General features: G+C 56.0%; 32 protein-coding genes (2 of these 32 cut by a window edge). 15 read left to right on the top strand and 17 right to left on the bottom strand.

Going from position 1 to position 57,671, the window contains the following annotated elements; genetic code table 11:
• Window positions 1-855, bottom strand: the 5' end (the start) of a protein-coding gene (locus Pla52nx_RS22555; protein ID WP_146523418.1) for an exo-alpha-sialidase. The gene continues 1,329 nt to the left of window position 1, outside the view; only the first 855 of its 2,184 coding nucleotides appear in the window; it begins with the start codon at window positions 853-855; the stop codon falls past the left edge of the window.
• Window positions 856-1,152: 297 nt separating this feature from the next.
• Here Pla52nx_RS22555 and Pla52nx_RS22560 point away from each other — a divergent pair, with 297 nt between their 5' ends.
• Together Pla52nx_RS22560 and Pla52nx_RS22565 are read left to right on the top strand one after the other, a co-directional pair.
• Entirely contained in the window at window positions 1,153-4,257 is a 3,105-nt protein-coding gene (locus tag Pla52nx_RS22560; protein WP_197455101.1) for a PSD1 and planctomycete cytochrome C domain-containing protein, read from the top strand.
• A 17-nt stretch (window positions 4,258-4,274) separates the two neighbouring features.
• Window positions 4,275-5,723 carry a DUF1501 domain-containing protein gene (locus Pla52nx_RS22565; protein WP_197455102.1) on the top strand — a complete coding sequence of 483 codons (1,449 nt, stop codon included), beginning with the start codon at window positions 4,275-4,277 and terminating at the stop codon, window positions 5,721-5,723.
• 93 nt (window positions 5,724-5,816) lie between these two features.
• Here the strand turns inward: Pla52nx_RS22565 and Pla52nx_RS22570 are convergent, their stop codons facing one another.
• Window positions 5,817-12,995, bottom strand: coding sequence for a DUF4347 domain-containing protein (locus Pla52nx_RS22570; protein ID WP_146523420.1), 7,179 nt, complete (start codon window positions 12,993-12,995; stop codon window positions 5,817-5,819).
• Between the two features lie 371 nt (window positions 12,996-13,366).
• Here Pla52nx_RS22570 and Pla52nx_RS22575 point away from each other — a divergent pair, with 371 nt between their 5' ends.
• The 6 genes from Pla52nx_RS22575 (at window position 13,367) to Pla52nx_RS22600 (ending at window position 20,555) form a co-directional block, all read left to right on the top strand.
• The gene (locus tag Pla52nx_RS22575; protein WP_146523421.1) at window positions 13,367-14,746 is read left to right on the top strand and encodes a TMEM43 family protein; all 1,380 of its coding nucleotides are present in this window, start codon (window positions 13,367-13,369) and stop codon (window positions 14,744-14,746) included.
• Window positions 14,747-14,809: 63 nt separating this feature from the next.
• Window positions 14,810-16,960 (top strand): M3 family metallopeptidase, encoded by a 2,151-nt coding sequence (locus tag Pla52nx_RS22580; protein ID WP_390620422.1) that lies wholly within the window; start codon window positions 14,810-14,812, stop codon window positions 16,958-16,960.
• A 132-nt stretch (window positions 16,961-17,092) separates the two neighbouring features.
• Complete coding sequence (locus tag Pla52nx_RS22585) at window positions 17,093-18,223, top strand: WD40 repeat domain-containing protein (RefSeq protein WP_146523423.1); 1,131 nt, start codon at window positions 17,093-17,095, stop codon at window positions 18,221-18,223.
• Window positions 18,220-19,179 carry a PSP1 domain-containing protein gene (locus Pla52nx_RS22590; protein WP_231742776.1) on the top strand — a complete coding sequence of 320 codons (960 nt, stop codon included), beginning with the start codon at window positions 18,220-18,222 and terminating at the stop codon, window positions 19,177-19,179. Before Pla52nx_RS22585 ends, Pla52nx_RS22590 begins: the two co-directional genes overlap by 4 nt.
• A gap of 100 nt (window positions 19,180-19,279) precedes the next feature.
• Complete coding sequence (locus Pla52nx_RS22595) at window positions 19,280-19,702, top strand: Minf_1886 family protein (protein WP_146523424.1); 423 nt, start codon at window positions 19,280-19,282, stop codon at window positions 19,700-19,702.
• 10 nt (window positions 19,703-19,712) lie between these two features.
• The gene (locus Pla52nx_RS22600) at window positions 19,713-20,555 is read left to right on the top strand and encodes a class I SAM-dependent methyltransferase (RefSeq protein ID WP_231742778.1); all 843 of its coding nucleotides are present in this window, start codon (window positions 19,713-19,715) and stop codon (window positions 20,553-20,555) included.
• Between the two features lie 1,140 nt (window positions 20,556-21,695).
• Here Pla52nx_RS22600 and Pla52nx_RS22605 read toward each other — a convergent pair.
• Entirely contained in the window at window positions 21,696-23,147 is a 1,452-nt protein-coding gene (locus Pla52nx_RS22605; RefSeq protein WP_342190199.1) for an IS1380 family transposase, read from the bottom strand.
• A gap of 464 nt (window positions 23,148-23,611) precedes the next feature.
• Here Pla52nx_RS22605 and Pla52nx_RS22610 point away from each other — a divergent pair, with 464 nt between their 5' ends.
• Window positions 23,612-25,195, top strand: coding sequence for a nucleoside permease (locus tag Pla52nx_RS22610; protein ID WP_146523847.1), 1,584 nt, complete (start codon window positions 23,612-23,614; stop codon window positions 25,193-25,195).
• 91 nt (window positions 25,196-25,286) lie between these two features.
• On the opposite strand, the gene Pla52nx_RS22615 is transcribed toward Pla52nx_RS22610, so the two are convergent.
• From Pla52nx_RS22615 to Pla52nx_RS22645, 7 genes are all read right to left on the bottom strand, one after another.
• The gene (locus Pla52nx_RS22615) at window positions 25,287-27,656 is read right to left on the bottom strand and encodes a dockerin type I domain-containing protein (RefSeq protein ID WP_197455175.1); all 2,370 of its coding nucleotides are present in this window, start codon (window positions 27,654-27,656) and stop codon (window positions 25,287-25,289) included.
• A gap of 367 nt (window positions 27,657-28,023) precedes the next feature.
• Window positions 28,024-30,165, bottom strand: a complete 2,142-nt coding sequence (locus Pla52nx_RS22620) for a hypothetical protein (protein WP_146523849.1) — start codon at window positions 30,163-30,165, stop codon at window positions 28,024-28,026.
• A gap of 104 nt (window positions 30,166-30,269) precedes the next feature.
• A complete protein-coding gene (locus Pla52nx_RS22625) occupies window positions 30,270-32,027 on the bottom strand; it encodes an IS66 family transposase (protein WP_342190217.1) in 1,758 nt (585 codons plus the stop codon).
• A 145-nt stretch (window positions 32,028-32,172) separates the two neighbouring features.
• Window positions 32,173-32,520: an IS66 family insertion sequence element accessory protein TnpB gene (tnpB, locus tag Pla52nx_RS22630; RefSeq protein ID WP_146523881.1), complete on the bottom strand. Its 348-nt coding sequence runs from the start codon at window positions 32,518-32,520 to the stop codon at window positions 32,173-32,175.
• On the bottom strand, window positions 32,517-32,873 hold the full coding sequence (gene tnpA, locus Pla52nx_RS22635; RefSeq protein ID WP_146523882.1) for an IS66 family insertion sequence element accessory protein TnpA: 357 nt from the start codon (window positions 32,871-32,873) through the stop codon (window positions 32,517-32,519). Before tnpA ends, tnpB begins: the two co-directional genes overlap by 4 nt.
• 883 nt (window positions 32,874-33,756) lie before the next feature.
• Window positions 33,757-33,957, bottom strand: a complete 201-nt coding sequence (gene hemP, locus Pla52nx_RS22640) for a hemin uptake protein HemP (RefSeq protein ID WP_231742889.1) — start codon at window positions 33,955-33,957, stop codon at window positions 33,757-33,759.
• A 360-nt stretch (window positions 33,958-34,317) separates the two neighbouring features.
• Entirely contained in the window at window positions 34,318-34,980 is a 663-nt protein-coding gene (locus Pla52nx_RS22645) for a hypothetical protein (protein ID WP_146523884.1), read from the bottom strand.
• 237 nt (window positions 34,981-35,217) lie between these two features.
• Here Pla52nx_RS22645 and Pla52nx_RS22650 point away from each other — a divergent pair, with 237 nt between their 5' ends.
• The 3 genes from Pla52nx_RS22650 (at window position 35,218) to acnA (ending at window position 41,055) form a co-directional block, all read left to right on the top strand.
• Complete coding sequence (locus tag Pla52nx_RS22650) at window positions 35,218-36,669, top strand: IS1380 family transposase (protein ID WP_342190172.1); 1,452 nt, start codon at window positions 35,218-35,220, stop codon at window positions 36,667-36,669.
• Between the two features lie 614 nt (window positions 36,670-37,283).
• Complete coding sequence (locus Pla52nx_RS22655) at window positions 37,284-38,153, top strand: glycosyltransferase family 2 protein (RefSeq protein WP_146518709.1); 870 nt, start codon at window positions 37,284-37,286, stop codon at window positions 38,151-38,153.
• Window positions 38,154-38,346: 193 nt separating this feature from the next.
• Entirely contained in the window at window positions 38,347-41,055 is a 2,709-nt protein-coding gene (acnA, locus tag Pla52nx_RS22660) for an aconitate hydratase AcnA (protein WP_146518710.1), read from the top strand.
• Between the two features lie 1,650 nt (window positions 41,056-42,705).
• Here acnA and Pla52nx_RS22665 read toward each other — a convergent pair.
• From Pla52nx_RS22665 to Pla52nx_RS22690, 6 genes are all read right to left on the bottom strand, one after another.
• On the bottom strand, window positions 42,706-43,050 hold the full coding sequence (locus Pla52nx_RS22665) for a hypothetical protein (RefSeq protein WP_231742852.1): 345 nt from the start codon (window positions 43,048-43,050) through the stop codon (window positions 42,706-42,708).
• A 290-nt stretch (window positions 43,051-43,340) separates the two neighbouring features.
• A complete protein-coding gene (locus Pla52nx_RS22670; RefSeq protein ID WP_146523692.1) occupies window positions 43,341-44,180 on the bottom strand; it encodes a PilZ domain-containing protein in 840 nt (279 codons plus the stop codon).
• Window positions 44,181-44,341: 161 nt separating this feature from the next.
• Window positions 44,342-44,902, bottom strand: a complete 561-nt coding sequence (gene mog / locus Pla52nx_RS22675) for a molybdopterin adenylyltransferase (RefSeq protein ID WP_146523691.1) — start codon at window positions 44,900-44,902, stop codon at window positions 44,342-44,344.
• Entirely contained in the window at window positions 44,902-46,032 is a 1,131-nt protein-coding gene (locus tag Pla52nx_RS22680) for a M24 family metallopeptidase (RefSeq protein WP_146523690.1), read from the bottom strand. Before Pla52nx_RS22680 ends, mog begins: the two co-directional genes overlap by 1 nt.
• Window positions 46,033-46,309: 277 nt before the next feature.
• Window positions 46,310-48,049, bottom strand: coding sequence for a proteasome accessory factor PafA2 family protein (locus tag Pla52nx_RS22685; RefSeq protein WP_146523689.1), 1,740 nt, complete (start codon window positions 48,047-48,049; stop codon window positions 46,310-46,312).
• Window positions 48,050-48,089: 40 nt separating this feature from the next.
• On the bottom strand, window positions 48,090-49,757 hold the full coding sequence (locus Pla52nx_RS22690) for a 30S ribosomal protein S1 (protein ID WP_146523688.1): 1,668 nt from the start codon (window positions 49,755-49,757) through the stop codon (window positions 48,090-48,092).
• Between the two features lie 188 nt (window positions 49,758-49,945).
• On the opposite strand from Pla52nx_RS22690, the gene Pla52nx_RS22695 reads away from it, so the two are divergent.
• Window positions 49,946-50,521, top strand: a complete 576-nt coding sequence (locus Pla52nx_RS22695) for a hypothetical protein (RefSeq protein WP_146523687.1) — start codon at window positions 49,946-49,948, stop codon at window positions 50,519-50,521.
• A 37-nt stretch (window positions 50,522-50,558) separates the two neighbouring features.
• Here the strand turns inward: Pla52nx_RS22695 and Pla52nx_RS22700 are convergent, their stop codons facing one another.
• On the bottom strand, window positions 50,559-55,430 hold the full coding sequence (locus Pla52nx_RS22700; protein ID WP_146523686.1) for a cadherin domain-containing protein: 4,872 nt from the start codon (window positions 55,428-55,430) through the stop codon (window positions 50,559-50,561).
• 668 nt (window positions 55,431-56,098) lie between these two features.
• On the opposite strand from Pla52nx_RS22700, the gene Pla52nx_RS22705 reads away from it, so the two are divergent.
• Both Pla52nx_RS22705 and Pla52nx_RS22710 read left to right on the top strand, forming a co-directional pair.
• Window positions 56,099-57,148, top strand: a complete 1,050-nt coding sequence (locus tag Pla52nx_RS22705; RefSeq protein WP_146523685.1) for a DUF1559 domain-containing protein — start codon at window positions 56,099-56,101, stop codon at window positions 57,146-57,148.
• A 294-nt stretch (window positions 57,149-57,442) separates the two neighbouring features.
• Window positions 57,443-57,671: the start of a sodium:calcium antiporter gene (locus tag Pla52nx_RS22710; protein WP_146523684.1), read on the top strand. 827 nt of this gene lie beyond the right edge of the window; 229 of the gene's 1,056 nt are visible here — the first part of the coding sequence; the start codon lies at window positions 57,443-57,445; the stop codon falls past the right edge of the window.

Here is a 57,671-nt window from a genome sequence, read left to right on the forward strand (position 1 = left end):
GCCCGGTATGCGTTCCATGCTGGCTGGAGATACCGGTGACCGTAGAGTTGACTCGACCAATGGCGACCAAGTTTCACCACCGTCTTGAGAATGGCTGATCAGTTGACAGCCAGCGTCAGAGCGAACAAACATCATCAGCCGTCTGTCACTGAGCTGAACCACACCAGGCTCTTGAGCGATCCATCGTTTGTCGTTTCTTGCGTCTCGGGCTTCCAAAATGGTTTTGCTTTGCCGCCATGACTTCCCCCCGTCATCGCTGAGGTAGCAGAGAGCACGCCCGCTCCAATCTGTCTTCTCCATTTCCGGCGTCTTGTGAAGACAGAGGGGAACGACCAGTCGTCCGTCAAGCAATTGGATCACGCGATCGTTGTTCAGGACGTAATAGCCGATCTGTTGATCAGGCACGATGTTTTGCGGCTCGCTCCATGTTTTCGTTTCGTCGCTGCTGTAGCGGACCACGGGTCGGCAGTCTGCGGTCGAATTCTTTCTCAGATAGAACATTGCGATACGACCATCTGTCAGTCGCAGTAAAGAGACGGACATGACGTTCATGTCTGCATCGTTGTCCAAAATGTGAGTATCGGTATCGTCCCAGGATTTGCCTCCATCGCCGGAAAACCGTCCGGCAAGATACGCGGACGCGTGATCGCCGGCCCCGCTGGTAAAGTGGGTGTAAACGAACAGTAGACGTCCGTCTTTAAGTTGGACAAAATCGCCTTCACTGTTTCGAGGATTGGCGGATGATGGAGAAAGACGCAGCGAAACGGTCGTTTCACTGCCCACGGCCGTGCTACCGATCAACAACGCACCAACAAGGGCGACCGTCAGTCGGGCAACATTTGATTGGAGTTTCATGGTCAATCCGGTGTCTTTTTCGAGCAGGCAGGAAACGAATGAGGCTGAGCATGGAGTGAGGCCGCGATTGTAGCCAAATGGGAATCGGCGCGTTCTTGCCAGTTGTGCACGTTTCAAAGACACCGGGCGGGGCAGAATGCTCATTGATTGTCGTTGGCGGGGTCGTCATACTGCTGAGTCTGATTCAATCGCGGATCAGCCCCGCCTGCTTTCCTACCTCCCACCCATTGGTTTTGACGCATGGTCCCATGGTCAGCCAACTCCCGCCTTCATCGGTACGTTCTCACGTGCCTGTCGATGGTGCTTGCATTTGGCAATGCTGTCATCGCTGCAGATTCACCCTTTTTTGAAACAGAGATTCGTCCGATTCTGCGCGAGTACTGCTTTGATTGCCACGGTGCAACCGAAGAGATGGAAGGCGGCCTGGACCTGCGTTTGACGCACCGGATGTTTTCGGGTGGTGATTCGGGACCCGCGATTGCTTTGGGAGATCCAGCGGAGAGTTTGCTGCTGCAACGGGTTCGTGATGGGGACATGCCACCGGGTGAGTCACGAGTTCCAGAGGACAAGATTGCGATCTTGTCGGAATGGATCCGCGGCGGCGCAAAGACGCTTCGGCCCGAACCGAATGAGATCGGACCGGGAATCCCAATCACGGAAGAAGAACGTAGTTACTGGGCTTATCAGCCGATTGCAAAACCAAAGATACCGACTTCGGAGGCCACCAACATCCGCAATCCGATCGATGCATTGATTGCGGGGGCGATGCCCGATGGATTGACGTTTTCACCCGACGCGGATCGGCAAACCATCATTCGTCGCGTCTATTACGATTTGATCGGGCTGCCGCCGACGATGGAAGAGCTGAGCCATTGGAGCGAGCTCTCGGACGCACGATGGTACGAAAAGTTGATCGACCAGTTGCTTCGATCACCTCATTATGGCGAACGTTGGGCGCGGCACTGGCTGGACGCGGCTGGCTACGCGGACAGTGATGGATACACCGTGGCCGACCAGAGTCGTGATTGGGCATGGCGATATCGAGACTATGTTGTTCGCTGTTTGAATGAAGACAAGCCATTTGATGAATTCATCATCCAACAGATCGCAGGCGATGAGCTGGCTGGTCCCAAATCGGGAGACTGGACAGATCGTCAGATTGAGTTATTGACGGCCACGGGTTTCTTGCGAATGGCGGCCGATGGCACCGGCAGCGGGGACAACAGCCCAGAGGCACGCAACAAGACGATCGCCGACACGCTGCAGATTGTTTGCAGCACGTTGCTAGGCTCCAGCGTGCACTGCGCACAGTGTCACGATCATCGGTACGATCCCATCTCACACGTCGACTACTTTGCATTGCGTGCCATTTTTGAGCCTGCGTTGGACTGGCAATCGTGGAAACCGCCGTCGCAGCGTCTGGTTTCGTTGTACACCGAGCAAGATCGCGCCGAGGCGGCAAAGATCGAAGAAGCGGTGAAGGAGGTTGCCGCTGATCGAGCGTCAAAACAAGCGGCCTTTATCAGCGAAGTGTTCGAGCACCAGTTGCTGAAGTTTGAAGAGCCGCTTCGTTCCCGACTGCGAACCGCTTATGAAACGCCAAGCAAGGACCGCAGCGACGAGCATAAGATGCTGTTGGCCAGCCATCCCAGCATCAACATCACCCCCGGGGTGCTGTATCAGTATCGCCCCGATGCTGCGGAAACGCTCAAGAAGCTGGACGCCCAGATGGCTGAGATGCGGGCCACAAAACCGCCCGAGCAGTTCGTGCTGGCGTTGGTGGAGCCGGCTGGTCATGTCCCGGTCACCCACTTGTTCCATCGGGGCGACTTCCATCAACCCAAGCAGGAAGTTCGCCCGGCTGCGTTGTCGGTTGCCACTGGCGATGCGGGCCGGGTGGAGTTTCCGGTCGACGATCCGACGTTGCCGACAACGGGACGCCGCTTGGCTTTTGCGCGCTGGTTGACCGACCGGAGCAATCCACTGACTGCACAGAGAAACCCGCTGACCGCTAGGGCGATCGTCAATCGCATGTGGATGCATCATTTCGGTCGAGGCATCGTGTCAACGCCGGGTGATTTCGGTCGCTTGGGCAGCCAGCCAACCCACGCTGATTTGCTGGACTGGTTGGCCGACGACTTCATTGATCATGGCTGGAGCTTGAAGCATCTGCACCGACGCATCCTGACCTCGACGACTTGGAGACAGAGCTCGTACCGACGACCCGAGGGCGACGCGATCGACGCAGAGAATCAGTTCTACTGGCGGAAATCATTGCAGCGTATCGATGCGGAGATACTGCGAGACTCTATGTTGGCAGTTGCTGGGAATCTGGATCGGAGCCTTGGGGGGCCGCCCGTTGGCGTCGCCGAAGATGAAACCGGACAAGTTCGTGTGGATTCCAAGCAGCCTCGTCGTAGCCTTTACGCAATGGTGCGACGCAGCCAACCGGTCGGAATGTTGCAGACGTTTGATGCCCCCGTGATGAATGTCAACTGCGATGTGCGAACGGTGACCACCGTCGCACCGCAATCGCTGATGATGCTCAATGGAGAATTCATCCTGGAACAGGCCGGTCGGGTTGCCGACCGAGCAGTCGCTCGTGCGTCAGCGTTCGATCAAACCATTCGGCAAAGCGACAACGCGTGGCTGCCCAATTTGCCACCGCCGATGTGGCGTTACGGGACGGGGCAGATCGACGAGGGCGGTGCCTCATTGAGCGAGTTCATCGAGATGCCGCATTTCACCGGCACGTCATGGCAGGGCGGTGCGGTCGCACCCGATCCCGTTTTCGGCTGGGTGATCCTGAACTCGAGCGGAGGACATCCGGGTAATCGCCAACACCCCGCGATCCGTCGATGGGTCTCGCCTGCGGACGGGCAACTCACGATCGCGGGTAAGTTGCAACACGGCAGCGAGCATGGAGACGGAGTGCGTGGTCGCATTTACGCCCGGGACGGGTTGCGTGGTGCTTGGCAGGCAAAAACAAGTTCGATCACAACGGACGTGGAGCCCTTTGTGGTAAAGGCCGACGAAGCGATCGACATCGTGGTGGACTGCCTGGAGCATGAAACGTCCGACTCGTTTACGTGGCCGCTCAAGTTGACTTTCACGCCCACTGGCGGAGAACCGGTCGTGCACGATTCAACGACTGCGTTCCGCGGACCGATGAAAGGCCTTATTGAACTACCGTCGCAAATCATCGCGGCCTGGGAAATCGTATTGTCTCGACCACCAAACGACATTGAACTTCGGACCGCCCTGCGATTGGCGAGTGATCAACTGTCATTGATGTCTCACGATGCGGCAGGAACTCCAGAGGGCCGTTCGCCTCCGCATCAAGTCCTCATCAACATCTGCCAGATGCTGATCAATTCCAACGAATTTCTCTATATCGAATGATCATGGAAGCGTCCGGCATGACCGACCAAGTACCCAAAAGCACGCGACGTCAATTCCTAGAAAACACGGGAATGGGCGTCGGTGCGTTGGCGTTGCAGTGGATTTTGGCTCAAGAGACCGCGCAGGCGATTCCGCCGGTGCTCAAGTCAAAACCGCACAACGACCTGCTACCTCGCCATCCGCAATTCGAACCGCGTGCCAAGGCGATGATTTCGCTGTTTCAACACGGTGGTCCGTCTCACATGGACTTGACGGATCCGAAGCCCGAGTTGAGCAAATACGATGGGACAGAGTACTCGGGTGATGTTCAGTTTTCGTTCGTCAATGAAGCGAGCAAGAAATTGCTCGGCAGTCCATTCCAATTTCAACCTCATGGGGAATGTGGTACCGAGTTGTCGGAGTTGCTGCCCCATACAGCGAAAGTCATCGACAACATCTGTTTGATCCGCAGCATGCACACCGGAGCCAACGGCCATGAGGTTTCGATCCGCTACTTTCATGGTGGCATCCCTGCAGTCCTGGGCCGACCCACACTTGGATCATGGCTGACCTATGCGTTGGGTAGCGAGTCACAGGACTTACCCGCGTTCATGGTCTTGGCGGATCCCGGTGGCCATCCTGTCGATGGGGCGACCAACTGGAGCAACGGATTCATGCCGTCGATGTTCCAGGGAACAGTGTTGCGGCCAAAGGAGCCTCGCATCTTCAATTTGCAGCCGCCGAAACATTTGTCGGGCGTCTATCAACGCCAGAACCTTGATTTTTTGCAGACGCTGAATCGTCAGCACTTGTCCTCCCATCCCGGCGAAGCGGACTTGGAGGCACGGATCGCCAGCTATGAATTGGCCGCCAAAATGCAAACGGCCGCGAGCGAAGCTTTGGACATTTCCCAGGAAACAGCGGCGACGCACACAATGTACGGTTTGGACAATCCGGAAACGCGTGAATACGGTACGCGATGTCTACTCGCGAGACGCCTTGTTGAGCGTGGGGTGCGTTTTGTTCAACTGTTTCACAACGGTCAGCCTTGGGACAACCACAGCAGCATCAAGACCGGCTTGGCGTCGATTTGTCGAAAGACCGACCAACCCGTCGCAGCCCTCGTAGCCGATCTGCGTCAACGCGGCATGCTTGATTCGACCTTGGTGCACTGGGGTGGTGAAATCGGGCGACTGCCTGTCACACAAGATCATGGAACTGCGGAAAAAGCCGGTCGCGACCACAACGGCCAGGGCTTCAGTATCTGGATGGCTGGCGGAGGCATTCGCGGCGGCATGACCTTTGGCAAGACCGATGACTTTGGACATCACGCCATCGAGAATGTGATGACCCCGAACGACTTTCAAGCCACCGTGATGCACCTGTTTGGTTTGGATCACCAAGCCGTGGTCTTTCCGCATGGAAACCAGCAACAGATCATCACTGCGAACCGTCCGGCTCGCGTTGTCAACGAGCTGATTGGATGAATCAGCGTTCTCGCAGCGTTGAACCCTGCGACGGCAAATCGTGCGAAGCGACTTGCTGTTTCGGCGTTGTAGATGCTGGTCTCGCATGGAATCTTAGCCGATCATGTCATCGAGACCATCGGTTGCGAAACGGCTGCCCCGATAAGCGGTGAGCAGGGCTGCAGGGTCTACGATCCGCCACGCAGGCATGCTGGAGGCCATCACCGTCAGGAAGGCTCCACCTCTCAGCGCCCAGAGCACATAGCCGATCGAGAAGAGTCCTGCTGCCGTTCCCGCGGAACCGACGAAGAACTCGATGGGGGATTCATCGACAGACACATCCGTGTTGTCCCACAAGTCCCACACGATGGCTTGCTCAAGATCCAGTTGCAGCAAACGTTCCAACTCTCGTAGCTCGGGGACCGTATTGTCCGATAAGATCCCACCGGACGTCGATGTGCTGAAGAGGCTTTGGAAGGCCGCTGCGTGGAAACGTTCGTTCATGGTTCCAGATGCAGAACTGATGTCGGTCAACTCGCCTGCCGACTGCCCCTGCTCGCTGCGTCCTTGATCGGATGTTTTGTTGGACGTACCGCCAACGCCGAACAGAGACGGCGCGCCGGGAGCAGAATCTCCCGATGATGTCGAAGTCTCCGATGACGAATCGGTGACATCGTCGGGGCTATCACCGTCGTCCGTACTCGTGTCCCCTGAATCATCGCCCGAACCAGTGTCGTCGACCGGGTCAATCGGGTCCAAGGGAGGAGCACCATCGCCACCACCGGAACCACCATCGGTGCTGCCGCCTGAACCGCTACCACCACCACTACCGCTGCCGCCCGAACCGCTGCCGCCACCTGTTCCACCGCCGGGCAAGATTGCTCCGCCGATGGTCACGTTGATCCGTACGGTCGCCACCGTGCTCAAGAACGTCCCATCGCTGACCTGATATCGAAACACATCCGTTCCTACAAATCCGCTCGATGGCGTGTAAGTCAAGCTGCCATCGGCGGCGACGCTGAGGGTGCCGTGACTGGTTGAGGAAACCAGGAACGTGACGAGCGAATCTCCGTCACCGTCACTGTCGTTGCTCATGATCCCTGGTGCTGTGGTACTGAGTGAATCTCCGGCGACTACGGTCAAGTTGTCATCCAGCGCGACGGGAATCTCCGCGACATTGCTCACCGTGACCACAAAGGCTTGGTCGGTGAAGGAACCGTCCGCGCTGGTTGCTCGAACGGTCAAATTCCGTGTCGCGCCACCGTTCTCAAAATCGACATTGCCCGCGACACGGACAACACCGCTGGCCGGATCAATCGCAAAGCGACCTCCGTCGTCGCTGATCAGCGAGTACGTGATGGTGTTGTTGGTCTGATCCGCGTCGGACGCGCTGGCAGTGATCCCCACCGCAGATCCGATCGCTGGATTCTCGTTGATCATCTCCGTTGCACCGTTGAGGTCATTGATTGCGGAGACAGCGAATTCGTTGACATCGGTCACTCGCACAGTGATTGATTGCGTGTCGAACAGCACACCGTCACTGGCTCGCACGACGATCTGATAATCATTGTCTCCATTGCCATCGATCGCGAACTCGGCATCGGGGGCAGCCAGGAACCATACCGCCCCGGTGCCGGAGTCGATGCCAAAAAGAGCCGCATCGGCACCTCCGACGATCGAATAAGTCAATGAAACAGCTGGAAAATCGGCATCGGTTGCAAAAACGCTGGTGACCGATGTCGTATTCTCATCGATCGTCACGACCGCTGTTGCACCGCCGCCATCGCTGACGATCTCGGGAGACTGATCATTGGCGGGAGTCACATTGATCGACAAAGTAATTGATGAAATGATGTTTACCCCATCGGTCACCGACAAAGTGATCAAATCGCCTGTGCCTTCAGATCCGTCATGCTGATAGGACACCAAACCGGCATCCACATCCGCCTGAGTAAAAACGCTCGTGGGGACGCCGGAAAGTAAAACAATCCCGGTAGCCCCTGGCGAAGTGACCGAGTAGACCAGTTGACTCGGCGAGTTATCCGAATCGAACGCCGCCAATTCCGCCGAGGAAATCACTTGCGTGGCACCTTCGCCAACGATCACGTTGCTCGTATTGACCACCGGGGCATCATCAACCGCATTGACGGTAACGCGAAAGGTCATGGTGACACTCAATCCATACGGATCGGTTGTCTGAATCGTGATGTCGGCAATGCCGCTCTGGTTGGACGCATAGTCCAACGTCAATGTTTTTGACAGATTGTCAATCGTGACACCGGCGAACAAGCCGGGATTGGTGTTGGCCAGCACAGAATGCATCAATGCCGCCGCGCCGTGCTCCGAATCTGACATTGCAGCCGACAAGTCAATGATCGTATCCGCTGCATCCTCCGCAACATTCACGTCGGCAATCGATCCTGATGGTGGCGTGTTCAGAAATACGCCAAAGGTGCCTGTCAGATCATCGTAGACCTCATGTGTGGTGAAGCCAACGGAATCGCCAACCAGGTTGATGTTCGACCATGATCCGCTGCGTGTCGCGTAGAGCAACAAGTCATCGACCGCTCCACCCACAGTCACGCCACCCAGGTTCAGCGTCAGCGCTGAACCCGCATTGAGACTCAAGTTACCTTGAATGTCAATCTGCTCGTGATCGCCCGGAGCCAAGCTGTTGACATCCAATACAATGACCCCTCCATTTCGCACCAAAACATTGCCGACGATCTGCCCATCGCTTGCCAACGTGCCCGAGTCAACCACAACGGTTCCATTCAAGCTCAACTGATTCGATGCCAGCTCCAGCGTTCCGTTCACCACGCGAACGTTCTGGCCGGATCCGTTGAGCACCAGATTGTCACCCAGAATGACAGCACCGCTTGCTTTGTCGATGACCAAATCACCATCGGTCAGATCGTTGCCCGTGATGGTTTGGTTTGCCGATCCGATCAGGCGAAGTGAGCTACTGCCCAGTACAGCATTGTCATTGCTGTGGACATCACCAGTGATATTGATGGTTCCACCATTGATCACGAATGCCGAGTCAAAAAGCAGATCCCCGCTCACATTCAAGGCTCCAGTGACGGTCGCGCTAACGAACCCCGCAAACGACACATCACCAAACGTCATGCCGCTGGCATCGATCGTCGCACCGGTGGATTGAAATCGCGTCGTAACGGCTGACAGATCAATCGTGCCGGCCAAGTACCGCGTGCTGCCGGTCAACGCCAAGTCCTGCGTTGCGGTCGCGACGCCGCCCGTCTTGTTGATGCTGACATTATGCAGAATTCCTGTTCCGCCGTTGGTCGTGATCGTTTGATTTCCATTACCCGCAAGCTCCAAGATTGTTGTTCCGCTGTACAACAAGTCCCGCGTGAACAAGTCACCATGAACGCTGATGACGCCTCCGTTGAGGGAACTGACGGAGTCCAATGTCGTTACTCCGTTGACTTGCAGCGTCCCGTTGATTGTTTTCGCCCCAAGCGCATCGATGTGAAGTTGCTCGATCGGACCAATGTCACCGTCTATGCTGCCCGAACTGATGGAGATCAGGGAAAGCGATAAGCCGGTTGCATCCACCACACCGTTGATTCGCTGCAAGTCACCTCGCAAGTTCAACGCGTCTGTCAGCGTTGCCACACCGGACGCTTTATCGATCACCAAGTGCGAAACGCCTCCAACGCCTCCAGCCGCCGAAACCGTCTGGTCCGTCGTGCCGTCCAAACGCAAGCGAGTCGTACCAGACCAAGTCGAATCGGTGATCACGACGTCACCTGACGCATTGATGTTTCCTCCATTGACCGTGCCCACCGAATCCACGCTCAACTGGCCGTCGACATCCATGTTGCCCACCATCGTGATCGTCCCCGAGGTGCTGATTAGCACATCACCAAACACGGTCGCTGCACTGTCGACCGTTCGAGCGGCCGAACCGACAAAGGACACTTCGTTTCCACCGAAATCGATCGTGCTGGACGCGATGCGAAAGCTGCCGCCGATCGCCAAGTCGGACGCCACTCGCAACGTACCGCCCGTGTTGATGGTGACCGACCCGAGTCGATCTGTGAATGAAATGGTTTGATCTGCCGGTCCGGCGAACTCCCAATTCGACCCAGTGGAGGTGAGCATGCTCGTCTGCAGCACATCGCCGCCCACTCGCACATCGCTGCCGGTAACATCCAGCATTGTCCCGGTGATCGACCAGTTGCCACCGCTGGCTAGCCCCACATTCAGATCGTGTCCATTGGTCGACCAGCCTCCACCGCTCATGATGCTTTGCTGAGTGATACTCAAGTCCATTGCCTGATCAATCAGCCCGCTGTAGCCCGATGAAACCGTCACTCGCGAAACCGCGCCACCGAAGGCAGCGTCGACGATCGAGTCCTTGCTGCTCGTGACATCGAATACGACAGTATCATCCGCACGCGGTACTCGATCCAAGTTCCAGTTTTGAGCGTCCGACCAGTCATTGGTCGATCCCCCTCCGTCCCACACCAAGACGCTGGGAACGGGTGTGACTGTGATTGCCACGGTTGTCGAAGCGACAGAGGCCCCGTCGCCGACATTCACACCCAAGACGACCGTGCCGTTGAAGCCAGCATCCGGCGTGAAACGCAAACCATCGAGCGCCGCGTCTATGTCGACTTCACTCCCCAAGAACATCAGCGTGCCATCGCTGCCATCGCCGTCAATCAACACGAGGTTCGTGGTTTGCGCGAGTGTGAGTTGGCCATCGGTGACGGTCAAGGCAACCATCATCCCGTCGCCTTCTACGTCATAAACATCGATCGCACCGGTCCCGCCCGAGTCGAGGCTCAGCGAAAAATCCTCCAGCGTCAAAGCCGTTGCCGGCGCGGTGATCACCGGAGCATCATTGACGGGATTCACATTGATGGAAACCAAGTCGGTGTCGTATGGATCGACAGGCGCGGACGCCAACGCGGCAACTTCTGCTGCTGAAAGCGCACGCCCCAAGATCCGGGCGTCGTCCACTCGACCGTCCAAATCGTATTGGGAGAAAGTCGGATTGCCGCCGATCGTCGAGGCTGTCGCACCCGTGTAGTCGACCGTTTCGGAGTAGCTCGTCGAACCAACAACGACGCCGTCGATGTACAGCGTCTGCGTCTGTGCAACCGCATCACGAGTGTAGGTGATCAAGTGCCAACCGGTACCGGCAACGGAAACACTAGAAACCGTGTCGTGAAAACTGGATCCGTCGTAGAACGTACCGGTCACGTTGCCACCGTTGACCGAGTCATCCAAGCGAACGATCACACGATTGTCCAAGTTGAACAAATCGGCACCTCCCACGTCCGCTGCGGTCAAATCAACCCAAGCCGACAGTGTCAGACTTTGCGGATTGCCAAACGTATGGCCGAAGGAAATGGCGTCCGCCCCACCATCAAGCAGCAGGACATCGCCACGGATCGGATCGTTGACCACTTGGCTATCACCGACCAGCACGCCATCTCTGCCCGCGGCGCTGCTGTCCGTCGTTGGTGCACCGGCATCAAATCGATAGTGTGCCAGTGCCGCCACATCGCGGTTCATTGCGTACACATCCGCATCGGCAGACGCGATGCTCAGCGTGTCCGATCCGTTGAAGTCAGGATTCGGAGCGTACTGCAGCCCCTGCAACGCCGCGTTGATGTCGGCAACGTCTCCGGTGATCACAAAGTTTGAGTCACCGTTGGTGCCTGATTCAAACGTCAGGTTCGTCGTCTGCGAAAGCGTCAATGTGCCTTGACCGACCGACAACTCAAACGTCAACGTCTCTCCCGTATCGTCCAAGATACTGATCGCATTGCTGTTGCTGTCCTGAAAGACCAATACGGCATCTTCGTTGACCGACTGGGTGGATGGAACGAAATTTTGAAGCGTTACGCCGTTCTGCAGGTCGTACAGTTCGTTGATGTCGGTGGAGTCAAGCGAACGATCGTAGAAACGTAAGTCATCGATTCTGCCGTCGAAATCTCCGGCTGATATCGATTCCGCCCCGATGATCAACGGATCGTTGTTATCCAAGCTACCCAGTGCGTTCGTCACGCTGGAACGCAGCGTACCATCGACATGGAGTGCAAAGTCATCACCGGTTCGGGTCGCAGCAACATGATGCCACTGATCTGTCGCCAACGCCGCAACGATCAAAGACACCGAACCGAGCGGACCGTTCACATTCCAGATGAGTGTGTCCGCCGTGGTGGTTTCGAAGGAATAACCTGGAACGCCCAAACCGTCCGACAAGATCGTTGCGTTTGCGCCGGTCGATGGCAAGTAAACCCACATGCCGATGGAGAAATCAGCGGCTGCAAAGTCGATTTTGTCTGTATCTGGCAACACCGCCAACGCGTGGTTCGCCGTGTCACCGGCAAAGTTCAATCCGCTCGTGCCGATGACGCCTGTGTCGAAGGCCGCGCCGTCTTGGATTGTCCCGTCGATGCTACTGTTGACCGAGTCAATGATGTCTGTCCCGGCACCTGAATCGAACGCGTAATGGGCGATCAAGTTGCTGGTGATGTCCAGTGTCCCCAGCCAGTGTGCTTGAGCGAATGCATTGAATGCAACCTGTGACTCGACATCTCCGATCGTGTACTCCAGAGTCCAGTCGCCGCCCAACGATTCGTGCCCAGTCGCATCGTCGCTCGCGGCAACATCGCAGTCACACAAGACTGACAAAGCGTCCACCAGTGCTCGTCCGTCGGCGGTCGACGCGAGATCACAGCCGTAGATCAACAGGTCGGCGTCCGCGTCCATCGCTTGAGCCCACAGCGCGACATCGCCGGCGTAGCCGGACAAGGCATCCAGCGTCAGTTCCGTGCTGCCGAGTCGCAAGCCGTTTCCGTCACCGTGACTGATCAAGTGAACCGTATCGATGCCGGAAAGCTGTTGCAGCGTCTGAGAGATTTGCTCCATACCGTCACGTTCGCTGGCAAGCTCGACGACGATCCACTGAGTCTCCGCCGACGCTTGATCACGCAAGCCGTTGAGTAAGGTCGCCGAATCCGCGACGCCGGCATCGACAAAGACGACTTCCAGCGGACGTGTTTCGTCGATCGAGTTCCAATCGGCGAGATCGCTCACCGTCTCATCGCCCGCTGACGCATTGCCCGATGCCTGGCCTGGACTTGCCAGGACGGCTTCCCCGCCCGATTCTGCGATCTCGTGCAAACAATCCAACAGTTCGCAATCGGCATCGGCCGGTCCAAAGTCGCCTGGGTCCAGGTCGTCGCCGCTAAGGAGAATGCGCTGCTCCAGCAGGTAAAAGTCAAAATTGCGTTGGTGAGGGTGGGCCACGGCAGCAGTCCGATCGACGTCTGAGAAAAAAGTTGGGGTGTCGGACGGGACTTGGGAGAGCTCTTCTGGGCTCGTTGAGCACGCTTTCCGAGCCGTTTTTTGAGGGGCTTTCCAGGAGCTTTCCGGCAGCCGTCCACGCGAAACCTAGCTCGCCGCTTCGTTTTTTGGGGGTTGTCCGTCAGGGACATCCAAGACAAACGTTCGCCAATTCCAGCGAGATCCATAGAATCCGAACAGACGTGATAATCCTCCGCAGCTTGCCCCTGATGCCCCGCATGGCTTGCACGTGCCATCCGTGATCCGTCATCATCTAGCGTTTGACATGTTCGCGAATGATTTCAACGTCCTGATCTAGACCGGAGAAGAGAGAGATGGGAGTCCACGTATCCGAAGAGTCCTGGTTCAGCAGAATCGGAGGAGCCTTCAAGGGGATTCTGGTCGGCGGAATTCTCTGCGTCATCGGCGTTCCTGTCCTGTTTTGGAACGAAGGCCGCGCCGTCCGAACCGCCAAAGGACTCAAGGAAGGAGCCAAGGTCGTTCAGAACATCGAGCCGGACACCATCGACTCGGCGATGGAAGGCAAGTTTGTGCATGTCTCTGGGATGACGCAGACAGATGACATGCTGCGAGACGACCAATTCGGCATTGAGTACAACGGCATCCGTTTGGTCCGCCACGTCGAGACGTATCAATGGAAAGAACGCGAGGAGCGCGAACGAAAAAAGAAACTCGGAGGCGGCACCAAAACGATCACGACGTACACGTACAGCAAAGTTTGGGAACCAGGATTGATCGATTCGTCAAAGTTTGACGAAGCCTCCACGCACCAGAATCCGACCAGCGTTCCCTTCTCAGCAAGATCCGAGCAAGCCAAACAGGTACACTTGGGCGCCTTTCGATTGCCCGAGAGCTTGATCTCACAAATCAACAAGCCCGAGCCCGTTCAATTCACCATCGACCAGTTGCCCACCGAAACCCGTTCCATGGTCTCACTGGGCCAACGCGATGGCGCAACGATGGCTTACTGGTCAAAGAAGCGATCATCCGATGCGTCCGTAACACCGACTAGCGAACCCGGTAACAACACTGCTGCGGAATCCTCCGATCAACCAGAGCCGATTCAAAAGATAGATCTTGAGCAGGTCGGAACCGAACAACCGGTCGAGAGCGAGACAGAGGTGCTGTCCGAGGAAACACCTGCGCCGCAGACGCTTGCCGCCACCGATATCAGCAGTGATCCGCAAATCGGCGACACCCGTGTTTGGTTTACCGCCACGCCAGCCAGCGAGATCAGTCTGTTGTCCAGTCAACGCGGTGAGTCGTTCCAGCCGTACGTCACTCAGACCGGCACGGAGCTGCATCGGCTGGAGATGGGGTCAGTCAACGCGGAAGAGATGATCCAACATGCGGAGCACGAGAACATGATCCTCACCTGGATCCTGCGTGGCGTCGGCACCGTGGTATTGTTCGTTGGTTTTTCGCTGCTGATGAGGCCCTTGGTGGTACTGGCCGATGTTGTTCCAATGTTCGGTTCGCTGGTAGGATTTGGAACGGGATTGATCGCCGGACTAGCTGCCTTTGCGGTATCGCTCACCACGATTGGAATCGCTTGGGTCTTTTATCGACCGCTATTGGGTGCCACACTGCTGGCCATCGCCGCTGCCTGTATCTTTCTGATCATTCGTCGTGGTCGCAACGCATCGCGAGATCGCGAACCGGTTGAGCGGATGACGGAAATGGACTTGGTTTGATTCGATTTGATCTAGACGCCATCGCCAAGCTTTCACTGAACGAAACAACCAATGGAGTTTTCCATGTTGAAATGCATTTTGATATTTGCCACTTTGATGATCCCCCCCGTGATCACGCTGTCCCCAGCAGCGAACGCACAATCCGATACTTCCAAGGACGAACCAGAAATGTCTGACTCGGCGTTATTGAAACCATGGACTGGACCCTACGGCGGTGTGCCTCCGTGGAATTTGGTCCGTCCAGAAGAGTTTGTCGAAGCGTTTGATGCGGCGATCGTGTTGGCCGCCAAAGACATCGAGGCAATCGCCAACCAAGACGCCGAACCGACTTTCGACAACACAATCCTGGCGTTGGAGAAATCCAGTCAGGAACTTGATCGATTGGAATCCATTTTCTACGTGCACGCATCGAATCTGAATCTGGGACCTATTCCGGACATCGAACGGGTGGTCGCGCCAAAACTTTCCGCGCACGCGGACAGCATCTTTCAAAATCAAAAACTGTTTCAACGCATCGAAACGATTTATAACAGCGATGCGATGAAATCGTTTGATACGGCCCAAAAACGTCTGGTCGACGATCTGTACAAGACGTTTGTTCGACGCGGTGCGAACTTGAACGCGACCGAGAAAGCCAAGATGTCGCAGATCAATTCACGACTGGCGCGGTTGTTCACGGATTTTAGCCAGAACGTGCTGGAAGACGAAAAGGGATTCGTGACTTGGATCGAGAACAAAGATGACCTGCAAGGATTGCCCGAGAGCGTCATCTCTGCGATGGCACGAGCAGCGACCGAGCGTGGCAAAGAAGGCCAGTGGGCGATCACCAACACACGATCATCCATGGATCCGTTCTTGACCTACGCTGACAATCGTGGCCTGCGTGAAAAGGTGTGGCGCAATTACTACAGCCGCGGAGACAATGGCGATGAGCACGATAACAACGCGATCATCACCGAGATCCTCAGCCTGCGTCTGCAACGGGCCAAGCTGCTGGGTTATCCGACCCATGCTCACTGGCGATTAGAAGACACGATGGCCAAGAAACCCGAGCCGACCATGGATCTGATGCTCAAGGTATGGCCCAAAGCCGTCGCACGGGTCCACGAAGAAGTCGCGGATATGCAAAGGATCGCAGACGCCGAGGGCGTTAAGATCACGATTGAGCCGTGGGACTATCGCTACCACGCAGAGAAAGTTCGCAAGGACAAGTACGATTTGGATTTCAACGAAGTCAAACCGTACATGCAACTAGAAAAGTTGCGTGAAGCCATGATGTGGGCATCGGGCGAGTTGTTTGGGTTCCAATATCGACAGGTCAACGACGTGCCCGTATTCCACCCCGATGTTCGTGTCTGGGAAGTCACTCGGCAGGATGGCTCGTTGGTCGGACTGTGGTACTTCGATCCCTACGCGCGTGAAGGCAAGCGCAGTGGAGCTTGGATGACGGCCTACCGCGTTCAGCAAAACATGGATGAGCCGATCACGCCAATCGTTTCCAACAACTCCAACTTCATCAAGGGTGGCGAGAACGAAGTCGTTCTGATTTCATGGGACGACGCCGTCACCCTGTTTCACGAGTTCGGACATGCCCTGCATGGACTCAACAGTGACGTCAAGTACAAGTCGCAAGCCGGAACGAGCGTGGCTCGCGACTACGTGGAGTTCCCCAGCCAATTGATGGAACACTGGCTCGATACTCCTGAGGTGCTCAGCAAGTACGCGGTCCATTACAAGACCGGTGAACCGATGCCACAAAAACTGATCGACAAGATCAAGAAAGCGGCGACGTTCAACGAAGGATTCGCAACGGTCGAGTATCTGGCCAGCGCGCTTGTCGATATGAAACTGCACACCAGCACGGCCCCGAACATCGATCCCGACAAATTTGAACGCGAGACTTTGGCGGAGATCGGCATGCCGCCTCAGATTCCGATGCGGCACAGGACTCCTCATTTTGCACACATCTTTAGCTCAGACAGCTATTCCGCTGGATACTACAGCTACCTCTGGGCTGACGCATTGACGGCGGATGCCGCGGACGTATTTGTCGATGCCGGTTCGTTCTACGACAAAGAAGTGGCAAAGCGTTTGCACGATAGCGTGATGAGCGTCGGCAACACGATCGATCCGGCCGACGGATTTCGAGAATTCCGTGGCCGAGACGTGGACACCAAGGCTTTGCTGCGAAAACGTGGTTTCCCAGTCGACTGAGACGTGGGCGATCGGCACCCATTTGGTCCAAACCATCCAAACGCATCACGTCCAACAGGCCGGGCTGCGGATCGGTTAAACTATGGATACCGTTGACGGAAAAATTCTTCCTCTCAAATTGCTTTCCCCGCCATGTTACGAAACTATCTTGCATGCCTGTTGGTCATTGCCGTTGCATCCTCAAGTGTGTCTGCCGATCAAAACGAACCTGCCACGGGTTCGACAGAGACTTGGGTGACGTCCATCGCGCCGATGGGAGACTCTGGACGTTTCGTTGCGTCGACCGCCAATGGACTGCTGTTGCGTGAATCCGACGTGGTCTCCTTTGATCCGGCGCACCCGGGTGAATTGACCAAACTGTACCAGCACCCTGCGGCCGTCTGGTGTGTGCAAGCCACGGCGGACGGCAAGCGTATCGCGAGCGTCGACTACCGCGGCAATTTGGGGGTGTATGACGTGGAAGCTGGTAAAAGCAGCGTTCACGAAAAGGCGTTTGAGCGTTGGTGCCAATCCATGCTGATCTCGCCCGACAACCAATCGGTCGTCGCGGGCAACGAAGCCGGCAAGGTGCTGGTTTGGAGTCTTGGTGAAAACAAGGTGACTCAATCGATCGAGTTGGAAGGTCACAGCGTGACCGGCTTGGCTTTTTCGCCTGATGGTAAGACTCTGGCGACCACAGACGGTGGTGGTCACGTTCACTTGCTTTCTTGGCCGGACCTCAAGGAGACCGCGAAAATTCAAATCAGTGAGTCACCCGCTTGGTGCATCGCATTCGTGGATGGGGGAGCAAAGCTGCTGGTCGGTTGCTCCGATCGACATCTGTATCAATGCGATGCCAAGGCTGATGCAAAACCAGAGAGTGTCGCGGAGGGCAAGGACTGGATCACTCAACTGGCGGTGTCGTCGGATGGACAAGTCGCTGCGGGTGAAGTCAGCGGCGCGTTGCACTTTCCATCCGCCGGAACGGTGGACTCAATGAACGCCGAAAGTGGTGTGTGGGCGTTGTGCTGGAACGGTAGCAGCCAATTGCTCGCTGGAACACGTAAGCACGGGATCGTGTCGGCAAGCCGTAGTTGGAAATGGTCCCCCAACGCCCCTGCAGCACCGGCAGAAGCAACACCTACAGAAGACAAGCCCGCAGAAGACAAGCCTGCAGAAGCAACACCCGCAGAAGACAAGCCTGCAGAAGCAACACCCGCAGAAGACAAGCCTGCAGAGGACAAGCCTGCGGAGAGCAAAGAGCCCGAGAAGGCGGTCCAATGAGCTCGGCGTCGCGGGACGGTGGTGATCGTCCTGAACCAAAATCGACCGAGCCTCACGAGGGTCCGGCCTCCCAACCAGACTCCACCTCGACAGTTGCCGAAGCGAGCTTGGAGTACGTCGTCCGCTGCGGATCGATGAGATTGCTGTGCGTGATGACGGCCCGGAGCCCTTATCGGTATGGTGACAAAGTGGTCGTCCGGTCCGAGAGGGGAACGGAGTTTGGCACTGTACTGTGCGAAGCCACACCGGCGACGACGGGTGCGATCAAGGAACCGACCGGCGGAAGAATTTTGCGTCTGGTGACGGCTGATGACGAAGCCCAATCTCACCACCTGTCCGGTCTGGTTCGAGACGACATGGCGGTTTGTCAGCGTTGTGTCGATGCGCTCGATTTGAATATGGAGTTGGTCGATGTCGAACGAATCTTGGGGGGCGAGAGGGTCGTCGTTTATTACCTCGCCGATGGCAGGGTCGATTTTCGCCAGCTCGTCCGGGACCTAGCCAAAGAGTTTCAGACGCGGATCGAAATGCGGCAAATCGGGGTGCGGGACGAAGCAAAATTGCTGGCAGAGTATGGGGATTGCGGTCAACCCATCTGTTGTGCGACCTTTCTGACAAAAATGCCCCCCGTTTCCATGCGAATGGCTAAACTGCAAAAATCGACCTTGGATCCCTCTAAGATCTCGGGGCGCTGCGGTCGATTAAAGTGCTGCTTGCGCTACGAATTTGAGACCTATGAGGCACTGGCGGCCGAACTGCCGCCGGTGGGCAGTAAGATTTTAACGAGAGATGGCGGGGCAACGGTCTTGGCTCATGACATACTTTCGCAACAATTGATGATCAAGACAGACGACAAACGCCGCATCCTGATCCCACTGGCTGATGTGGTCCAAGTCACCTTCCGTGCAGAGGAACCGCCCCCCGATGGAAGACGTCGGTCGAGCAAGCAACATTAAGGTTCGATCGGACAGGATTTGGTGGTTGATTGGCGGTAGTGAGACGCGGGGCCGAGACGGGGTCAGTTCGACGGCGATTTGATAGATTCGAGAAATAACCATGACATCAGCACTCCAAGTGATGCGAAAATTGCTCAAGGATGACCCACGGTACAAGCCCGAGGCTTACCAGTTCATCCGAGAAGCGTTGCACTTTGCTCAGGAGAATCTGTCGGAACTCAATCAGGCGGAATACGTCGTCCGCCCCTCTGAAGAAGACGGCCCTCGCCACATCACGGGACAACAGCTCTGTGAAGCCTGTCGATTGTACGCCATCGAACAGTTTGGCTTCCTCGCGGGGATGGTTCTCGCGAAATGGGGTGTCCACTCCACGGGCGACTTCGGCGAAATGGTCTACAATCTGATCCGTATCGATCAGATGCGAAAAAGTGACTCGGATCGCCGTGAGGATTTTGATGACGTTTACCCATTCGACAATGCTTTCGAACCGCACTTCCGAGTCGCCAGGGCGGAAGAAATCTAGTGCCTTCTTAGTGGCCGCTCGAATTCTCTGTGCGATCGCTCTGCTGCTGAGCATCACACACCACGGGGCTGCACATGCCGACGACGGGAACAGTCAAGCGGCCGAAGTCACTACAGCCGAAGACACTGCGGCCAAGCCTGCCGACGAAGAATCAGAAAAGCCCAAGGAAAGGGCACGGCAAAGCTATCTCGGTCGAGTCTTAGCTCAACCGATGAGCCACATGGGGGCACCGTGGTTGATTCGCCCCGAGCGTGACGACGAAGAAAACGCGTCGGTTTCTTTCGACCAATTGGAACTCAAGCCCGGAATGAAGGTCTGTGACTTGGGATGCGGAAACGGCTACTGGACATTGCCCATGGCTCGCAAGGTCGGAACCGAGGGAGCCGTTTACGCAGTGGACATTCAACGCGAGATGTTGCAAAAGCTGCAAGTCCGAGCCGCAAAACTGAAAATCGACAACATCGAACCCGTCCTTGGTGCCGTCGATGACCCCAAGTTGCCCGCCGACACGATCGACCTGCTGTTGATGGTCGACGTCTATCACGAATTCTCGCATCCCGAGTCCATGCTCTGGGAGATCCGCCGCAGCCTCACCTCCACGGGCGTGGTCGCATTGTTGGAGTATCGTGAGGAAGACCCCAAGGTGCCGATCAAGCCACTGCACAAGATGTCCAAGTCGCAGATCATGAAAGAGTACGAGGAGAACGGATTCAAACTCGTACGGGAATTCAACGAACTGCCATGGCAACACTTGATGTTTTTTGCCCGCGACGACAGCCCCCTGCCCGCGATCACCCCCGAACCGACAGCCGAAGTCCTTCAGAAACTCAAGGCATCCGCAGAGAGCAATTGAAGCCCCTAAGGAACTTCGGGTAGGTCGAGCTTAGCCGTTTAGGCGAATGCGAGGAAGCCTGTCCGCGCAAGTCAATGATTGGGAATGGCAATACGCTTGGCGGGGCACTCGCTATCGACTTGGAAAGTCGAGCGACGATTGTCGTTCGACTTTCCAAGTCGATAGCGAGCTCCACCATCCGCCCAAACACAAGCCTACGCCTTGCCCTGGGCTGTTCAAAATTTGGTGTTGACATTGTTTTTTCAGTCCATGTTTTTGTCCCATGCATCGCAATCAGAGTGAGCCTCAGGCGCTAGCCGTGGGCCGGCACCACAATCCGCCTCAGGCCCACGGCTAGCGCCTGAGGCTCACTGGGGGCCACCAGCCGCGCCGGGAGAGGTGACAGAAACTTGCGGAGCGCCGCGGCGTCACAACCCCAAATACTGAAGCGCCCAGGCTTGCCCTGGGCTGTTCAAAATTTGGTGTTGACAGTGTTTTTTCAGTCCATGTTTTTGTCCCATGCATCGCAATCAGAGTGAGCCTCAGGCGCTAGCCGTGGGCCGGCACCACAATCCGCCTCAGGCCCACGGCTAGCGCCTGAGGCTCACTGGGGGCCACCAGCTGGACTGCTCAAAGCTTGGGGTTGACATTGTTTTTTTCAGTCCATGTTTTTGTCCCATGCACCGCAATCAGAGTGAGCCTCAGGCGCTAGCCGTGGGCCGGCACCACAATCCGCCTCAGGCCCACGGCTAGCGCCTGAGGCTCACTGGGGGCCACCAGCCGCGCCGGGAGAGGTGACAGAAACTTGCGGAGCGCCGCGGCGTCACAACCCCAAAATATTGAAGCGCCCAGGCTTGTACCGGGCCGTTCAAAATTTGGTGTTGACAGTGTTTTTTCAGTCCATGTTTTTGTGCCATGCATCGCAATCAGAGTGAGCCTCAGGCGCTAGCCGTGGGCCGGCACCACAATCCGCCTCAGGCCCACGGCTAGCCCGGATATTGCATCCATCGGTTATTGACGCGGGGTTGCGAGTTCGATACGTCCGCTTTTGGGAAATGATTTGATTTTGATGGGGGCTTTCGCAGCGCCGCGCAGAAGGCCCCCCCTCCCCCAAGCGAATGATTCGCTTCGTGGTTGCGTTTTCCTCGAGGGTTGCCGCCCTTAGTCGCTTCGGCAAAGACGCGCCATGACTTCGTTAAAGAGACTCGCGCTAGGGCAGTGAGTCGGAAGGTGAAAAATCACTCGCCGACAAGTCACGCGTACTCGCGCGGCAATCTTGAACAGACGCAAGCGGATCGTATCCACACGCATCCGAGCATGTGTAGTGCCCTGAAGTGCCAACCGGCGGATTCCGTCGACCAACACATACGCCAACGACGACAGAATCAAACGAAACTGATTGGCCATGAAGTCTGTGCAGCTGGTTCGATCGGCAAACAAACACATCTGTTGTTCCTTGATCCGATTCTCCATTTCACAACGCTGACAATAACGTTCTCGATAGAAATCCTTCGGGTTCCAAGCAACACTGCAGATCGTTCCAGGATCGAGGATTTGTCGAACCTGTTTGCCGTCCACGCGAGGGCGATGATAAGTCGGCTCGACGATCCCTTGGGCACTGGGCAGGTTTGTCACGACGAAACGCGGGTTGGCTCCCTTGTCGCCGTGCTCCGCCTTGCCGAGAACCCAGCGATGACGGTCCCATGTTTCCTGAGTGCGATAACGGAACCACTTGAAAAGCGTTCGCGTGGATTTAAATTTCAAATGCTCAAGTCGAGCACGGGTCATTTCGCAGGCAATATTGCGGATCAAGACGTTGTTCTTGGGCAATCCGAAGACATAGTAGACGTCGTTTTTATCGCACCAACGCATGAGTCTTTCATCAGAATATCCGCCATCGCCACGTAAAATGATTTTCGTCTCCGGCCATCGCGAACGAATCTTTTGAACCAGCAGTTTGGTCACCGCGCGAGCGTGATGGGCTGCGCCAAAACTGCTGGGACGTAAGTAGGCGACAAGCAACTGATAGCCACAGAACACGTACAGCGGCAGAAAACAGTGGCCGTCGTAGAATCCATTGAAGTAGTTTTTGTCTTGATTGCCGTGCGTCGGATCATCTGTGGCATCATAGTCCAACGTGATTTCTTCGGGCGGTTTCTCGTAGCTGTCCAGAAAGGTGTTTACGATTTCTTCGTGGATAGCCAGCATCGCTTTGCGATCGACACGATTTTCGAAACGTGAATGCGTTGACGGACTGGCCAAAGGAAAGTGTTCGTCGCTGTCATAGTCATTCTGTGCAGGTGTGCGTCCGGCAGCGACTTGAAAGGCTGCATCATGCCGCAAGTGGGCGTGATCGTTGCCGTCCTCGTAGCCTGCCGCAATTCCAAAGATACGACTGGTCAGGATCTCGGCCTGCGGATGTGCGGTGTAGATAGGATCGCGTGGATCGGCAATACAAGCGTCGACTCGGCGGATCAGGCCGAGTCGTTGATCGACTTCGCGAAGCAGTAGCAATCCGGCGTCGGACGTGAGCGTTCCGCCATCAAAATCAAACTCGACAGCTTGGCGACGGAGGCGTTTCAGTGCAGCTCGTTTTCGATTACGCTTTGTCATTGCCGAGAGCCTTGGGCTTGGGATGTGTGAAGTGTTGTAACTCCAATGCATACCAGGACTAAGGCTCTTGCGCTATAGGGGGAAACAAATTTTCGGATGCAATATCCGGGCTAGCGCCTGAGGCTCACTGGGGGCCACCAGCCGCGCCGGGAGAGGTGACAGAAACTTGCGGAGCGCCGCGGCGTCACAACCCCAAATACTGAACAGCCCAGGCTTGCCCCGGTTCGGAGCACCAACTGGCAGCTACCGTCAACACAAGCACATTGGGAGCAACGCAAACCACAACAGCCCGCAAGGTGGTCGGCCTGCAGGATGCCCTCTTTTTTTTCGGATCCAGCTACCTCGTTGCCACCGCATCGGACACCCGAGATGGGTTAAACTCTGCCCATCAACGAATCATCGGAACCACTGGGTTTCGACTTTGCGACGACATTCCTGCCTCTCTCATTCCCGCCGGTCGATTCATGTCAGACACTCCCGCCGTCAGCCCGAGCCAACAGTCCTCCATCATGTCTCGCTTGTCGGTCATGATGTTCCTGCAGTTCTTTGCCTGGGGAGCCTGGTTCGCCACGCTTGGGCTGGCCATGACCAACAAAAACTTGGGAGCCTTCATTGGCGCGGCCTATGAATCGGCACCCATCGCAGCGATTCTGGCGCCTCTGTTTCTGGGCCTGATCGCCGATCGCTTCTTTGCCTCCGAAAAAGTGTTCGGGTGCCTGATGATTTTGGGCGGGATCATCATGTTTTCGATTCCGCACTACGCCAACGATGCCAGTGCGTTCGCCGACGCATCGCAAGTTCAGATCGAAGAAGCCAACCCGACCTTGGATGCCGAGGCAATCGGGAAGCTGTTTGCAAAACAGCAAGCCGAAGAGAACTCGTCCGGCAATATCCTTGGTTGGTTGATCCTCGCTTACATGCTTTGCTACATGCCAACGCTGGGACTGGGAAACACGATTGCGTTCACCCACATCCCCAGCCAAGACAAGTTTCCAGCGATCCGCGTTTGGGGAACCATCGGCTGGATCGCCGCCGGGCTGCTGATCGGCGCCTCCGGATGGGACCGCACCTTCACCATCTTTTGGCTCGGCGCCATCAGTTCACTTGCATTGGGACTATTCTGTTTTGCGTTGCCCAATACGCCGCCACCGCTCAAGGGCAAAGCGATCAACCTCCGCTCGCTGTTCATGGTCGATGCGTTCAAGTTGCTCGCCGATTGGAACTTCCTCGTGTTCGCCATTTGCTCCACTTTGATCTGCGTCCCATTGGCGTATTACTACGGCAGCACGTCGCAGTACTTGGGCAACACCGGATTTCCGGCGGCGGGTGCAACGATGACTTTGGGGCAGATGTCAGAAATCATTTTCATGCTGCTGATTCCATTCTTCTTTCGACGATTGGGTGTCAAAGGCATGATCCTGATCGGCATGGCCTGTTGGGTCATTCGCTACGGATTGTTCAGCGCCGGTGCGCCGGAGCAAGTCACTTGGATGCTGCTGTTGGCCGTGGCTCTGCACGGGATCTGCTACGACTTCTTCTTCGTCACCGGATTCATGTACACGGACCAAAAGGCACCGGTGGAGATTCGCGGGCAAGCCCAGAGTTTGCTCGTGTTCTTGACGCAGGGAGTGGGAATGTTTTTCGGCTACCGAATCATGGCGGCCGGCAGCTTTCTTGGAATCGATCTGGGATGGAAGATTGGCGAGTACGGAGAGCAAGTCACCACGGCGGCAACCTTGGCATCGGAGATCGATGAAGCTAGAGGTGAAACAAACATGAGTTTCATCGAAACCTTCACCAACATGTTCTCTCGCGACTTGCCCGACGGCGTCGACGATCAATTGCTCAGCAGCACAATGTCGCAGTGGCAGAACTTTTGGATGTTCCCCGCGATCATGGCGGGCATCGTCCTGGTGATCTTTGCCGTCGGATTCTGGGACAAAACCAAGCCACCGGTCGTCGATGCTGGCTCAGACGACGGTTCCGATGGTACGCAACCTTCTGACCCACTGGTCTCTAGCTCTAATCCCTATGAGCCCTCTGCTTAGGCTGCAGACATGTGATTTCGCAACGGATCTGGCGAAGGCTTTCCGATACGGTAGCCGCCTCAGCTCAGAGTCTTACGTCGCGGGCATCTGCTTATGACAACGCAGTCTCTAAGAAGACTGCTTGTGAGATTTCGAGGACGGCTCCGGCAGGTAGCGCCTCAAAGATCACCACATTCACGTCGTTGTCGAGAGGAATCTCGACGGTCACCCAGTTGTCGGACAGAACAGGCACTTGGGTCCTTGAGATCGCCTGTCCTTCATTCTCAAGCTTGATTCCTACACTTCGTGCTGTACTGTCCCCCGCATTGAAATTCGCAAGTCGGAATCGAAGCAGGAATGTGGGATTCACTGCCCTTTCGACCCTGTCGATTCTTCCACCAAACCAGCCGCCAAACTCGCTTCCCGCTTCAAAGCGAATCAATGCATCGGAATCGATCGTCAAGTTTCCCCCGTCATGGAATTCTCCTGGCGCGTAGCTTGCGCTGAGCATGTCAATTCCATCGAGCGCTCCATCAAGCGTCGGCTGGGGCCATTGTGCGGGGGCTGAATTCACCGAAGGGACGATGCTGTTGTATAGATCCCGTATCGCTTGATCATGATTTCGCGTTTTGTAGTACTCGCGTCCGCCGACCACATTGCCGCCCGTCAAGCCTGTAACATAACTGAGGACGTCGACTCCCACGTGGTACGGAGCAATATTGCCATTGTCAATTGCATCGAAGAGACCGTACGGCCCCTGCAGGCCCGGATTATTAGTCAAAACGGTTCCGATGAATGACTGCACCGCGCTGGGTAAGAATTGCATCGCAGACGGCACTGCGTACAATGAGCCGATGCCTCCGTGCAATGGATTCCCGTTGGTCGACAATCCGGCGACGCCGATATTTCCGCGATACTCGTATCCCATCTCGTCGTAGATTGCCGATGCGCTCGCGAATCCTTGACGTCCGTTTAGTTGCGCACTGTCCAAATGGGCGATGAGCGTATTGGTCAGCAGAGGTCCGATCGCGGTATCGACATCGTCAAACGTCTGGCTCGACCAAAACGCTTGGAAAGCTCCCCCTTCGCCTGAGCCCAGCACATCAATCTCGCGGCCTTCTTGAGTAATGTACTTTCTCGTCCTCAATTCTGGGAGGGAGTCGCTGTCAATCAATCCGTTGACGAACAAATCAACCACGGCAGCACGTGCTTCATCCCCAAAGTTATCGAGCACCCCAGTGCTGCGAACTCCAGTGTTTTCATCGATCGAGTGATGCAGGCGTTTGTCGCTGCTTTCTGAATCGACCAGATTCGCCATCCCCTGCCGGACCTTAGCGAGAATTTCATTCGCCGTCTGGTGCAGCAGTATTCCCTCAGGCGTATTGCTAAATCCTGATGCTTCCATCAATCCAATGCCGCTCACCAGATTCGATAGCAGGACGCCATTATCGAAGACATCCGCTGTCGACCTCTGTGGATTCAGACTGCCCGTCATTGGATCAAAGTGTTGCCATACCAGGAGGCGATTTGCGCCTTGTAGATTCGTGATCGATTCCAGCAGTTTTCCGACGCGGGCAACGGATTCCACGCGTTCCGACTCGGTCGTTTGAATGAATCCGGAAATGAGTTGAACATCCGCGCTGAACGCGAAACCGATGGGCGCTGGAGAAACCAGCGCGTCAGCAATATTTCCTGCTGCGTCGATGGAGTCGATTGGCAACGCAGTGTGACCTGCTACTCCGGCACCTGTCCGAAAGACCGACCAGTTTCGTGCCACCTGTTGCTTTACCATCTCGCTCTGGGGTTCCGCAGTAGACGTGATGTCCATCGCAAAGACGGTCTCATTCCCAGCAGCGTCGAATGCGTGGTACTGGATGTTATTGCTGCCTGTTTCAAGTCGAAAGACGCCATACTCGGTGCGTGGAGAATCAACGTTATCTATCACCTCAATCGGGGCGTAGAGAATGGGAGTGTGTACGAGGCCGGTGCCATTGGGTAATTGGGCAAGGTCTACGGAAACGGTAGGAGGCGTCCGATCAATGGTTCCTGCTGCAATTCCCGAGTACACATAATAGAAGTTGAATACGGACTTAAGTCTTAGATCCGCTTGATAGTCTCCGGTGAAGGGTGCATCAACGACGGTGTGCGTCGTGGTTCCCGTCTGAAATGTCGTCAGTTGTTCGCCGACCCGAATTCGCATTTCTGTCGACGTGATCTCCGGCAACTCATCAATTCCCGAGTAGTCGAATCCAATCGCGATGGCATTCGTCAATTCGGGGCCGTCCAGTTCGATCTCGGGGATTTCCAGAGGACCTCTGCCGAGTTGATTGATGACAAGCAATGCATCCAGGGCAGACACGTTACCACTTCGATTGACGTCAAGGTGTTCGCTGTATTCTGTTCCCGGCAGACTATTGATGATCAGCAAAGCGTCTAAGGCGGTCGGACTGCCGCTCCGATTGACATCCAGAGTGGTAAACACTTCTCCAGCCAACATCTGTCGGCCGTCGAGAGCTTCAAGGCGAAGCCCACGTCGTGTGGATCCGACGCGGCAAAGAGAGCGATTTGTGTAAATCCTATCGACTTGTTTCGCTATCTTGCGTAGGACGGCAGATATAAAATTGCGGATTTTGATCGAGACTCGATGGCGTAAGCGGCGGACGTAGTGAGATTGACCCCGAAAAACGAGACGCCTTGTTACCCATGAATTGCTCCTTGGATTCCTCTTTGATCGGCTCATGATTCGCTCCCCAGCGCTTTCGAAAGACTGATAACCTATCCGTTCAGTCCTAAGTTTATGCGCTGTTTTCTGACGAATTCGGTTTTCCCGAACTGCTGTTGCAGAATGATCAAAGTGAGTTCTGTGACTCAAAGGAGAAATAAAAATGGCGATCAGCCATTTCTTTGCTTGAGTCGACTCTGATCAGTGGCGTGACGCCAAAATTGTCCTGCTCGAATGAATTCCGTTCGGTATCGTATTGAGCCCCGATCGCTAGGTCAGCTCGGTCGGACTCTAGCAAGAGACGGATGTCAGGTGTACGTTTGCTTCGTGGTCCATCTCCAGCGGCACGATTCAAGTTTCCATGGATAAAGATCTCGATCGCTGTGGATTGATCCTGCGGGAAGGTTGCATTGTTTTTCATGGTTGGCAAAAAGCTTTGGTTTATCCTCAAACCATCTTTTAGATAGGACCAACTCATACCAGTGGAATCGCCGGTGTCGCCCATCCCACCGGAATCCAGTTCAACGTCGCACAACACATTGGTGCTGATGCGCAGGACAGACAGATCGCCTACAAATCCCTCGGTCAACTCCGGCTTCCATTGCAGGCTGCCGGTTCCGATAACATGTCGGGCAGATGTGTCATATCCAAGTTCGCATTGAAGTTCCCAGTGCCCACGAGTATCGTTTCCCACCACGGTGGAGCCCGTGCTTGTGATGTGGATGACCTGATCGCGAATCGTCAAATCAACGTCATCGACACCACACGCGTCCGCGCCAAGCTGTCCGAAAAAAGGTGTCATGTAAATGGAAGCTCCCCAGCCATCTGGATCGTCGGATGGATGAGGTCGGAAGTTCATCGCACCGGCAGGCGTCCGGACGACAGAGCCGAAATGAAATTTGTCATCTCCCTGACTTACATGCAGTCGATGCTCGACGTTGCCGGTGTCTGCGTCCACCGTTCGTACAATCGAATAGTCTGCGGCAGGAACGACCAGACTGGCTGACAAAAGCCCCCAATGCCTTCGGAAATCATTCGCCACCGCCTTTTGCAGTCGTTGTCTGGAATCATCAATCAGACCGAGATATGCCCCTGCAGGATGACGCTGGTCTGGGAATATTGAAGCGGCATGGGTAACGAACCGACGATCAAACGCGAAAGCGTAGGAAGGGAAAACATGAAATGGTAGTGAAGTCGAACGCCAAAAATTCAAGAAGAATTCTCGCTGTTTCTGAGGCGAAAAACCCATCGAAGCTGGCCCGCTTGGGTATCCGATCATTTTGCAAAGCACCGGCTTATCCTCCGAAAGCTCAACAGCGCGAAAGCAATTGTCTCTGGTCTGTTTCACCACTTCTGACGGATCATTGCTAAGCTGCCACGCGCCTCCCACATCAGGAAAGTACCAGTCACCTATTTCGCGTGCACGTTTTGATCTTTGACCGGAGTACGCCGCGATTGGCGCAGAAAACGTAACCGGTTTTCCTGTCGCGTTACGGAGCTGCGTCATCCATTGAGCCAATGTATCGAATTCGATCAGCTCACCACGAATGTGCCCAACACAGAACGCATCAACAACGCCGGCCTCATTCGCCTCAATTGCCTTCACAAACTCGGCTTCTGGTTTGAATCGAAAGTCGTCCGGAACCGACAGTCCCGCAATCACTTTGAATCCAAATTCAGACGCGATGTAGGGAATTTCACCAAGAGTGTTTTCCATTCCGAAGGTGATCACTCCCGTCACGCCGAGCTTTTTCATTGCCTTGAAATCTTCGCGGATTGAATCCTTCGTGGGAAAAGAGCCGGATAGCGGATTAAATCCAACGGGATCGTACGCCATCCAGTTTTCACCACTGAGCAGATCGACAAGTTGAGACTGCTCGTCGTTCCGCCTTTTCTCGATCCACACGACTGCTGCTGTGGAGGCAAGGGTGAGCACCGAGAATGTGATCAGCCAACGTTGTTTTGAGAACCGGCTCCACAAAATGATGAACAACAGCCCAGTCAACGCAAAGATGATGAAGCCAACCTCTTCACACCAAAGTCGATCAAGAGTTGAAAGCGATACGTGCGCAATCTCACGTGAAATAAGAGACCAAGCACCGGGGAGAACAAAACCCATTAGTCCAAATAGCAAGGACTGGGAGGGCAGAGGAATCGAAGCGATGAATCTGCGCCACGGACTAGTCGTGATCGCGACTGCCTTGGTCACGTCGGAAATCGGATGCGAGTGCGGATTCTTTATGATCTCTTGTGCTTGGTGCAGCCTCATTTCAACAACCTATTCTTCCACACTGTCGAACCAGAAAAGCAAGTTGTCTTGAATGATCCGTAAGCGCCCAACGGCACCATGTGCCGTCGGGGCGGGCGGAGGGTTTATTCTGACTCGGATTGGCTGAGGCGTCGATCGAGTCGGGCTCGGTCACGCCGGGCGTTGCGTTGCCGACGCTCTTCGGCGCGGTAGTGACGAACCGATTCTGGGTGTGACTTAGCCCACGCATCTGGACGCAAGCTCGCGTAGTCGGTGCTGCCAGATAGCAGTGTATCGAGCACGTCTTTGATGTAGGCGTAGACATCCAAGTCATTGCGGATCGCGCTGCTGCACAACGTCATTAAGTCCGCCGTGCGATAACCGGCAGCTACACTGCCGATGAACAGCCAGTTCTTGCGACCCAGCGCAACCTGTTTCATCAACTGTTCGCACTCGTTGTTGTCGATCGGGATCCGACCATCCCCAAGGTACTTCACTAAGCCATCCCATTGATTTAGCAAGTAGCCCTTCGCTTCGCCGATCTTCTCTTTCGTTGACACCTTCGACATCTCGTTTTCCAAGTAGCTACGAAGCAGCGTCCACACCGGCAAAGCGTGCTCTTGCCGAAACGCAAATCGCGCGTCCCAGTCCATGTGGCGACATTGATCTTCCAAATCGTAAAGCCGATTGAAACACTTCAACAACGCGGTCGCATGCTCACGATGATTACCTAACGCATACTCCGCCTTGCGTCGCGCATGGGCAACGCATGCGGCATGGACAACCAAGCCGTTGGAACGCATGTGAATCCCAGTGTTCGCGCCGTAGCAATCGCCAAGTAACGTGCCTTCGTAATCGCGATCAATCAAGAACAGGTCTGGCCCGTCGCGATGTCGACTTACCGTGAAGTCAAACACGTTGATCGGAACACTCACCCCGCGATAGGCCCACATCTTGGCTCGAACACTCTTGGCGTTCTCCTCTTTGGCTTTCGCTATCACCTCCGCAGCCCTGCGGCTCTTGGGGTCGTCTTCGTCAATCTTGGGGATGTCTTTGGGAAGCAGCAACAACACGCCCGTGTCATCACTGCTGATGCAATGATCGGTGCGAACCAAATCGGCCAGATAGGCAGCAAACGGACGAATCAACTTCGCCGCTGCTTCTTGGATGTTCAATAACGAACTGCGAGAAATCGTGATCCCGCAACCAGCAAAAAGATCCTCTTGGCGATAAATCGGCAAGTGATAACTGAACTTCGCGGCGATGATCTCTGCGGCGAAGGAGGTGTCGTAGCGATCGCCCGCGATCAACGATTCGGGCCGTGGCATCTGCATCACGCCTGCATCAGGTTCACCGCTGCGGACGTACTTGGGATAGATCTTCTGCAAGATGTAAACGATTGGGCGACGATAGTGAGCCGTCTCGACGATGTCTTCGCCGATTCGCGTCAGGCCTTCCTTCTCTTCGTCGGACAAGTCGATCAGGACTTGCTTTCGCTCTAAGCTCTCGGGGAATCGCTCGTTACGTTTCCGCCTGCGTGGCTTGGGTTTTGATTTGCCAGTGTTGTTGTTTTCATCGCATGCTTGCTCGATACCTTCTCGCGCGTCAGCAGCTTGTTCGGGTGTGGCAAACTCAAACTTGAGCTGGTCGACATCGTCGAAGCGTTCGCTTTGGCGACCAAACAGACGGCGGATCAGGGCTTCGAGCTGGTCGCGAGATTTACGAAGTTCATCACTGATCGCTTCGTTCTTTTTGATCAGCTTTTGCTTCTCGTCGCCCAGCTTGGCAACTTCTTCAAGTAGCAGCTTGGCGTCGCTTGCGAACTTCTCGTTCTGCTCGCGAAGGACGGCGTTTTGTCGCTCAAGTTGCTCGATTCGGTTCATGCAACCGAAGGTAACGATGTGGCGCAAAAGCGCAAGGGCAAACCGACCAAAGCAACAAAAAAAGAGCAAGTTTTCTTGGCCCCAATCAGACCGTTTGAAAACTTGCTCTTGTGAGTGATGACGTCGGCTTTCGCGTCGGTGCGAATTACGCGGCCTTGAATCGCTTGCGTCGCTTGGCGTTCTCGATGGAGATTCCACCGAGCAACATAGCTAGTTCCGCCGCGTCGATCTGAACGGTCGACTTGCCTTGGTCAGTGATTCGCTCAAACGTTCCTGACTCCAATCGCTTGTACCATAGTGCCAATCCGTCGCGATCCCAGTAGAGTGCTTTGAGCTTGTCTTTGTTTCGGTTGATAAACAAGAAGAGGCTGCCGTCGTTGGGTTCCCGATGCAACGAATCTCGAACGATACCGGCTAGTCCACAAAAGCTTTTTCGCATGTCGGTGGGCTGGGAGAACAGGAAGATGTCAGTGTTGGTTGGCAATGCGATCATGGCATGTGTTCCTGCTGGGCAAGTGAGAGCGATCCGCTAGTCTGAATTCTCTCGATGACGGCCAGCAGGATGTCGATTCGCTGTGCTGGGATTTCGATGACGGCTCCGACGGTCAGGCGAACTCTCAGAGGCGGTTCGTCATCGATTGACTCGCTCGGGAGAACTTCAACGGGCAGGAAAGTCTGCCTCGGTTGATCAGTTGCTTGCGAGAGTTCTCGCCGCCATTTGTAGAACGATGCGGTCGAGATTTGTTGTGTGTCACAAAACCGAGCGATGCTCAATCCCGAGTGTGACTGGCGAGAGATCAATTCTCGCCAAGCCTGCCGCAGGGCAGGATCCGGTTTTCGCGCCATGGTGGACTCCGTGTAGGCGGGGCAAAACCCGCCAAACTAAACCGGCAGTCAAGATGAAACCTACGTGCGCTTACAATGATCCGGTAGATAGGGGCACCAGCGATGACAATTAAATCCAAGGATTCGCCTCGCTCCACGAGACCAATGCGGCTTGCCAAGCTATCGAAGAATGCTCGACGCGTAATCGGTCCCGGTTGTGATCGAAAGCAGTGATTCCAACCAGCAACGACTGTTCGCAGAAAATCAATGATGGCTGGCGTGAGCAGCGGTTCGGGGGCTCTGTCCATTTCAAGGATTCGACGAAATGCGCATAGGATCGGCAACCGAGTATCAACCTGGGTGAGGTCAAATTGATAGGGCACTAACAGATGCAGCGATTGGAACTTTGACAACTTCATGCTTCCATCTCTCACTCCGTCAGAATATGTGCTCGGTGCCATTCCAACCTGGATCGCTGCGTCACCCTGTTTGGGGAACGCTGCTCGCTTCGGCAGCTCGGTCAGATAGCGTCTCGTGTCTGGAATCAGCAAGTCCCTTCTTACCGATTCCCAAAAGACTCGATGGATATTTGCCATGTTTGCGTCGTAGATGCTGCTGATTCTCGCAAGCCGCTCTTCGTACTTCTCTTGAAATTCCCTGTTCTCCACACTTCGCTCCAGTCTAAAACTGGTCTTTGGCTGGCGGTCACGTGACGGCGCGAAGCAGTGATCCTATCAAAAGCAGATCCTCAATCAGTATTCCCACAGCAATTATTAAATGCCAACGTCGACGCCCTCATTCGGAAATCCCGAATGGACACGCTGAAAATGACTGTGCGCACCTCTGATCTGAACGAGTTTCAGATGATCTAGACGAACTCGCTATTGTGCGTTGCCCGAACCAATCATTTGGTCAGGATCAGTTTTCCCTGACGGGTGCTTTGCAGGCGATAGAGTTTGCCTTCGTACTCGATCCAGATCTCGTCGCCGCAGCGGGCGAGGTCGGTGAAATGCACGATCTTTGGACTGAACGGGGCTGCCCGGTCCGCAAAATCAGCGGTAAGTCCTTCGGGGACGGAGGATGCCGGTTGTTCGGGAGCAGTCATAAGTCGTTCAAAGATGGTGAGTTGCGCAATCCGCATGCTTTAACGCACCCATTGTTGCGGAAAAAGAACTCCAATGCAATACTTATTGAGAACGAATCGCAATAAGTCCTTCCGGGCCGACGACGCTAACGCTGAACTGTTCTAAGCTTGGTGTTGTGTCTTCTTGGGTTTGCAAGTTCATGTCCCTGCTGCCGGCGCAGCTGGCGGCCCCAGTGAGCCTCAGGCGCTAGCCGTGGGCCTGTGGCGGATTGTGGTGCCGGCCCACGGCTAGCGTCTGAGGCTCACTTTGATTGCGATGCATGGAACGAAAACATGGACTGAAAAAACAATCCCACACCCCCCAACTTTGAGCAGTCCACGCTAACGCCACAGCCATTGGCGAAATCCCTGGACGACTTGATCGCTGCGGCTGAGGCCTTGCCAAAGGACCATGGCCAGTAGCGTCAAGGCGATGAGCAACATCACGCCGCCGTTGCGAAATCGCGTTCCCGGTGTCTTTTGAATGGCTTGTCGAAACAACCCCATCAACTGATGCCAAAACTCAACCGACACCACCGGCTCGAACGCTTCGATCGTCGCGTGATCGAGCGACCGATGGCCGGCCACCCGAAGCCGAACACCGAGCTTGGGCAAGTGAACTTGCAAGGCTTGCTCATCCACCGTCGTCGTCGAATCCAACTTCTGAGCGGCGTCGACCAAGGAACCAAAACATTCCGGAGCGGTGCGGCCGTAGACGACCAAACGTGGTCGAGCTGTGATGGCAAAGAGCAACACCAGCAAGGTGTAAAACGAGAGCAACGCACCCCATACCCAAACGCCAAAGAATCCCGCCGCTGCATTTGGAAAGAATAGCTCGCCGGGTCCCACCGCGATCAGTCCCGCGATTGCGAACCCCAACGCCACAATGTCGCGGGCTCCGGTTGTCACCAACACCAAACCGCTGATGCGGATCAGCCCCAGCACCAGCAAGTAGCCCACCAGCGGCAGTAACGCGAGCAACAGGACGAAGGGTGGAATGTTCATGACTCAGACGGGGACACAGGTCGCATTGGGCCGGGACACAGGTCGCAATGGGCTCAGAGCAACACCATAACACGCGGGGTCTCTGGACGCGATCACACGCTGAAATCCTGATGCGACGTCCGGCTAGCCCGGATATTGCATCCGAAAATTTGTTTCCCCCTATAGCGCAAGAGCCTTAGTCCTGGTATGCATTGGAGTTACAACACTTCACACATCCCAAGCCCAAGGCTCTCGGCAATGACAAAGCGTAATCGAAAACGAGCTGCACTGAAACGCCTCCGTCGCCAAGCTGTCGAGTTTGATTTTGATGGCGGAACGCTCACGTCCGACGCCGGATTGCTACTGCTTCGCGAAGTCGATCAACGACTCGGCCTGATCCGCCGAGTCGACGCTTGTATTGCCGATCCACGCGATCCTATCTACACCGCACATCCGCAGGCCGAGATCCTGACCAGTCGTATCTTTGGAATTGCGGCAGGCTACGAGGACGGCAACGATCACGCCCACTTGCGGCATGATGCAGCCTTTCAAGTCGCTGCCGGACGCACGCCTGCACAGAATGACTATGACAGCGACGAACACGTTCCTTTGGCCAGTCCGTCAACGCATTCACGTTTCGAAAATCGTGTCGATCGCAAAGCGATGCTGGCTATCCACGAAGAAATCGTAAACACCTTTCTGGACAGCTACGAGAAACCGCCCGAAGAAATCACCTTGGACTATGATGCCACAGATGATCCGACGCACGGCAATCAAGACAAAAACTACTTCAATGGATTCTACGACGGCCACTGTTTTCTGCCGCTGTACGTGTTCTGTGGCTATCAGTTGCTCGTCGCCTACCTACGTCCCAGCAGTTTTGGCGCAGCCCATCACGCTCGCGCGGTGACCAAACTGCTGGTTCAAAAGATTCGTTCGCGATGGCCGGAGACGAAAATCATTTTACGTGGCGATGGCGGATATTCTGATGAAAGACTCATGCGTTGGTGCGATAAAAACGACGTCTACTATGTCTTCGGATTGCCCAAGAACAACGTCTTGATCCGCAATATTGCCTGCGAAATGACCCGTGCTCGACTTGAGCATTTGAAATTTAAATCCACGCGAACGCTTTTCAAATGGTTCCGTTATCGCACTCAGGAAACATGGGACCGTCATCGCTGGGTTCTCGGCAAGGCGGAGCACGGCGACAAGGGAGCCAACCCGCGTTTCGTCGTGACAAACCTGCCCAGTGCCCAAGGGATCGTCGAGCCGACTTATCATCGCCCTCGCGTGGACGGCAAACAGGTTCGACAAATCCTCGATCCTGGAACGATCTGCAGTGTTGCTTGGAACCCGAAGGATTTCTATCGAGAACGTTATTGTCAGCGTTGTGAAATGGAGAATCGGATCAAGGAACAACAGATGTGTTTGTTTGCCGATCGAACCAGCTGCACAGACTTCATGGCCAATCAGTTTCGTTTGATTCTGTCGTCGTTGGCGTATGTGTTGGTCGACGGAATCCGCCGGTTGGCACTTCAGGGCACTACACATGCTCGGATGCGTGTGGATACGATCCGCTTGCGTCTGTTCAAGATTGCCGCGCGAGTGCGCGTGACTTGTCGGCGAGTGATTTTTCACCTTCCGACTCACTGCCCTAGCGCGAGTCTCTTTAACGAAGTCATGGCGCGTCTTTGCCGAAGCGACTAAGGGCGGCAACCCTCGAGGAAAACGCAACCACGAAGCGAATCATTCGCTTGGGGGAGGGGGGGCCTTCTGCGCGGCGCTGCGAAAGCCCCCATCAAAATCAAATCATTTCCCAAAAGCGGACGTATCGAACTCGCAACCCCGCGTCAATAACCGATGGATGCAATATCCGGGCTAGTGTCGTGAATTGACATTGATTGGAAAGGAGGCAAATACCAGCACGAAGCGCAAGCGAGTGAATAAATCGCCCTGAATCACTCGCTTGCGCGTCGTGCGGGTATCAAAGCTCAACTCGCGATTTTGGCACTAAGGAACGCATCATCAAAAGATGCCGTAATGGATTTCGCCAGAAATCCTGGGCGAAAGGAATTCTGGCGAATCCCACTACCAGGTGCGACACGAAATGGTTCATCGTTCCTAACGACCTTTCCCCATTGATTCGTTCGTCACAATCTGTTTCTTCAAATCGGCGGCGAGAATTGTTCGGGGGATGTGGTGCCCTATCGGCAGAATTGGTCCTGCGACCACTTTTCGTAAGGCACATTCCAACGGAGGCAACTCGGGTCCAGGCAGCAACCCGAATATTCTAACCCAGATATCTTCACGCAACGAAAGCCATGGACAGCACTCGCCCCAACGCCGCCGCGACCGCATCCCCCTCAACCGTCCCAGCACATTGCGTTATTACCGCGACGCCCTGGGGCGACATCGCCAAACGGTTAGAATCGACAGCCGAGCTGTTGGAACAAGCCACAGCGGGGTTGGCGAGCTCATCGGACTCAAACGTGACTCGCTCCGCCCCCACATGCACGCTGACCGTCATCATCCCGGTATTCAACGAACGGGAAACATTGCCGGTTGTCCTGCAGCGTACCGAAGAAGTCATGCCGGCCGACGCTGAACTGATCATCGTGGACGATGGCAGCACGGACGGAACCTGTCAGTGGCTGCAACAGTTACCAGCTAGTCCACGTCGCAAGGTCATTTGCCGTCGCAGAAATCACGGCAAGGGCTCCGCCGTTCGGCTGGGCATTCGCCACAGCCAAGGTGACGTGGTTGCGATCCAGGACGCCGATCTGGAGTACGACCCGTTTGATTTGCTGGACGTGATCAAGCCCATTGCGGAGAACCGAGCCGACGTGGTTTACGGGTCACGGTATTTACGCCAGTCAGATGATCCGTCCGTACTGCATCGATTCGGCAATTGGTTGTTGACAGCGTTGAGCAATCGGTTGACCGGCCTGAAACTGACGGACATGGAGACATGCCACAAAGCGTTCCGCGGTGACCTGATCCGTTCGATCCCGTTGCGGGAGTGCCGATTCGGATTCGAACCCGAGATCACGGCCAAGATCGCGGCCCGCAAACAGCGTGTGTTGGAGGTGCCCACGGGCTACGAATGCCGTGGATACGACGAGGGAAAGAAGATCGGGTGGCGGGATGGCATCGCGGCATTGGCCTGCATGTGGCGATATCGCCCCCGTTAGGTCCCAGAAGGGCGGCCAGCGGTCGGCAATTCGCATTTTGCGAGCTTGCAATCGATCGGGGGACGACAACGCCTGCGCCGATCGATAAACTGGCGGCCTGTCCATCAGCCCGCTGAGTCGGCGCCCGCTGCGCAAGAGCAGGATCGATTCTCTGGCTGAGCCACGTCCGCCAGCCTGACCAGAGAACACCGCTGTGACTTTCGATCCGTTTAACGCTCGTGACCAATTTGATACCGGCAACGGCTCCGCCACCATCTTTCGGCTGAGCAAGCTGCAGGAGGCCGGGCTGGGCCAAATCGATCGAATGCCGTTCTCGATTCGAGTTCTGTTGGAAGCCGTGCTGCGAAACTGCGACGACTTTCTCGTCACACAACAGGACGTCAAGAATCTGGCGGCATGGAACGCAGCCGATCCGGCCAAACAAGAGATCCCGTTCAAGCCCTATCGCGTCGTCCTGCAAGACTTCACCGGTGTCCCCGCCGTCGTCGACTTGGCCGCCATGCGATCAGCGATGCAGCGGATCGGCGGTGATCCCAAAAAGATCAACCCGCTGATCCCGGTCGACTTGGTCATCGATCACAGCGTGCAAGTCGATTTCTTTGGTACCGACGCGGCGCTAGGAAAGAACGTTGACATCGAATTCCAACGCAACCGCGAACGCTATGAGTTTCTGCGTTGGGGTCAACAAGCCTTTGACAATTTCCGCGTCGTCCCTCCCAACGTCGGGATCGTTCACCAAGTCAACTTGGAATACCTCGCGTGCGGCGTTGCCCTGGTCGACACGCCCGACGGTCCGGTCGCCGTTCCAGACACACTCGTCGGGACCGACAGCCACACAACGATGATTAACGGACTGGGCGTGCTCGGTTGGGGTGTCGGCGGCATCGAGGCGGAAGCCAACATGTTGGGCCAACCGTTGTACATGCTGATGCCCGAAGTCATCGGATTTGAACTCACCGGCGCACTGCCAGCCGGTTCGACCGCTACCGACATGGTGCTGCGTGTCGTCGAGATCTTGCGTGAGGAAGGCGTGGTGGGCAAGTTCGTTGAGTTCTTCGGCACCGGCATGAACACCATGAGCGTGGCCGATCGCGCGACGATCGCCAACATGGCACCCGAGTACGGTGCGACGATGGGATTCTTTCCCGTCGACGACGTCACTCTCGATTACATGCGTCAGACGGGACGCACGGAAACGCAAGTCCAATTGGTCGAAAACTACTGCAAGGAACAAGGCCTGTTCCGTTTGGATGACGGCCCCAAACTCACCTACACCAAGACACTCTCGTTGGACTTAGGAACCGTCGAGCCAAGTCTTGCCGGTCCAAAACGCCCACAAGACCGCATCGCGTTGCGTGACATGAAACAGGCGTTCAACGATTCGCTCACCGCACCGATCGGCAAAGCCGGTTTCGGACTGGCGACCGAAGCACTCAAGCATACCGGTACGGTTGAGAATAACGGACACTCCAGCCAAATCACGCACGGTGCCGTCGTCATCGCCGCGATCACATCGTGCACCAACACCAGCAACCCATCCGTGATGATCGGCGCCGGCCTGTTGGCCAAGAAAGCGGCCGATCGCGGATTGCAAGTGCCTGGGCACGTCAAAACCAGTTTGGCTCCCGGTTCACGCGTCGTCACCGACTACCTAGACAAAGCCGGTTTGACGGACAGCTTGCGTGCGCTCGGTTTCCACACCGTCGGCTACGGCTGTACGACTTGCATCGGCAACAGCGGACCGCTGCCCGAACCCGTCGCCGCGGCCATCAAGAGTGGTGACTTGGTCGCGTCGGCCGTGTTGAGTGGCAATCGCAATTTCGAAGGCCGCGTGAACCCGCTGACCAAAGCCAACTACCTGGCCAGCCCGCCACTGGTCGTCGCCTACGCCCTTGCCGGCACCACCGACATCGATCTGTTGAACGAACCCTTGGGCACGGACAGCGACGGCAAACCGGTGATGTTGAGCGAGATCTGGCCGTCGGCGGAAGAAATCCGCGAGACCATCCTGACCAGTATCGAACCCGACATGTTCATCCAGCAGTATGAGTCCGGTGTGACGGGTAACGAAATGTGGAACTCGATCGAAGCCGCCACGGGGGCGATTTACCCCTGGAGCGACGAGAGCACCTACATCCACAACCCGCCGTTCTTAGACAGCGTCACCGGCGAAGCCGTCCCGTCGATCGGACCGGTCACCGGCGCACGATGTTTGGTGCTGCTGGGTGATTCCGTAACGACCGACCACATTTCCCCGGCCGGTGCGATCGCAACCGACGGTCCGGCGGGCAAATTCCTGCAGAAGTGTGGCGTTGAGATCCGTGACTTCAACAGCTTCGGCTCACGCCGCGGCAACGACTTGGTCATGGTTCGAGGCACCTTCGCCAACATCCGCATCCGCAACCAACTGGCACCTGGCACGGAAGGTGGCGTGACCCGCTACCTGCCGACCAACGATGTGATGAGCATTTACGATGCATCGATGCTCTATCAATCCGAGTCCACTCCGCTGGTTGTGCTGGCGGGCACGGAGTACGGAACGGGCAGCAGCCGAGACTGGGCCGCCAAAGGAACGATGCTGTTGGGGGTCAAAGCCGTCATCGCTGCCAGCTATGAACGCATTCACCGCAGCAACCTCGTCGGCATGGGAGTCCTGCCACTGGAATTCGCCGACGGCGCGACTTGGCAATCGTTGGGCATCACCGGCGAAGAATCCTTTGACATCCCGGACCTCTCGGACGACCTGGAACCGCGTAGCACCATCAACGTGACGGCGACCAACGCGGACGGAAAGTCAATCACGTTCCCCTGTGTCGTGCGAATCGATACCCCAGTCGAATTGCAGTACTACCGCAACGGTGGAATCCTGCCGACCGTGCTGCGAAACCTGGCCGACAATTGAACGCAACGGCCTACAGTTAAGCGGCCTACACTGGACTGCTCAAAGTTTGGGGTTGACATTGTTTTTTCAGTCCATGTTTTCGTTCCATGCATCGCAATCAAAGTGAGCCTCAGGCGCTAGCCGTGGGCCGGCACCACAATCCGCCTCAGGCCCACGGCTAGCCCGGATTATTCATGCGACTCACTACAGTCTTCGCAATACGTTTGCAAGAAACGGTTTACGCGGATTGGCACGAAAACAGTCTGCGCATATCAGCCGCCACGCGATAGCGTCCGGTTCTCACGCCTGTAATCGGGAACCGGACGCTATCGCGTGCCGGCTAATGAATAATCCGGGCTAGCGCCTGAGGCTCACAGGGGGCCACCAGCTGGACTGCTCAAAGCTTGGGGTTGACATTGTTTTTTTCAGTCCATGTTTTTGTCCCATGCATCGCAATCAGAGTGAGCCTCAGGCGCTAGCCGTGGGCCGGCACCACAATCCGCCTCACGCCCACGGCTAGCGCCTGAGGCTCACTGGGGGCCACCAGCTGGACTGCTCAAAGCTTGGGGTTGACATTGTTTTTTTCAGTCCATGTTTTTGTCCCATGCATCGCAATCAAAGTGAGCCTCAGGCGCTAGCCGTGGGCCGGCACCACAATCCGCCTCACGCCCACGGCTAGCGCCTGAGGCTCACTGGGGGCCACCAGCTGGACTGCTCAAAGCTTGGGGTTGACATTGTTGTTTCAGTCCATGTTTTTGTCCCATGCATCGCAATCAGAGTGAGCCTCAGGCGCTAGCCGTGGGCCGGCACCACAATCCGCCTCACGCCCACGGCTAGCGCCTGAGGCTCACTGGGGGCCACCAGCTGGACTGCTCAAAGCTTGGGGTTGACATTGTTTTTTTCCAGTCCATGTTTTTGTCCCATGCATCGCAATCAGAGTGAGCCTCAGGCGCTAGCCGTGGGCCGGCACCACAATCCGCCTCAGGCCCACGGCTAGCGCCTGAGGCTCACTGGGGGCCACCAGCTGGACTGCTCAAAGCTTGGGGTTGACATTGTTTTTTTCAGTCCATGTTTTTGTCCCATGCATCGCAATCAGAGTGAGCCTCAGGCGCTAGCCGTGGGCCGGCACCACAATCCGCCTCACGCCCACGGCTAGCGCCTGAGGCTCACTGGGGGCCACCAGCTGGACTGCTCAAAGCTTGGGGTTGACATTGTTTTTTTCCAGTCCATGTTTTTGTCCAATGCATCGCAATCAGAGTGAGCCTCAGGCGCTAGCCGTGGGCCGGCACCACAATACGCCTCAGGCCCACGGCTAGCGCCTGAGGCTCACTGGGGGCCACCAGCTGGACTGCTCAAAGCTTGGGGTTGACATTGTTGTTTCAGTCCATGTTTTTGTCCCATGCATCGCAATCAAAGTGAGCCTCAGGCGCTAGCCGTGGGCCGGCACCACAATCCGCCTCAGGCCCACGGCTAGCGCCTGAGGCTCACTGGGGGCCACCAGCTGCGCCGGCAGTAGGGACATAAACTTGCGCAAACCCAAAAAGACACAACACCAAACTTTGAGCAGTCCAGGCCTAGGCTGAGCAAGCCCATCGCGCGTTGGCGGACGAAGTGGACACGCCCGCCAACGACGTGGAACGTCGAGCGACAATCGCTGGGCAACCGCCAGACTCAAGAATCAGTCGGTTGATCGTCCGACGATGCTGTCGCTTCTGTCGCCTGCTCATCCGATGCGCTAGAATCGGATGCGTCGAGTTCCGGCGTCGTGGATTCAGAATCCGCGGCCTGAGTATCATCGCCGGCCGCAGCCTGTTTCTTGAGCTTTCTCTCGGCTCGCTTTGCCTGATGCTCTTCTGCGATCCGTTCGATCGATTTGATCTCGTCGGGGCGCTCTTTCCCAAACTGCGTGAGGTACTGTTGCTCGATGAACTGAGGCAAGGGGACTTTCCACGGTTGATTGGTGGTGTCCGCATACGCTGCGAACCGTTTCGGGGACAGTCCTAGTTCGCGTGCCATTTGAATGTGAGCGTGAGAGAGCCGAAACTTTTTTCTCGCCTCAATCCAAGGGCGAAATTTGTTCGGAATACGTTTCTTCTTGGCCACGGACATCTCCAGCAGTTTCACATCGGTTCGGAATTCGGACGGTAATGTAGTTCATCAGCCGCAACGCGATAGCGTCCGGTTCTCGAAAATGGGCGGAAGCACCGGGCTGTGGAGACGGCCGAGTTAGTGACCCACAAGGCGTAGGCGGATGGGCTAACACCACGCCCGGTGCCTGACCGAACGATCATCATCCGACGCGACGATTAATCTCGCGTGAAGGCTTTTGTCAGAATCTGCATTCTGGTCAGCAGCTCGTCGTAGTCGAGTTGCTGAATTGCCGTCCATGCATTGGTTTGTGACAGGCCGAAAGCGAGAATGGTGACCGATGCAGCAACAAGGACGCTGCGTCGTATCCATCGATGTACGGTGACAGTTCGTGCCGTGGGAACCCGATCGGGGTCGTTCTCCTCTAGAACACGGGCAATCACCTCTGGGAGATCCTTTTTGGTGAACTCCACCCCCACGACGTAGGTGTCAGCGTCTTCGGTCTGCCAAACGGATTTGGCATTGATCACCAACTCATCGCCTCCATCGGGAGTCATTCGGATCCGCAAGCGTGTCGCATCCGGGATGGGGGTCTTCGAGATAATCTTCAGACCGCCTGGCGAGCAGTCACAGACCGTCACATCGACTTCGCCCGCTTGCAACTCCCAACTCATGTGGGCAGGTTGAGTCCATGGGACGCGTCCGTCGCGTCGACGATCAACGACGTTTTCGCGAGCCAGTGTTTCCAGGATCTCGTCGGGAATCTTTTGAGTCAATTGGCAACCGATGACAGACTGCCCGGCAACCCAAGGCTCGACACGTCGAACGATTCCTTCGTAGCTGCCGTGCGAGCGTTCAGTCTTGAGTTCGACGACAAACGTCTCACCGATCGCGAACTTGCCTTCGCACAGCAAACGCAGCCCGCTGGGCGAGATGTCGATCACAGTGCCGTGATGCATCTTGTCGCCTTTGACGAGGGTTTCGCAGTGCAGGATGTGTCCGGCACGCGTCTTGAATCGACGTTCGCGTCTTCGGCACAGTGATTTCTCGTTTTCCATTTTCCGCTCACAACCCCCGTGATCTGACCTTTATCTCTTGTCAGATAGCTCAGCGTTTCGTGTGTCTGTTGGCGTACATCGCGCCTGCGATACAAGATGTCGACGTTCCAACCACTGGTGTTCCGGTTGTGCGGCATGTAGCACATCCAACAGCATCGGTTTCACCGCTTTGGACGAAACGCAACCATCACACTTGCGTCGGTCGTTAATCGCGGTCCGTTCATTAGATCGATGCAATAGGGAACTGCGGGAAAGACAGCATCGAGACATTCTGCGATCGCTTTGGGTTTCCCGGGCAAGTTGATGATCAGCGATTCACCTCGCAGTCCAGCAGTCTGGCGTGACAAGATCGCGGTGGGCACTTTCTCCAAGGAGGCACGGCGCATCTGCTCGCCGAATCCCGGCATCATGCGGTCACAAACCGCCTCGGTCGCTTCCGGAGTCACATCGCGTCGTGCCGGACCGGTGCCCCCCGTGGTCACAACCAGGCAGCAACCGTGCACGTCGCACAGATCGATCAGCGTTTCACGAACGGTGCTCTCCTCGTCAGGTATCACACGCAAAACAGGTTCGAACGGCGATGTCAAAACCTTGGTCAAATACTGGACGATGGCGGGGCCGCCCAAATCCTCGTACTCACCTCGGCTCGCCCGGTCAGAGACGGTGACAACGCCAATGAGTGCGACAGAACTTTCCGTGGGATCGTTTTTGACGCCACTCATCATTTCCAATCCAAGCCTTCGTGCAGTCGGTTCAAGTTCAACGCGTCTCCATCCGTCACGACCAGCATGTCTTCGACTCGAACGCCACCATCGTTGCGGCCATAGAGTCCGGGCTCGATCGTAAAGACTTCGTTTTTCAATACGGGCCCGCCGCCGGTATCCAACAAAATCGGTTCGTGGACATCCAATCCGATCCCGTGCCCCGTGCCGTGTTGAATGCTGGGGTGATCCGTGATGGTTCCCCGGGAGAGCGGATAACCAGATTCAACCAACACGTCTTCGGCGGCTTGATGAACATCTCCCGCAGGAGTACCCAACTTCAGTTTTTGAGTCGCTGCTGCCTTGGCACGAACCACAGCTTGGTGCATCGCAACGACGGTATCCGACGGCGAGCCGTTGACCACTGTTCGCGTGCAGTCGCCCCAATAGCGAGTGGATTCATCCATGGGAAAAAGATCAACCACGACCGGAATCTCGGTTCGAAGTGGTCCGTCACCCGCATGATGGCAATCGGCAACGTGAGGAGCCGTCGCGACAATGGCGCCGTGAGACATCGAAAACCCACGCTTCATGAATTCCACACCGGCAATCGAACGGACGCGTTCGCTGGTCAGCCTCCCACCGTCATGCTGCAAGATTCCGTCTGCGGAAACCGAAGCCCGCGCGATCATTTCACAAATCATTTGCATCACCGATTCGGTGGTCGATTGAGCTGCCGTCAGTGCTTCGATCTCAAAGTCCTGCTTCGACCGCCGATCCAGAACGCCCAGTTCCGCGTCGTAGCGCACCGAGATACCCGCTTGCTGCAAATGCCATGCAAAGATGAACGGGAAAGTGCGATCACCGGTCACTTCACCAATTCCATTCTTTTTCAGCCACTGCGTCAGCGCTTGCGCGGTCGCCGTTTCACGGTCCGCATCCAAACCAGAGTCGGGCGCATTATCGGCCGGGCAAGTCACCAAAGTCGCGGCACTTCGCTGTCGCACCCGGTCCATCTCCAAATCGCGGACCAACGCGATTTGCCGACCGTCCAGCTCGATCCATGCAGCCGGATCGCCGAGTGCCACTTGGGTGCGTCGAAAGAGAGTCGGATTGCGTGCTGCAATACCCGCAAAGACCTTGACTGACATGTGTTTGAGGACCTGCAAAAAAGGGAGGTAATGTACGTCATCCGTTTGGGACGTGCGAAAAGTGAATGCCCTGTCTCTTTGCAAAAAACACGCGGAGCGATGATTGCTACGTGGATTTCGCGATACTTATTTCCCGCTCGTCCCTTCAGGCAAATTCACTCGCTTGCGCTTCGTGCTGGTATCTGCGGCGGTGTCAGCCGGGGAAGCTGACCATAGGGATGATAACAGCAAAGTCGCCATCGAGGGCAGAACCCAGCCGCGCACCTGGTGAAACCTTCTATTGGGTTGAATCCTGTATTGGGCGATCAAAGCTGACTCGTTTTCGCTCGCTGCCTGAGCCCCACAACGCGTAGCCCCACTCCGATCTGAGCGAATCGCCGGCACCGCCGAATTCGCGGATCACCCATCCACGTCGCGCGGCGCGTGAGTTCGGCGGCGGATATTTTCGGCGCATTCGGATCTGATCAGGATCGACAAGCTGTAGTTCTGGATTGGTTCTGGCCAGTTTTCGATGGTAGCCTTGCTCGGACAATTCGTGGTACCGCAAGTCGGTCTTTTTGCGTGCCGCCCAACCCACGTCGGAATCCAGTTGGTCCAGCATCCAAAGCTTCGTGAGCCAATCGACGCTGCCCAACGCGGATGCGGTGTTGCCGGCATCCTTTCTGAAATCGGCAACGGCATCGAACAAGCGGTTCCAACGCTCGATCACCACGGGGGCTTCGCCCCTGAGCGCGGAATCGACCGATTCGACGAACGAACGTGCGGCCCGCAAGTAGTTCTTTTGAATGTCCAATGCTGACGACCTGCCGGTACGCGTCGGCACACGAGTGACGAGATTCCAGTCACTTGCCAAGTCGTGCAATGCCGTGATCGGACGTTTCAGAACAGGCAGATCTTTTGTCGCTCCAGCCTCGATCATGTCCAAGACCAGCGACACCGAAGCAAACTTGACGTACTCGGCCAGATCGCAAAGGTTGGAGTCGGAGAGCCCGATCTGCAGTCGCTGCCTCTTGGCAAACATGCTGCGAGTAGAACTCAGTGACACGATGGACTTGGCACAGAACTGATCCAACCAATGACCAAAAACAAAGATGGGACGTTCACCTCGATAGCTGCCCATGTCCGCGACCACATCCACCGCGATCGCTTTGGCGCTCAATCGATACCTGCCGTCGTGATCCAAATCCCCTGAACCGCAAAGTGAGACGCGAGAAACCAGCAGCGCTGTCAAGTAGCGACGTTGATCGCGAAAAGCGATGTGGCGGCAAACGAACCGGAGCACCACCACGGAGGGAAAGTGGATCAGCCTGAGGCACCCGACCGCAATGAGTTGAACCGGACGCGCCAGTGTTTCGAACAATTCTCTCGGATCGGCATCGACCGGAATGTTCACGCCCCGCCGTCGGTGGCCAAAGTATACCGCGAGATAGAGGCACAGCAAAACGGGCAGTGAAGCGACAAGAATCGCGCACTGCATCAACCACAGCAGGGCCACAAACAGACGATAGATGAGCAGCATGGACCCGCGAGCAACGACGGCTTCGTAGTTTTCCTGGCAGCCGTACACGTGTCCCAATGCGTCGGAGCTGTTTTTTAAAACTCGCAAATCGATATCGAGATCGATGCTGTTTGCCGCGTTCTCGACCAAGTCATCGATGGACCGTTGACAGGCCAGCAATTCCGCCGGACTGGACACCTCCGGCGTAGCGATCTCGACCAATCCACCGGGTAGCGTGTACATCGACGGATGAGACTCAAACGTCACGGCCCCGCCACTGGCGAGAAACATTTGCTCTCGATCGTAGATTCCATCGGCGGTGGGTTGATCTCGACGGATCGCATCGCACATCGCTTCATAGACTTGCTTTGCCGAGGGCAATGCATCCCGCGGTACGTCCTGCTGATCCAAGACCAGCGTCGCATACTCGGTCTCCAATCCGATCAATCGCGAGACCAAACACTGCGTATCACCCTGATCGCGTTGGGGTGCCGCGTCGACAGAATGGTCTGCAGGCATCGGATGGTTTTTGGATGTCGGATGGAGATGCGAACCAACCCTACCAACGCAAACCGAATCGTTCGCCGCCGGTGTCGCGGTTGTTTCCGCCACGCAGGGGGCCGGAGAACGTCGGTTTCACCGCTGGCTCGCGTTGCGGCTCGTCTTCTTCAACCGCATTTTCGGATGCCTCGCTTTCGGGTAACTGTTGAGCGGCTTTCATGGAAAGGCCGATCTTCTGTGCACCTCTGTCAAACGACAACACCTTGACTTCGACCTCCTGACCTTCGCTGACGAACGAATCGATCCGAGAGACACGGTGGTGCGCCAACTCACTGACATGCACCAGACCTTCGACACCGGCACCCAACCGCACAAAGCAGCCGAAGGAAGCGATGCGGCTGACGACGCCTTTGTGGACCGAACCGATCGCAAACTCTGCTTCGGCTACATCCCAAGGATTCTCCAAGAGGTCGCGATAGGAGAGTCCGATCTTGCCGGTTTCTCGGTCGATGGTATCGATCTTGACCTTGACCTTCTGGCCGACCTCAAGCACTTCGCTGGGATGCTTGACGCGATCCCAGCTGAGTTTGCTGACATGGATCAATCCATCGACGCCGCCCAAGTCGACGAAGGCACCGAAGTCTTTGACCGATCGCACGACGCCTTCCAAGGTATCGCCGGGGTTGATCTGCTCGAGTTGCTCCTTGCGTTTGGTTTCGCGCTCGCGTTCCAGGATCGCTCGACGACTGAGAACCAAGTTGCCACGTCTCGGGCTGGCTTCGGTGACCAAGCACACAAAACGCTGGTCGACAAACTCGCTCAAGTCTTCGACGCGGTACTCGGTGACTTGACTGATCGGCATGAAACCAGGCACGCCACCGACCTTGCATTCCAAACCGCCGGCGTTGTGTCCCGTCACGATCGCTTCGACGACCGCACCTTCCTCCAAGTCGCCCCAGTCGTTGACGTCGATTGTCTTGCCGGGCAACGACAAAACATACAAACCGTCGGCTCGGTTGAGTCCTCGAACCAGTACCTCGACGCTTTGACCAGGCGTGGGCTCGGCATCCATGAATTGCTCGAATGGCACGACGCCTTCATCAGGTCCACCGAGCGAAATGAATACGGAGTCCTGGTGGATCTTGATGACTTGACCGTGAACGCGAGCACCATCGGCGAGTGGTTCTTTGCGGTCAGGCATCCCGGCTTGACCGGACAGAAAACCATCCAGGTCGGCCGCTGCCAACTCGGCTTCCAACTCCGCTTCTAAATCAGCGCTCAAACCGGCGCGCAAACTGGGCAGGGCGACTTTGGATTTGGTGGGTGCCGCCGCGGGTTTGGCCACCGCATCATCACTCTCACCTTGCAGCCTGGGACGCGGTGGTTTCTTTTTGCTTTTGCCACTTGGCTTTGCCGCAGCAGCTCCGCTTGCCAGTTGCTCCGTCGAAGCAACCGGTGAGGCGGGCTTGGCGACGCCCAGGCCACGTGCGGCGAGCGGTCCGACGCCACGCGCTGCCACTGACGCGGGCTTGGCAGCCTGCGCGTCATTGGCCGCTGAGTCATCGGCCGCTGAGTCATTGGGCTCCAGAGTGGGTTCGATTGCACTGGAACCCTCTTGTGGGGATTCAGCAGCCGCTTGGTCTACCGGCGTTTGAGTCTCGATTGGAGATTCCGAGGCGGGTGCGACGGTTGAGTTCTCAGTCGCAGATTGTTCTTCATTGCCCATCGGTGTTCAGTGGCGTTCTTGAACGAGTGATTGGAAAGGAGCCAAGCCGGATCAGGCCCCCATCACGAACGCTCGTCCGCTGGGCACCCTTTTTGGCGTGCATGTCAATTCAGCAGTCTAGCACTCATATCATCCGATCGGTAGTCTTGGCCTTGGTCAGGACTACATCAATTGTTGGAAGAAATACGATGCCAAGGCTTGCCGACTTTGCCCACTCACTCCTTGACAGGTTCAGCGGCCCTCTGCGAGATGCTGTCATCGATGCCAAAACCCCGTCCTTGGGCGACGGACCACGCAACGAGAACTTGATCGGCTGGTTGACCGGTCGGTCGACATTTCCTGAAAAAACGCCTTGGCCATCGGATCCTGGCTCCCTGGGGCTGACACGCAATGCCCACCAGCCTTTCCTGAGCGGCATGTGGCTCCTGGCCGGAGACATCGACCGAAGCCATACGATCAGCCAAGACATCCCGACTTCCGAAGGCAGCTTCCTGCACGGAATCATGCACCGCCGAGAAGGCGACTTTGGCAACGCGAAGTATTGGTTCCGCCGAGTCGGCCGCCACAGCGTCTTGGATCAAATCGAAGCAGAAACCGGGGGCGTCTATCGCGATCCGTTTGACTTCGTCGACGCGTGCAGTGACGCGTCGATGAAGTCGTCTGGTGGTCGAGGTCAATCCGCACCGCAGAATGACGCCGAACTGATCTCCGCCCAGTGGATCGAGTGGCAGGCGTTGATGAACTACATCACCACGATCGACTAGGTCAGCCTGGAAAGGCTGACGTACATGAAGCCGCGATCTAGAACAACATCGCGCTGTCCAGGAGCTCCAGCAACGCCGAGTCGTTCGCTTCGTCTTTGTCGTCGATCTGCACATCCGACAACGACACCAACTCTCGTTCGCCGGCGGCACGCCGGAATCGAAGCTCGTTGATCACGCCCAACGCATCCAAAGCGGTGACGATGTTGTTGCCGTTTGTATCGACAAATCCGGGGAAGACTGTTTCAACGGAGGGCGACTGGCCGCTGCCATTCCTGCCGATGAAGTTGATGATCTTCAACGCGTCCAACGCAGCGACTTCGCCGTTGCGGTCGACATCCATCGGGTTGCTTTGGTTGAAATAAGGCGTCGAACCCAGTTGCACTTCGATGGTGAAATCCAAGCGACTGAACAGTTCCAATGGGCCGAACTCAAAAGCACGCAAAGTCAATGGGTATTGCCCGACGTCGTCCGGTGTCGCCAAGCCGGTCAGCACCGCGACAGGATCGGCACCCGATTCCAGCTCCACTTCGGGATCAAACGTCAACCAGCTTGGAACTTTTCCTTGGGCATCAAAGATCGTGACCTGGAACGGATTGCCCTCCGGATCGACGATGAAATCGTTGGGAATCACATAAGTGAATGTTTCACCACTGGATACCGGATCAAACGAAAGTGTGCCGCCGAACTGAGGAGGCTCATTGACGTCATTAAGCACGATGTTGATCACGCGCTCGCTCGTTCCACCGTTTCCGTCACTAGCCATGACATTCAAAGTCATGAACTCCCCTGACTCAAAGTCGAGGGTCACCCCGTCGGCGACAGACAGAACATGCGTATCGGGATCCAACGTGAACAAAGCAGCCGCGGTTCCGCCAGTGATCGTCGTTGTCACATCATCGTTGACGTCAGGATCGGTCACCAACAAAGTTTGAACACTTGAACCCGCAGGTGCGTTTTCTGAGATGTTGATCTCGCTCGACAGAATTTGCGGATCGTCATTGGAGTCGGTCAGCTCAACTCGAATCGATTGAGTGTTCGTTGGCGAGCCACCGGTATTATCGACGACTTCGAAAACAAGGTTCAACGATCGACGCGTTTCGAAATCCAAATTCGCGCCCGGGGCAACGCTGAGCGTATTGGTTGCTCCATCGAACTGGAACAAGTCCCCGTCGAGGTCCGGCAACAGCGAGATGCCATAATCGGCCGGCGTGTTCTCAGGGTCGGTCAGCGAAAACTGAGCCACTTGTGTACCCGCGGCGGTGTTCTCAGGGAACAGAACCGTGGTCGGCGATATCACTGCCGTTTCATTGACATCGAAAAGCGTGACGGTGATGTCTGCGGAATCCGCCAGCGGAGGCGTGCCGTTATCGATCACATCAACCGACACAAAATAAGTAGCACGTTGTTCAAAGTCCAACGTGACACCATTGGCCGTTCTCAGATTGCCTTGGTTGTCGATTTGAAACAAATTCGCATCGGAGCCACCGGAAATCACGTACCGCAACGTTTGTCCGACGTCCGGGTCGCTGGCAACCACGCGACCAATGTTCGGCAGGTTTTCACTGACGAACAAACTGGTGGTGGAGATCACCGGGGCATCGTTTTGATTGATCAAGTTGACGCGCTGAGTGATGGTGGTGGTCAAGGACGGCGAACCGCTATCTGACACTTCCACCTCCAAGTCGACGAACGGCCTGGTCTCAAAATCCAACTGAGCGGAATCGGCAATCGTCAGCAATCCCGATTGCGGATGGATGCTGAACAAGGGCGGCTGAATCGATGAAATCAGCGTGTATGTCAACGTTTGATTCTGTTGCGTATCCGGGTCGAACGCTTCGACTTGCCCGACCGCTGTTCCATTCGCTGTTCCTTCCGGGACCGAGAACGGCGACGTCACCACAATCGGTGCTTCATTCACGTCCACCAACGTCAGTCGCACAGGCACGGCAACTTCCGCGCCCAAATCGTCGGTGAGGATGACTGGTATTTCCAACGTCGGTGTGGCTTCAAAGTCCAACACTCCGACCACGGAGACGACACCGGTAACCGGATCAACCGCAAGTGGCGAATTCGGATCGTCGATGCGATAGCTGACCGTGCTGCCGTCCGGGTCGACACCGCTGATCGCTCCCAGCTCAAGACCCAGCGGCTGGTTTTCCTCCAACGTCAAGGTAAGCGGAGCACCCTCGGGCAATCGGTTCGGTCCTACGATGTAGTTCTCGTATCGCGTCACCGGAACAGCCAGGGTTTGTGCGCCGATCAAGACCATCGGAGGATCATTGATGTCGGCCGGCAACGGGGTCTCGTAGCGGACCGAGTAATTTGCACGCGGCAGATTCTCGATCTCAAAATTCCCGTTCGCGTCGGTCACCGTACTGGGCTCGCGTTGACGATATTCCAGGCTATCCAGCAGACCGAACGGATACCCTGTCACGACATTGCCATTGGCATCGACAAATTGTGACTCCGCAAACGCTTCGATGTAGGCGATCTGATCCGTCTGCGTGGAAACCGTCAAACGCTGGCGTTGACTATTGATCAGACCAAAAGAAACCGTTGTGGCCAACAGGTTGCCATCGGCATCGAACGCATTCAATCGGATATACGTCGGCAGCGAGGTGAATGATCCGCTGATCGCCGTGATTGAAACGGCATTGACCGGTCGATAAAACTCTGCGTGCAGCTTACGGGAATCAGAAAAATCAGTGAGGCCGATATAGGAAAAGACCCGATTGCTGGTCGCGCTGCCAATGAACGATTCAGCATCCGGTTCGATCTCCAGCCCCAGGAAACCGATCGTGTCATTGGTTGCCGTCAGGGTGACACCAGGATACGCATTGGTCAAATCTGCCCCGATGGGAAAACTATCCGGTTCCACACGGTAGATCAAATTGTCCTGCTGGCCGTTGCCGTTGATGTCCAAGTGGACGGAGACACCCGCGGCTGGTTGTGGCAACTGTTCGGCATCACCGGGCATGGGCTCTCGAATCACGGATCCACGGACGCCACCGACGAAATTGCTGTCGCCGAAATGGTCCAGGTTCCGCCCGATGAAAACGGACTGCGTCGGCTCGTTTTGCGAATGGGCCAGTTCGTATGCCAATGGCTGATTAAGGATGGATTCCTGAGTCAACGAACTCACAATCCAGTCGTCTGGATCACTGCCGACCGAATCTCCGGCGCGAGCTGCATATCCATAACCAGGAGACACGACGAGATTGGCGCCACTGGGGATGGTCACGGTCGGCGCAGAAAAGTTATCTTCCGCGAAAACGATTTGTCCGTAGGCCACAGTCGATAACGAAGTCGTGGACAGCATCGAGATCGAATCGTGCACATTCCAGCCGTCAAAGATTCCGTCCGCCACTCCGTTGTTGTCCGCGTCGATATCGGAACCCACGGTTGGCGCAAAGCTGGCTGTCACCAAAAAGAATGAGTGCGAGCGAGCACTCTGGTCAATCGAGTCGGTCAAGCCTTGGTAGATCCCGCCCGGTAGACCTGCAAAATCATTTCCCGTCGACCGCAACACACTGGCATCAAGATCGATGGAGTAGGGACTATTGGCCGGTGCGATGACCAAGAACCCATTCTGCCCAAACGTCTGTCCGCTCAAGTCGATCACGTTGGCGATTTCGCCGTTATTGCTCGTCGAATTGTCATGCGTGACGACGAAATAGGTCCCGTCAGGGATCTGGCTGTTGGCGGGTCCCCGCAATTCGATGATCTGCTCATCTGGCGTATTGAAAAACGCACGGCCGACCAGCAGTTCATTGATAAACATTCCATTGAACGCCGCAGTGCCGAATCGGTCGGCAGTCGACAGCACGCCGAAATCCAATCCGGTCAAATCATCGGTCGCTGCCACCGTGACTCGGCGGGCAACGTCCCCCGTGGTGCCGAAGAACAACCCTGTCGCGTCCACCGGGCTGGACGAGTTGATGAACGCCGATGTCACGCCCGTGTCCGGGTTCACCGTGATGATCGATGTCTTCTGCGGTGAGTCCGCATCAAACATCACGAACGAAGTGCCGTTGAAGGCCAGAGACATCCCGTTGAGCGATCGATCGGCCGTTGCCAGCATGCTGCCGAAACCGGTCGTTGTGAATGCAAAGAATTGGTCGGTCGTGTCGTCGAACCCAACGATCCGATTGGCCGACGCGTCATACGCCAAGTCTGAGATGTTGGACAATCCCGTCAGGCCAGCGCCCAACGCGGTCAACGACCCATCATTCTGGTCGACTTCGTACAGCGTCCGCAGATCGGTTGAAAGCCCCGCCCTGCCCACTGCAAAGACACGATCCCCGACGCGGTCATAAGCCAAACCGGCGACCAAATCGTCCTGGTGGGTTGCCAGTACCGTTTGCACGCCGGTATTGGAATCGAGCAAGACGATCTCGTTGGTCTGCGAGTTGACCCCCATCAGCACGCCGGCGTTGGTCCGAATGATGCCATCGATCTTGGAACCACTGGCGATACCGATCGGATGCACCACGCCCGATTCCGTCATGCTCAGCAATTGAGTCGCATTCGAACCGACAACGTTTGCCGTCCCAAAATAGGCACGAGGGCTTGTTTGCACCGAGTCTCCGCTGACATCGATTCGCACAACGTGAGAGCCCGCCTGCAAGTTATCCAGGACGTAACGCCCCAAAGTGTCCGTTGTGGTAAACGGCTCCGTGATGTCGGCTTGCGCGTCGTCGTTGACGTCAACATAGACACGAACATTCGCCGCAGCAGACTCTTGTGGGTCTCGCACTCCGTTGGCATTGACGTCCGCCCAAACTTCGCCAGCCAACGAAGCGAGCAGTTGCCGACTTTCGAGATGCTGAAACCGTTGCTGGCGGCGTCGACGGTGCTGCTGTGCCAACTTATCTCGCTTGGAACGCCGGAATGATTTCAACGCTTTCATGATTTGCAGACAAAAACCGGATGAGAAATCGAAGAATGAAGATAGGAAAAATCGGCGCGTGGAAAGGCTCACAAGCCGGCCCTGCCGCGCCACAAGACTCCAATGCTGAAGTGTTGGCGGGGATCGGGCGAACCGTGGGCGCGGATTAACGGCCGACCATAGATTAACTCAGCAGGCTATTGGTTCCCTCCCAAACAGACGAAAAACACGCCGAAAGTTTCATTGAACCGTTTGACAACTCTTGCAACGTAGTCGCCCGGTCACCACAGAGGGCGGGTGCACGCGGCCGATTTTCCGTCCAACCGCTCACAATCAAAGGTCTCAATCGCCCACTAGACCGGACAGAACAAAATTCCCGCCAACCTCTTGCGGGAACGAAACCCTTTGGACAAAATGCCACCTAATGAGAACTAGTCTCATTAGCAAGTACCTGCCAGCAAGCCAGCGGAACTCCCTGAATCGGGAGTTTTCCCAGCCAGCCACGCATGGTGAACGACGCTAGAGGACCGGTATCGCAGCGAGACAAGTCCACGCCGACGGGGTGGATCTGCCGAGCAAGCCGCTGACCGCTCTCTCCGCGTCGAATTCATCCCCACCGATGCCTGCCGAGTTGGCAGGAAGGACATCGATCGGGACTCCATGGTTTGCTGAGTAAAGGTTGTTGTCGCATGAGACAGGTACGATATGGCACTCGATTCGAAAATCGACGCGTCAGCAGGACGCGAGCTGCTGGATTCACACTGGTCGAGTTGCTGGTGGTGATTGCCATCATCGGAATTTTGGTGGGGCTCTTGTTGCCAGCCGTGCAGGCCGCCCGGGAAGCCGCCCGTCGGATGAGCTGTCAAAATAACCTGCATCAAATCAGCTTGGCGATTCACAACTACGAATCGTCTACCAAACGCCTACCGCCGGCCTGGACGAAACCGTCTCAGTCAGGTGATGGATGGTCCGCACAAGCAAGGTTGCTGCCGTACATCGAAGCGATCGCGTTGGCGTCGGCGGTTGATTTTTCTGCCGGGTACGGCGACGCGATGATCACGGTAGACGGCGCACAGACTCGAGTAGCGGGCTTTCGCGTGCCGCCCTATTTGTGTCCGAGCGAGATCAATGACCGTGGGCGCTATGACTCTAGCGGAAACCCTGAGCATTTTCCTCTCAGCTACTGCTACAACGCCGGCCCATGGTTTGTGATGGATCCTGTCACCGAAGTGGTCGGTGAAGGTACGTTCTTGCCCGGGCGTTGGACTCGATTTCGAGATGTACTGGATGGATTGAGCAACACACTGGCGTTTGCTGAAGTCAAAGCCATGACCCCCTATCTGCGTGACGCGGAGTTGCCGGGCAACTTGGCAATGCCTACCGAGCCGAGTGAGATTTGCACGCTGGGTGGTTCGTTCAAACTGGACACGGGGCACACCGAGTGGGTGGACGGACGAACCCATCAAACCGGATTCACGACGACCTTCACGCCCAATCGCAAGATCTTGTGCACGCAAAGCAACAACGAGTACGACGTCGATTTCACAAACATCCGTGAAGGGCGAACGACAACGGCCCGGACCTATGCCGCAGTGACCTCTCGCAGCTATCACCAAGGCGGAGTGGGCGTGACCCTGATGGATGGTTCGGTGCGATTCGTCAGCGATTCGATCGATCTGCAACTTTGGCAAGACCTCTCCACGCGAGCAGGCCACGAACACGTGACAGTCCCCGACTGATCCACCATCTTGGACGAAAATCGACCATCATTTGAATGTCGGTTCTCTCGATGTGCTTCGTCGGCAATTCGATAGCCACGAAGATCTTCGTGGCTATCGATCTCGGATCCAATAGACGCTCACATGGCAGGACGCTTTATACGCAAATCGCATGCGTGATTTCACGCGGATTGGGCAATGGCACGCATGTTGCAGTAGCTTGAGTGAACACTTGCGTCCGTCTTCTCATTCCAGCAATCTGCCCTTGGAATGCTACGTCAGAGTGCAGTAGAGGATTTCAACGAACACGCTTTCATGGACTTTTCCGACAACAGCATCGGAGTCAACTTTGTCGTCTTCGCTTTCGGTGCGTTGCTGGTGTGGGGCGCTGGTACCAAACTCAGCAAGTACGTTGATTTGTTTGCCGATCGAACAGGATTAGGTAAAGCGTTCGCCGGTGCGTTGTTGCTCGGTGGTGCGACGAGTTTACCGGAACTGGCGACAACACTCACCGCGTCTTACTCTGGAGCGGCCGAACTCGCAG

Origin of the sequence: Stieleria varia (genome assembly GCF_038443385.1) — a bacterium.
GTDB lineage: Bacteria > Planctomycetota > Planctomycetia > Pirellulales > Pirellulaceae > Stieleria > Stieleria varia.

What these genes read in the sequence shown, in the direction of transcription:
- Pla52nx_RS22560 (WP_197455101.1), top strand. Translation starts at nt 1,153, where the DNA reads ATGGTGCTTGCATTTGGCAATGCTGTCATCGCTGCAGATTCACCCTTT.
- Pla52nx_RS22565 (WP_197455102.1), top strand. Translation starts at nt 4,275, where the DNA reads ATGACCGACCAAGTACCCAAAAGCACGCGACGTCAATTCCTAGAAAAC.
- Pla52nx_RS22575 (WP_146523421.1), top strand. Translation starts at nt 13,367, where the DNA reads ATGGGAGTCCACGTATCCGAAGAGTCCTGGTTCAGCAGAATCGGAGGA.
- Pla52nx_RS22580 (WP_390620422.1), top strand. Translation starts at nt 14,810, where the DNA reads ATGTTGAAATGCATTTTGATATTTGCCACTTTGATGATCCCCCCCGTG.
- Pla52nx_RS22585 (WP_146523423.1), top strand. Translation starts at nt 17,093, where the DNA reads ATGTTACGAAACTATCTTGCATGCCTGTTGGTCATTGCCGTTGCATCC.
- Pla52nx_RS22590 (WP_231742776.1), top strand. Translation starts at nt 18,220, where the DNA reads ATGAGCTCGGCGTCGCGGGACGGTGGTGATCGTCCTGAACCAAAATCG.
- Pla52nx_RS22595 (WP_146523424.1), top strand. Translation starts at nt 19,280, where the DNA reads ATGACATCAGCACTCCAAGTGATGCGAAAATTGCTCAAGGATGACCCA.
- Pla52nx_RS22605 (WP_342190199.1), bottom strand. Translation starts at nt 23,147, where the DNA reads ATGACAAAGCGTAATCGAAAACGAGCTGCACTGAAACGCCTCCGTCGC.
- Pla52nx_RS22610 (WP_146523847.1), top strand. Translation starts at nt 23,612, where the DNA reads ATGTCAGACACTCCCGCCGTCAGCCCGAGCCAACAGTCCTCCATCATG.
- Pla52nx_RS22620 (WP_146523849.1), bottom strand. Translation starts at nt 30,165, where the DNA reads ATGAGGCTGCACCAAGCACAAGAGATCATAAAGAATCCGCACTCGCAT.
- Pla52nx_RS22625 (WP_342190217.1), bottom strand. Translation starts at nt 32,027, where the DNA reads ATGAACCGAATCGAGCAACTTGAGCGACAAAACGCCGTCCTTCGCGAG.
- tnpB (WP_146523881.1), bottom strand. Translation starts at nt 32,520, where the DNA reads ATGATCGCATTGCCAACCAACACTGACATCTTCCTGTTCTCCCAGCCC.
- tnpA (WP_146523882.1), bottom strand. Translation starts at nt 32,873, where the DNA reads ATGGCGCGAAAACCGGATCCTGCCCTGCGGCAGGCTTGGCGAGAATTG.
- hemP (WP_231742889.1), bottom strand. Translation starts at nt 33,957, where the DNA reads ATGACTGCTCCCGAACAACCGGCATCCTCCGTCCCCGAAGGACTTACC.
- Pla52nx_RS22645 (WP_146523884.1), bottom strand. Translation starts at nt 34,980, where the DNA reads ATGAACATTCCACCCTTCGTCCTGTTGCTCGCGTTACTGCCGCTGGTG.
- Pla52nx_RS22650 (WP_342190172.1), top strand. Translation starts at nt 35,218, where the DNA reads ATGACAAAGCGTAATCGAAAACGAGCTGCACTGAAACGCCTCCGTCGC.
- Pla52nx_RS22655 (WP_146518709.1), top strand. Translation starts at nt 37,284, where the DNA reads ATGGACAGCACTCGCCCCAACGCCGCCGCGACCGCATCCCCCTCAACC.
- Pla52nx_RS22665 (WP_231742852.1), bottom strand. Translation starts at nt 43,050, where the DNA reads ATGGCACGCGAACTAGGACTGTCCCCGAAACGGTTCGCAGCGTATGCG.
- Pla52nx_RS22670 (WP_146523692.1), bottom strand. Translation starts at nt 44,180, where the DNA reads ATGGAAAACGAGAAATCACTGTGCCGAAGACGCGAACGTCGATTCAAG.
- mog (WP_146523691.1), bottom strand. Translation starts at nt 44,902, where the DNA reads ATGAGTGGCGTCAAAAACGATCCCACGGAAAGTTCTGTCGCACTCATT.
- Pla52nx_RS22680 (WP_146523690.1), bottom strand. Translation starts at nt 46,032, where the DNA reads ATGTCAGTCAAGGTCTTTGCGGGTATTGCAGCACGCAATCCGACTCTC.
- Pla52nx_RS22685 (WP_146523689.1), bottom strand. Translation starts at nt 48,049, where the DNA reads ATGCCTGCAGACCATTCTGTCGACGCGGCACCCCAACGCGATCAGGGT.
- Pla52nx_RS22690 (WP_146523688.1), bottom strand. Translation starts at nt 49,757, where the DNA reads ATGGGCAATGAAGAACAATCTGCGACTGAGAACTCAACCGTCGCACCC.
- Pla52nx_RS22695 (WP_146523687.1), top strand. Translation starts at nt 49,946, where the DNA reads ATGCCAAGGCTTGCCGACTTTGCCCACTCACTCCTTGACAGGTTCAGC.
- Pla52nx_RS22700 (WP_146523686.1), bottom strand. Translation starts at nt 55,430, where the DNA reads ATGAAAGCGTTGAAATCATTCCGGCGTTCCAAGCGAGATAAGTTGGCA.
- Pla52nx_RS22705 (WP_146523685.1), top strand. Translation starts at nt 56,099, where the DNA reads ATGAGACAGGTACGATATGGCACTCGATTCGAAAATCGACGCGTCAGC.